This is a genomic window from Ruegeria sp. BHSB064, assembly GCF_059613205.1.
Map to the genome: position 1 here is coordinate 1 of NZ_JBXWSB010000018.1, position 54,685 is coordinate 54,685.

Sequence of the window (54,685 nt, forward strand, 5' to 3'; positions counted from 1 at the left end):
GTGCAGGCGGTTCTGGAGCAGGGGCACAGGTGTTTCGGAGAGAATCGGGTGCAAGAGGCTGCAGGCAAATGGCCCGCCTTCAAAGAGCAGTTCGAAGGAATTGATCTGCACCTTATCGGCCCGTTGCAAACCAACAAGGCCCGGCAGGCGATGGAACTATGCGATGCGATTCATTCGGTGGATCGACCAAAACTGGCCAAAACACTGGCGCGCCTGGCGCAAGAGATGGGATCCTGCCCGGACCTGTTCATTCAGGTTAATACAGGTGAAGAGGAACAAAAGGCCGGTATTCTTCCTGCCGACGCGGACAACTTCATTGCCGATTGCAAGGCGCTTGATCTTCCTGTGCGTGGATTGATGTGCATTCCCCCTGTCGACGAAGAACCCTCATTGCATTTTGCGCTTCTGGCCAAGATCGCTGCACGCAATGGTTTGGAAGGGCTGTCAATGGGGATGAGTGGCGATTTCGAGCAAGCCATCGCTTTGGGTGCAACCCATGTGCGTGTAGGCTCGGCCATTTTCGGCGAACGGGTCAAACCTCAGGAATAATCAGGCGGGTACCGGGGGCAACGCGCTTGGCGATCCAATGCAAGTGGTCCCGGCGAAAGGCGACGCAACCTTCGGTCGGATACCCGGGCCGACGCCACTGATGTATGAAGATAGCTGATCCTTTACCAGGAACGGCATTGGGCCAGTTCCAGTCAGTCACAAGAACCAGATCGTAAAGCGGATCGGCACGGCGCAGTTTCTCGTGACTACAGGCGTATGGGGCAGGTACCATGTGATTGTAGTTGCTGTCAGATACGTCATCCGACCACAGGTCCCGAGGGCCGATCGGACGCGCCCAGTAAGTTGGGCGCGCAATCCTGTCCGCGCGGTAAAGCATTCCGACAATCCGATGATGCCCGGTGGGTGTGGCGCCGTCGCCTTCTCGCTTGGACCCGCTCACTCCGCCTTTTCCAATGGTGCAAGGGAAAACCCTGCCCAGAAACCGAACACCACGCGGGGTCAGCACAAGATCGCTGGGCGTCAAAGCAAATGCCCCGACTTTGCGGCCTTTGTCGCCAGATACCCCCGGTTATGAGCCGTTTCACCCACTTTCAAAGGCACGCGTTCTGTGACGGCGATCCCTGTCCGCTCCATCATCGCGATCTTGGCAGGGTTGTTTGTCAAAAGACGAACTGAACTGAACCCCAGTGACTTCAGAATGTCCGAACCAAGCCGAAAATCGCGCTCGTCGTCCTCAAAGCCAAGCCTGTGGTTTGCTTCGACAGTGTCAAAGCCTTGATCCTGAAGGAAATAGGCCCGCATCTTGTTGGCCAGCCCAATGCCGCGACCTTCCTGATTGAGATACAGCAAGACACCAGCGCCTTCTGATCCCATCTGCGCCAATGCTCCGCGTAACTGCGGACCGCAGTCACATTTCAAACTGCCCATCAGGTCGCCGGTAAAACAGGCCGAGTGCAAACGGGCCAACACCGGTTTGTCCCGATCCGGGCGGCCGATTTCGACGGCATAGTGTTCTTCACCACCGTCTTCGGGGCGGAAGATGTGCAAGCGACCGGCCTCGGACACTTCCATTGGCAGGCGGGCGGCAACCACTTCGTGCAATGCGCTGCGATCAGCCAGATGTGGTGCGGCGCGCGTGTGATCGATGCATGTCAGGCCATGTGTGGTGGCAAAAGAACGCCCGTCTCCGATGGAAACAACCACAGCGGCCGGCAGGATTCGCGCGGATTTTGCCAGCGCGATTGCGATACGGTGCAGATTGGCATTGCCCTGCCGCTCGGTCATCAACGGGCCTTTCATCGGCGCGTTCAGATCGTCCGAAGGATCGGCCACGGCCTGAACCCAGGTAATATCCGCGTCTGCGGGAACCAAAACCCGCGCCAGATCTCCGTCATAGGCCCGGGCCTTAAGCGTCTCGGCCCGCCGTCCGGTAATGGCCACAACCGGCGTTCCCAATGCCTTCAGATCGGCCAGACGCTGCGGGCTGAGCGTTTCCGCAGAAACAGCAAGCACGCTGTAGCCGCTGTCATCGGTAAGGGCCACAGGAACACCCATACGCAGATCAGCCCGTGCGCGGGCCAGCAATTCAGAAATATCGGGGGTGAGGCTCATCTAGGTTACCCTACAACGTTCAGCCCTTTTCCTATCTCTTACGAAAGGAAATGTGAAACATTTCTGCAAACTCTGACACGAAGACGTGAAACGATTGCAGTAAAGCTTGTTGATTTCATATTCCACACGCAAGTGATGGAAAAGCGTTTGGAGGACCGGGAAATGGCTCAGCTCAAGAAAATCCTGTTGGTGGACGATGACGAGGATCTGCGCGAGGCGCTCAGCGAGCAACTTGTGATGACCGAGGATTTCGATGTGTTCGAAGCCTCTGACGGGACCTCGGCGATGGAACGTGCGCGTGAGGCGATCTATGACCTGGTCATTCTGGATGTCGGCCTGCCTGACACCGACGGGCGCGAGCTGTGCCGCCTGATGCGCAAACAAGGCGTCAAAAGCCCCATCCTGATGCTGACCGGTCATGACAGCGACGCCGATACCATCCTTGGGCTGGATGCAGGTGCGAACGACTATGTCTCCAAACCTTTCAAATTCCCGGTTCTTCTGGCCCGCATCCGCGCCCAGCTGCGCCAGCACGAACAATCAGAAGATGCCGTCTTTGTACTTGGCCCCTATACGTTCAAACCGGCGATGAAGATGTTGATCACCGAAGATGACCGTAAAATTCGCCTGACCGAGAAGGAAACGAACATTCTCAAGTTCCTGTACCGCTCGACCGACGGTGTCGTGGCGCGGGATGTTCTGCTGCACGAGGTCTGGGGTTATAACGCTGGTGTCACCACGCATACGCTGGAAACCCACATCTACCGTCTGCGTCAGAAAATCGAGCCCGATCCGTCCAATGCGCGCCTTTTGGTCACAGAATCGGGTGGATATCGGCTGGTGTCTTAACTCGTTGTGGATTGATGTGGATCAAAGTGATACCCTGAACTCATAATTAGGTTACTCCCAACCCGCGCATGTCCGGGTTATGACATGCACCTCCCTGTTGGACTGCCGGGCCGAATGGCCCGGCTTTTTTTTGTGGGGAGTTGGCAAGATGGCCGCTTTGAGCCCAAAGCGGTCGGGGTCAGTCGCTAAATCAGAGCATCATTTTGATTTAGAAACTTGGCGCTCAGTTCAAAGCCAGCACCAAATTTCCTTTCCACCTGAGATCATCTCGATGTTAGGCTCAGGAAAATTTCGCCTAATTGAGCACTGAAAAACTATGACCAAATTGAATGTTACCCGCCGCACTGCAATGACCATCCTTGGCAGCGCGTCGATGATCGCGATTTCTCATGCCACGTTTTCTCAAGCGGCCTCGTCATTGCAGGATTTTGGAAGCCAGCTTCAGACACTGCCGGAAATCACTGTTTACACAGCGCAGCGCGTCATCACCATGGAGGACAACGACCCGGCAATAAACGCTGTTGCTGTGGTCGGAGACCGTATCCTAGCCGCCGGTTCGCGCGACGCACTCGTTGACCGGATTGGTTCGCAGCCGTTTCGGCTGGACGATCAGTTCTCCGAGAAAGTCATTGTCGCCGGTTTAATAGACCAGCACGTGCATCCTTTCCTCGCCGGATTGACACTGACGTCCGAGATCATATCGATCGAGGATTGGAACATTCCGACTGGCTTTTCGAAGGCCGCCGAGGATGAGGCGGATTATAAGTCTCGTTTGCAAGCCGCCGAAGCGGCAATGGATGATCCCGACGCCTTGTTGCTGACATGGGGGTATCACCACTTTTTTCATGGAGAGATCAGGCGTGCACAACTCGACGAGATCAGCAGCACGCGCCCAATCATTATAGTCCACCGATCTGCGCACGAGTTGATCCTAAACACTCCCGCATTGCAGTTGCTGGGCATCACCGAAGACTTTGTTAATGGCTTTGCGGGGCTCGCGCTTGAGCAATCGAGCTTTGAAGACGGGTATTTCTTTGAGGCAGGCATGTTCGCCGTTCTTCCCGCAGTTGCACCGGTGCTTTCAACACCAGAGCGTCTGGGCGCCGGTCTCAGGCTGGCGCGCGAGTATATGCACCGAGCCGGTGTCACTGTTGCTGCGGAACCGGGAGGCGTGCTGTCGCGCCCTCTTCAAGAAGCAACCAATGCCGTCTTTTCCGGGCCTGACGCACCGCTCAGGACCTATTTCATACCGGACGGGAAATCTCTGGCTGCCTTACACCTCCAAAACGGCACGATGATCGAGGAGACGGAAAAGCTGCTCGATTGGGGTGAAGGCAAGACGGCTTTCATGCCGAAGCAGGTGAAACTCTTCGCCGATGGCGCTGTTTACAGTTTGGCCATGCAGGTGTCGGAGCCCTACGTAGGCGGCGATTTCCACGGCGAGTGGATCATGCAACCGGATGAGTTCAATCCTGTTTTCGATGCCTACTGGGAAGCAGGCTACCAGTTGCATGTTCATCAAACTGGCGACCTTGCCGTGGACTTGATCTTGGACGCTGTTGAGCGAAACATGCGCCGGATGCCGCGAGCCGATCACCGCACGACACTGGTCCACTTCGGTTATGCGAGAGAAGATCAAGCAAAGCGGATCGCTGAACTGGGCTGCATCGTCAGCGGCAATCCATACTACGTAACCGCGCTGTCAGATCGATACAGCGAGCTTGGACTTGGTCCGGACCGTGCAGATGACATTGTGCCCCTTGGCCCAATCAAGGCCAACGGAACCCCGATTTCTTTCCACTCAGACGTACCAATGGCTCCGGGTGAACCGCTGTTTCTCGTGTGGGCTGGTGTTAACCGGACGACAGTATCTGGCCGCGTGGCTGGTCCCGAACACCGCTTATCTGTCGAAGATGCGCTGCGGGCTGTGACCATTGATGCGGCCCAATCCCTTCGATTGGAGGATGAGGTTGGCTCTATCGCTCCCGGCAAGTTGGCGAACTTCACCATCCTTGAAGAAGACCCATTCGAGGCAGAGGCGGACAAGATAAAAGACATCGGTATCTGGGGAACGGTACTTGAGGGTGACATTTTTCCTGTGTCAGACGACTTCGATCTCGACCGCGCATCGTTATCTCCACCAAGGGATACGATAAATCCACCAAAAAAGCCGTTATACACGCTTGCTGATGTATCGGGCATCGCCCAGAAGGGCATGCTTGCCGGATGCTCGTGTTGCGCTTCACCCGTATCTCAATCGTGCACGACATCTGCGGCGGGGCAAATCTCGGCAGTTAGCTGTTGCGGGACCAATGCGTTGGGGTGGGCCGTCGTGTCCGAATGGGCCTCCAAAGTTTAGATTGGAGCCAAGCTGAGATTGGATAATCAAGTGTCCGGAATGTCCGCATAGCGGTCATTCATTGACCTGGCTTTTGGGGCCTTTTCCCATGGCACCCCGTCCCACACCACGCTAACCTCCGCCAAACCGCGACAGAGGAATCCCCCATGCCCTTCACCCTTGCCACCTGGAACATCAACTCGGTCCGCCTGCGCGAGCCTATTGTGCTGAAATTGCTGCAGGAAGAAGCGCCGGACGTGTTGTGCCTTCAGGAATGTAAGTCTCCGGTCGAAAAGATCCCGACTGAAGGGTTTGCCGAGCTGGGTTATACCCACATGGTTGCGCGCGGGCAGAAGGGGTATAACGGCGTCGCAATTCTGTCGCGCTTGCCGATGGAAGAGGTGGGCGACAAGGATTTCGCCGGTTTGGGCCATGCGCGCCACATCGCCGGACGGTTGGAAAACGGCGTGACGATCCACAACTTTTATGTCCCGGCAGGCGGGGATGTACCGGATCGCGACGTGAATGAGAAATTCGGCCAGAAACTCGATTACCTCACCGACATGCGCGATTGGTTCCATGCGGAAAAGCCCCAGAAATCCATTCTGGTTGGCGATCTGAACATTGCCCCGCGCGAAGATGATGTTTGGTCGCATAAACAGCTGCTCAAAGTCGTCTCGCACACACCGATCGAAGTTGAACATTTGGCCGAAACACAGGACGCAGGCGGTTGGGTCGATGTTACGCGGCAAGATATTCCCGAGGGTCAGCTGTACAGCTGGTGGTCGTACCGCGCGCGTGATTGGGATGCGGCGGATAAAGGGCGACGGCTGGATCATGTCTGGGCCACGCCGGATATTTCCAACGCAGGCCATTCCAGCCGTATCCTGCGGGATGCACGCGGATGGGAAAAGCCCAGCGATCATGCTCCGGTCTTTGCGACCTTTGACGTCTGAGATGTAACTCTGCCCTTGGTTTCTGCCGCAAGCGATTGCATATAGGGCGCAAGTTCGAACGAGAGAGTGATTGCCATGGACCTTCTGAACGGCGCAGACGCCCCAGCCACCGATCTGATCAAAGACGGGAGTGAGGCCACTTTCATGGCCGACGTGGTCGAAGCTTCGCAGGAAACCCCCGTTATCGTTGATTTCTGGGCGCCTTGGTGTGGTCCGTGCAAGACGCTGGGCCCAATGCTGGAAGAGGCTGTGACTGCCGCGAAAGGCGCGGTGAAGATGGTCAAGATCAACGTGGATGAGGCGCAGATGATCGCCTCGCAAATGCGGATCCAGTCGATTCCAACCGTTTACGCTTTCTTCAAGGGCCAACCGGTCGATGGATTTCAGGGTGCACTGCCGGGGTCCGAGATCAAGGCGTTTGTCGACCGCGTGATTGAAGCGGCTGGCGGTGAAAGCCCGGGCGGCCAGTTGGATGATGCCGTGCAAGCCGCCGAGGAAATGCTGACCGAAGGTGCGGCTGCGGACGCGGCGCAGACCTTTGCGGCCATTCTGGGTGAAGACCCCAACCACGCGGCAGCCTATGGCGGCTTGGTGCGTGCGCATATCGCCACCGGAGATCTGGAACAGGCCGAGGCGATCCTGAATGGTGCTCCGGCCGAGATTTCAACATCCGCCGAGCTGGAGGCTGCTCACGCACAGCTGGAGCTGGCCAAACAGGCCGCAGATGCAGGCCCTGTTGCTGAACTGACGGCCGCTGTCGAGGCTGATCCTGACAACCACCAAGCCCGGTTTGATCTGGCCCAGGCTCTGCACGCAAACGGTGAAGTGGAAGAAGCCGTGGCGCAACTGCTGGAGCTGTTTCGCCGGGACCGTGAGTGGAATGACGGCGCAGCCAAGGCGCAGCTATTTACCATTTTTGATGCGCTTAAGCCCAATGATCCGATCGTTCTGAACGGACGCCGCAAACTCAGCTCGATGATATTTGCCTAATCTCTGATCAGAGCTAGAATTGGGTACATGATGCATCCCGCCGACTTGCCGGATACGGTATCCGTTTTTCCTTTGCCCGGGGCACTGCTGTTGCCCCGGTCGCCGTTGCCTCTGCATATCTTCGAGCCGCGTTATCTACAGATGCTGGACGATGCGCTGAAAACCAAGGAAAGGCTGATTGCAATGGTTCAGCCGAACCCGTCGGTCAGCGACGAGAAAAAGCTGCACCGTATCGGATGTGCCGGGCGGGTGACGCAGTTTTCCGAAACAGAAGACGGTCGCTATCTGATTACGCTGACCGGTGTATCCCGGTTCCGCATTGTGTCAGAGTTGGACGCGTTCACACCCTATCGCAGGTGTGCCGTCTCATGGGATGGATTCGATCGCGATCTTGGTAAGGCCGAGAAAGACGACGGTTTCAATCGCACAAAATTCCTGACCCTGTTGGAACGCTTCTTTTTGTCCCGGCAGCTGTCCACCGACTGGGATTCATTGAAAGACGCAGAGGATGAGTTGCTGGTGAATTCATTGTCGATGCTTTTGGATTTCGACCCCGAGGAAAAACAGGCCCTTTTGGAAGCCCCCTGCCTGCGGACCCGGCGCGAGACCCTGGTGACGCTGATTGAATTCGCCATGCGCGGCGGATCGAATGAGGAAAAACTGCAATGACCGAAACTGACCACGCTTTTGACCGCCACATGCTCGAAGCGTTGATCTGCCCGCAGACCCACACCACGCTGCACTATGACGCTGAAAAACAAGAGCTGGTGTCAAAAGCTGCCGGGTTGGCCTTTCCCATCCGCAACGGGATCCCGGTGATGCTGATCGATGAGGCGCGACAGCTCGACTAAATCGGCCGTCCTTGCAACAGTTTGGGAAGATCGCCAGTCAGGCCCGCAGCCTCACGCACAAAGCCCCGGCGCAGCCCGGGCAACGAACCGACAATGCCCATCCCAATATCCCGGCCCAGGCGTAGCAGGGGGTTGTCGTTGGAAAACAGCTTGTTGAAGACATCTGTCGCCATCGCAAGCGAGGCCGTGTCAAAGCGGCGCCATTCCTGATAGCGCTCGAGTACCATGACCGAACCGATATCCTCGCCGCGTCGCCCAGCCAGTGTCACAACCTCAGCCAAAGCCCCGACATCGCGCAGGCCGGCATTTAGGCCCTGACCGGCAATGGGGTGCATCCCGTGTGCGGCATCGCCGACCAGTGCCATGCGGTCGCCGATAAAGGAATTGGCAATGGTCAGGTTCAGCGGGTATGTGAAACGGTCGCCTGCCAGACGGATCTCACCCAGAAAATCGCCGAACCGTGGGCGTAGCACTTGCAGATAATCTTCTTCAGACATTGCGTTGATCTGTGCCGCAGTCTCGGTGCGCTCACTCCAGACGATAGAGCTGCGGTTTCCGGTCAGCGGCAGAATCGCAAGCGGTCCCGGCGGCATGAAGAACTGATGGGCAATGCCATTGTGCGGCAGATCATGTTCGATGGCGCAGACCAGCGCGGTCTGGCCGTAATCCCAGCCGGTGCGTTTGATGCCCGCCCGTGACGCAGTGCCGCTGCGGCGGCCGTCGCACCCAACCAGCAGGCTGCCGCCCACGGTTGTGCCGTCGTCCAACGTTAAAGTCACCCCGGTGGCGTCGCTCTGTTGGGATACAACTGTCTTGCCGCTTATCTGGGTGATGCGCGGCTCCTTGGCCATAGCGTCCAGAAAAGCGCGGCGCAGATGGCGGTCTTCGACCATATACCCCATCGGGCCTTCTTCGATCTCGGCATGGTCGAAATGCATGAAAAAGGGTGAAGGGCCCGCGCCCGCGTGACCGTCTGTGACTTTGATTTCCAGCATTGGTTGGGCGTGCTCAGCCACGTGCGCCCACACTCCTGTCGCGTCCAGCAGGCGTTGCGATGCCAGAGCCAACGCATAGGCGCGTCCGTCAAACGCGGCGTTCTTGCGAACCTTTTCGGCCAACGCATCGATCACCGTGACTGAGTGACCTGTTTGTGCCAGTGCCAGCGACAAAGCGGGTCCGTTCAGCCCGCCGCCCACGATCAGAATGTCAGATGCCTGTGTCATGCCCTGCAATATGCGCGCCCTTTCGGGATTGTCCATGTGCAGTCCTGTCGCTACCGTCACCCAAAGCCGAAAATCAGGAGGGGCAAGATGCAGGAATGGTTGACCATGACCGCGTGTGATTTGGGCCGTGGCATTGGAATGGGCCAGATTGACCCCGTAGATCTGACGGAAACCTACCTGTCTGCTATCGACACGCATCCGCATCGGGACCGCATCTATGCCCGCGTCACCCATGACCGCGCACGGTCCGAGGCTGAAGCAGCGCAAAAGCGTGCCAAGCTGGGCCTGCGCCGGTCTATGCTGGACGGGGTCCCGATCAGCTGGAAAGACCTGTTCGATTCAGCAGGCACCGTGACCGAGGCCGGTTCGGCTCTGTTGAAGGATCGTGTGCCGGATGCGGATGCGCTGGTGTTGCGCAACGCGACTCAGATGGGTGCCGTCTGTTTGGGCAAAACGCATATGAGTGAGCTGGCTTTCTCTGGCCTTGGCCTCAACCCGATCACTGCAACACCGCCCTGCATTCACGACGAAGCCGCAGTGCCGGGCGGGTCGTCTTCCGGTGCAGCCGCGTCGGTCGCTTGGGGTTTGGCCGCTTGTGGCATTGGTTCGGACACCGGCGGGTCGGTTCGGATCCCTGCGGCGTGGAATGATCTGGTCGGTCTGAAAACCACCTCCGGGCGGCTTAGTCTGGAAGGTGTCGTACCGCTCTGCCTGCGGTTTGATACGGTTGGGCCGCTGGCGCGGTCGGTCGAGGACGCCGCGCATATGTTGGCTCTGCTCGAAGGCGGATCGCCAGCCGATCTGCGCGGTGCTTCGCTCAAAGGTCGCCGGTTTGCCGATTTGCAGAACATTGCGAAGGACGATCTGCGCGATACGCCGCGTAAGGCATACGAAGAAGCGCTTGCAAAACTCGCAGATGCCGGGGCCGAAGTCGTGCCTTTGGAGGTGCCTGCGCTGAACGAGGCCATGACCCTGACCAGCATCGTTTACACGACCGAGGCCTATGGGCTGTGGCGCGACGTGATCGAAGCAAACCCCGAAGCGATGTATCCTGAGATTCTTGAACGGTTCCGTATTGGCATGGGGTTCTCTGGCCCCGACTATGTGGCCGCCTGGTCCAAGCTCAAGGCTTGCCGCACCGCATGGGACGCAGCAACCGCCGGGTTTGACGCGGTTCTGGCCCCTACGGCCCCGATTCTGCCGCCCAATCTGGAGCGGTTGATGAGCGACCATGACTACTACGTAACCGAAAATCTGCTGGCCTTACGCAACACGCGGATTGGCAATTTGATGGGTCTTGCGTCGTTGAGCCTGCCTACCGGAACCCCCAGTTGCGGGTTGATGATGCTGGGCTATCCCGGCTCGGAAGAGGCCCTTTTGCGGCTGGGTTCAGCAGCGGAATCGGTGCTGGCCTGAATGCCACAATCCCCTGATTCGGAACCTCTTTGTCTGGACGAAGAGGTGCCCGGGCTGTAATCTGACAAAAAAACGGGGCGTAAATGACCCCGATATTGAGGCAGTATTATGGATTTCCCCGAGCGGTTTTCGAACCTACCGGCTTATGCATTCCCGCGTCTGCGCGCCCTGTTGGATCATCACCAGCCGGGCGGTGATGTCGTTCATATGACCATTGGGGCACCCACCCATGATTTTCCGGCCTGGGTGACAGATGTCATCATGGAAAACGCCTCTGGGTTTCAGGGCTATCCCCCGAACGAAGGTTCGGACGCGCTGCGTGGTGCGATCACGGATTGGATCCATCGCCGCTATGGCGTTCAGATGGACCCGGATGCCAATGTAATGGCGTTAAACGGCACGCGCGAGGGTCTGTACAACGCTGCCATGGCGCTGTGCCCGGAACAGAAGAACGGCCAGCAGCCTGTTATTCTGTGTCCGAACCCGTTCTATCAGGTTTACATGGTGGCTTCGCTTTCAGTTGGCGCGCAGCCTTACTTTGTGCCTGCCACCGCCGCGACGGGCCACTTGCCAGACTATGCCAGCCTGCCCGTGGATGTGCTGAACCGCACCGCTGTGGCCTACATCTGCTCACCTGCCAACCCGCAGGGGGCCGTCGCCTCGCGTGATTATTGGGCCGAACTGATCCGTCTGGCCGAGCAATATGATTTCCGCATTTTCGCCGACGAGTGTTATTCCGAGATTTACCGGGACACGGCTCCGACAGGTATTCTGACCGTCGCACAAGAACTGGGCGCAGACCCTGAACGGATTACGCTGTTCAATTCGCTGTCAAAGCGCTCGAACCTTGCTGGGTTGCGGTCGGGACTGATCGCGGGCGGGCCTGAGACGATCAAACAGGTCAAAAAACTGCGGACCTACGCCGGATCGCCGCTGCCGCTGCCCTTGCAAGCTGCTGCGGCAAAAGTTTGGGCGGATGAGGATCATGTGCGGGAAAACCGCGCGTTGTATCAGGAAAAATACGCCATTGCGGATGAAGTTTTCGCGGGCGTGCAGGGATACATGTCGCCAGAGGCCGGGTTCTTTCTATGGCTGCCGGTTGAGAATGGCGAAGACACAGCATTGAAGGTCTGGCAGGACACCGGGGTTCGGGTTCTGCCGGGCGCATATCTTTCACAAGGTGATCCGGGGAATAACCCGGGCGAAGGCTTTATCCGGGTTGCGTTGGTGGCCCCAAAAACAGAGTTGCAGCGTGGTCTGATCACACTCCGCGACTGCATCTATTCGTGAGGTACGAGGGCAAAATGGCATCATATAACGCGCGCAATCGCGATCCATTGTTGGACAGCACCACGCAAGCCGCCTTGGAGCGACGCAGCAAGGAACTGATCGGTATTGCTCTGATCCTGCTGGGTTTGGCAGCGGCGGCGATGATCTGGTCCTACACGCCTGATGATCCCAACTGGATGGTTTCGACCGATGCGCCGGTGCAGAACTGGATGGGGCGGATCGGGGCCTCGATTGCTGCGCCCTTGTTCATGATCGTAGGCTGGGGCAGCTGGGGCATCGCGCTTGTTTTGATCGGCTGGGGTTTGCGTTTCGCGGGTCATTTCGGTGAAGACCGCGCCATTGCCCGGCTGATCTTTGCCCCAATCTGGATCGCCTTTGTCTCAGTCTACGCCGCGACCCTTGTTCCCGGTGCCGAATGGCGCGCGACGCACAGCTATGGTCTGGGTGGTTTGTTTGGCGACACGGTCATGGGCGCGTTGCTGACGCTTTTGCCAATCTCGTCGCATTTTCTGGTCAAGCTGATGTCACTTGCCATGGCGGTCGGGATGATTGCGCTGGGCATTTTTGTTCTGGGTTTCACCAAAGCAGACGTGAAACGCGGCTTCCGTGCGTTCCTCTTGGGTCTGGTGATGGCTTACGATCTGCTGATGAATTTGTTGGGTCGCGGTGCCTCGGCAACAGCTCAGGCCGCGCGGGATCGGCGCGAGCAATGGAAAGAACACCGCGCCGCGCGGGTGGAACCGGTTTTGAATGATGACATCGCCTTCGGTGACCCCGTCTTTGAAGAACTGGAAGAAGAGCCCGAACCCGCACCCAAAACCGGCCTGCTGGCACGCATGCCGTCTCTGATCCGCCGCCCGGAACCGATGCCTGAGCCTGAATTGGTTGATCCCGAACCGATCGCTGGCTTTGACGAAATGCCCGGTGAAGATCGCATCCGCTCAAAAATCTCAGCTGCTGTGCGCAATCGCAAAGTCGCAACGGGTGAGATGACGCCCGAACCGGACCCGAGCCTGCCCTTGACAAAGGGCCGAGGCCGTCGACCCGATCCGCTGATCCTGAACCCGCATCAGCCGGATGAATTGCCGGCCGAGCCACCAGTGACAGCCGGTGGGTTGCCACCCGAACCCCCGATGACAGCAGGTGCTGCACCCGAGTGGCATGATCCGGCCCCGTTCGAGTATGCGCCCGAGATCCAGCAAGACCAATACGCACCAATGCCGGATCTGGACGATGAACCGCTTGTCGAGGACATGGAGGACTCTGTGCCGCAGTCGCGCCCTGCGATGAAGATCCCAGTTGCTGAACCGCGCAAACCTGTGGTCGCACAGCCCGTGCGTCGCACGCCGCCGCCATCGCGCCGTGCGCAGGCCGAGGCACAGCCGGCACTGTCTTTTGAGGACAAGCATTCGGATTTCGAACTGCCTCCGCTGGGATTGTTGTCGAACCCCGCCAGCATTCAGCGCCATCATCTGAGTGATGAGGCGTTGGAAGAAAACGCGCGGATGCTGGAGAACGTTCTGGATGACTATGGCGTCAAGGGTGAGATTGTCAGCGTGCGCCCCGGCCCTGTGGTCACCATGTATGAGCTGGAACCGGCACCGGGCTTGAAAGCCAGCCGGGTGATTGGTCTGGCGGATGACATCGCGCGTTCCATGTCGGCGCTGTCGGCACGGGTTTCGACCTTGCCGGGCCGTTCGGTCATCGGCATCGAACTGCCGAACGAAAACCGTGAGATGGTGGTGCTGCGCGAAATCCTCGCCAGCCGCGATTTTGGCGATGGCAACCACGCGCTGCCGCTGGCGCTGGGCAAAGATATTGGTGGCGAATCCGTTGTGGCCAACCTGGCCAAGATGCCTCACCTGCTGATCGCTGGTACGACCGGCTCGGGTAAGTCGGTGGCGATCAACACCATGATCCTGTCGCTGCTGTACAAACTGACACCGGATGAATGCCGCCTGATCATGATCGACCCGAAGATGCTGGAACTCAGCGTCTATGACGGCATCCCGCATCTGCTGTCCCCTGTCGTCACCGATCCGAAAAAGGCGGTTGTGGCCCTGAAATGGGTCGTTGGTGAGATGGAGGATCGTTATCGCAAGATGTCCAAAATGGGCGTCCGCAACATCGCTGGTTACAACGGTCGAGTGAAGGACGCGTTGGACAAAGGCGAGTTGTTCAGCCGCACGGTGCAGACCGGGTTTGATGATGAAACCGGCGAGCCGACCTTTGAGACAGAAGAGTTCGCGCCCGAAGCAATGCCCTATATCGTTGTCATCGTCGATGAGATGGCAGATCTGATGATGGTCGCGGGTAAAGAGATCGAAGCCTGCATCCAGCGTCTGGCGCAGATGGCACGGGCGTCGGGCATTCACCTGATCATGGCCACGCAGCGGCCTTCGGTCGACGTGATTACCGGTACAATCAAGGCGAACTTCCCGACCCGGATTTCGTTCCAAGTGACCTCGAAAGTCGACAGCCGGACAATTCTGGGCGAGATGGGTGCCGAGCAACTACTGGGGCAGGGCGATATGCTTTATATGGCGGGGGGTGCCAAGATTACCCGTTGCCACGGTCCTTTTGTGTCGGACGAGGAGGTCGAGGAAATCGTCAACCACCTGAAACAGTTCGGCCCACCCGACTACGTGGGCAGCGTGCTGGATGGCCCGGCCGAAGACAAAGCAGATAACATCGACGCCGTTCTGGGGCTGAACACTGGTGGCAACACCAACGGCGAGGATGCGTTGTACGATCAGGCGGTGGCGATTGTGATCAAGGATCGCAAATGCTCGACCTCGTATATCCAGCGAAAACTTGCCATCGGCTACAACAAGGCCGCCCGTCTGGTTGAGCAGATGGAGGACGAAGGCGTTGTTTCTGCGGCAAATCATGTCGGTAAGCGGGAAATCCTCGTCCCCGAGCAGTAAGATATTTAATAACAAGGGCAGAAGGCCTATCTGTACGGCATGAAACAGATTGCTTTTGCCCTTGCATTAACACTGGCCGCACCCGCCGCTTGGGCGGCGGATAAGCTGCCGCTTTCGCAGATTTCCAATTACCTGAACGGATTGAAAACGGTTGAGACGACCTTCACACAAGTGAACGATGACGGATCGCTGAGCACCGGCAAGCTGTGGATGCAGCGCCCGGGTAAGATGCGGTTTGAATACGACCCACCCAACAGCGCAGTTGTGCTGGTGCGGTCTGGCAGCGTGCAGATCTTTGACCCGAAATCAAACCAGCCGCCCGAGCAATACCCGCTGAAGCGGACGCCCCTTTCCATCGTACTGGCGCGGAATGTGAACTTGGGTCAGGCCAATATGGTCGTGGGTCACAACTTTGATGGCACGGCCACCGTGGTCACGGCACAAGACCCAAAGAACCCGGATGCAGGACGGATTGAGCTGATGTTCACCGACAACCCGGTCGAGCTGCGTAAATGGGTCATTCACGACAACGCGGGGGGGCAGACAACTGTTTTGCTCGGCGCGCTGAATGAAGGCGGACGCCTCGATCAGGACTTGTTCTCGAACAGAAAAAGGGTCGGGTCAGGCAATCGCTGACCCGATCAAGCTTTGTCAGTACCGGCAGTTGGCCAATTGCGCCTGATACAATTGCGCGCGCGCGTCCACGTCACTGGCAACGTTCAACAACCAGGACTTGCTGTTGTAACTGCCGCGCGCATATCCGGTATGGCCTTCGTGATAAGCGAGATATTGATTGCGCGTATCTGCCGGGTGAATGCCGTTACGTTCGTAACTTTTATTCATGTACCAGCCGATAAAGTCTGATGCATCGCGAATGCGATCCCGCTTGGCGCGGCGTTTTCCGGTTTCACGCTGGTATTGCTCCCACGTACCGTCAAGCGCCTGACCATAGCCATAAGCGCTGCTTTGACGGCCCATCGGGATGACGCCCAGAACGTATCTGTGCGGGGTGCGCGCATCGTGGCGATAGCGGCTTTCCTGATAAATCGTAGCCATCTGGACGTGTACAGGAATACCCCATTTACGCTCGGTGTTCTTGAAGGCTTTGATATAGTCAGGCTTTTCGCGCGCAATGCTGCACGCGTCATTCAATTTGCTGGGCGGTTGTTTGGAACCGCCCCCACAGGATGCCAGAAGCAGCACCCCGAAGAGTACGATAAGAATTCTGCTCATGTGCCTCATGCCTTTTTTGCACATTCTAGCGCAGATTGAGCGATTATGAAATCACAATCGTTACAAAACGATAGCCAGGATGGCAGGCAGTGCCGCTACGGAAAGGACGGTTGATACCATCACCATACCGGCGACGGCATCCGCGTCAGCTTCGAAGCGTTCCGCCAGAAGATAAGAAGTTACCGCAACGGGGGTGCACATTTGCAGAACCAAAACGCCAAAGGCGATTGCATCCAGTTCAAACGCGACAGCGACCACCCAACCGAGGACGAAACATACCACCAGTTTCAGAACTGACAGCCAGACAGCCTGACCTAAGCTGCGGGTCGTCAGGCGCGCGATGGCCACGCCAACGGTTACAAGCATCATCGGAACTGCCATTTGCCCCAGCAAGTCGAGCGTGTTTGTCAGAAAAAGCGGAGTTTCCCAGCCTCGCCACAGAAACAGTGCCCCCAAAAGCGTTGCCCAAACCATGGGCTGACGAATGACCTGACCAAAGGCCCCTTTGCCCGCCACAAGGTAGATACCGTAGGTGAACGAAAACAGAGCAGTAACCGCCAGAAAGATGACAGCATAGCCCAGTCCGGCCTGTCCAAAAGCAAATATACATAGCGGCAGGCCCAGATTGCCGGTATTGCCGAAAATCAATGGTGAAAGATACGTGCGCTGTTCAAGCTTTAGAACGCGGACGAGGCACCAGAAAGCGATCGCCAGAACCAGGTTGGCAATGATCGTGGCGACGGTGAAACGTGTAAGATCGCCACCCGGAATCTCGGTCTGCATCAGAGCCACGAAGATCAGGCTGGGGACAGCCAGGGTCATAGCAAACCGGGTAACGAACTGAAGACGGTACTCGAATCCCAGCTTTACCCAGGCAAAGCCAATCCCTGACAACAGAAAGACCGGCGCTGCAATTTCGAACACTGTCAGTATTAGGTTCACAGACTGTTTCCCTGAGTTTCACATCAATGATTGGCTTTTCCGGCCAGAAACGGGTAGTAAATGCTTTGGGGGCTGAAACAATGCTAAAGACACGTGCAAAATACGGCTTAGGCCAGGTGGTTCGTCATAAAAAACACCCTTTTCGGGGGGTGATTTTTGACGTGGATCCAGAATTTTCGAACACCGAGGAATGGTATCAGGCCATTCCCGAAGACAGCCGTCCGCGCAAAGAGCAACCGTTTTATCACCTGTTGGCTGAGAACGACCAATCCTTCTATGTTGCTTATGTTTCAGAACAAAATCTGGTTGCGGACTATTCCGGGGAGCCTGTTGAGCACCCCGATATTCCAAATATGTTCGGACCGTTCGAGGACGGCTCGTACCCACTGCATTTCCACCTGAACTAAAGTCGTCCAACCGCGCCTGCCCGCGTAGGTGGGCTTCAGTATCCAAGGGCGCAACCGTCCTTGCGCGGGTCGCTGGCACCCTCCAAAATACCGTCTTCTCGGATTCGGATCGCTTGCGCCCCGCCAAGTGGAGTTTCCGGTACTTCGATAGTATGCCCAATTTCTGACAATTGTTTCGCTATATCATCGGGGTAGCCGCGTTCCAGTTTCAGAACCGATCCGTCGAAGAACGCGCGTGGGGCGTTGATGCTTTCTTGTAGCTCAAGACCGAAATCCCTGAGGTTTGACACAAATCGCGCGTGGCCGGTGGGCTGATAGGCTCCGCCCATCACACCAAAGGGCATCATGACACGGTCATTTTCGGTTAGCATCCCCGGAATGATTGTGTGCATCGGACGCTTGCCTCCGCCCAACTCATTTGGATGGCCAGGGTCCAAGGTGAAGCCAGCACCTCGGTTCTGGAGCAAAATGCCGTACTTTTCCGAGGCGATCCCTGATCCAAAACTATGGAAAATCGAATAGATCAACGAAACCGCCATCTGGTCGCGATCCACAACGGTGATGTAGACGGTGTCCTTGTGAATGGCCTCGGTCAGGGGTGCTGCCGCAGGCATGGCGCGCTTGGGATCAATAAGCGCGGCCAGTTTGGCGGCCAGCTCGGGATCAAGGAACCGTTCCGCTTTGGACATGTGGTCAGGATCCGCGATAAACCGGTTGCGCGCATCATAGGCCAGCTTGGTGGCCTCAGCCTCGATATGGACCCTTTCCGCGCCAAAGGGGTCCATGTTGGCCACGTCAAAATGCTTCAGAATATTGAGCAACAGAATTGCGGTCGCGCCCTGACCATTTGGCGGATGCTCGACCAGATTGACCCCTTGATAGGCGCCCTGCACTGGCTGCGTTACTGTGTATTTTGTGTTTTGAAAATCCTCAGCGGTGTGAACTCCGCCCCGAATGGAAAGGGCAGCGATCATGTCCTCGGCAATATCGCCAGAATAAAACGCGTCACGCCCTTCTTGCGCGATCCGACGCAACACTTCGGCCTGACCTGGCGCGCGAAAGATCTGCCCGACTGAGGGGACTTGCCCGTTGATCAGGTAGTGATCGCGCGCTGGGCCTTGCAAGATAGCCGCTCCGATCTTCCAATCAAACGCAACGCGGGGCGCAACCGGAACGCCTGCGTCCGCGTAGTGAATTGCGGGGGTCAGGATCGCGTCCAACCCCAAGCGCCCTTCCGTCTCTGCAAGATGGCAGAACGCATCCACAGCACCGGGAATTGTCACCGCATCCGGCCCATTCAACGGCACAGACGACAAACCCCGGTCGCGCAAAGGTTGTGCTTGCGCGGCAGCCGGCGATCGGCCCGAGCCATTCAGGGCACGTATTTGATGTTCTCCCGCGCGGTTGAAAAGAACAAAGCAATCGCCACCCAAACCGGTCATCTGCGGTTCGCAGATCCCCAGCAGGACCGCCCCGGCAATCGCGGCGTCCATTGCGTTGCCACCCTGTTCAAGAATATCGATTGCCACCTTGGCTGCCAACGGGTGAGACGTTGCGCACATCCCTTGCGTTGCAAAAACTTCTGACCGGCCCGGTTTATGCAAATCCCGCATGCTGTATTCTCTCTCCTTGGAACAAGGGAAAGCTATTCGCTGATTGGGGATTGTCCAGAGATTTCAGGGGAGAAGTTCCTCGGCGCCGTTCACTGGGTGGGGGCTGTGATAATTGGCGCCGAGGGAAGCTATCTGAGCTACGAGTCACTGTATGGCGGTTGTTTGAGGCGCGACAATGTTTCGAAAAAGGCGTTATTGTGACCAATTGAGCCCGATTAGGCGATTTTACCGAAGTTAAACCGCAGGGACAGCCGATTGCACCCATTTCGGCGCTCATACCGAATGTCACTGGTAAGTTGGTGAATCAGAAACCACCCAAACCCGCCTTCCGGCAGATCTTGTGTTGTTTTCCCCAGCGGAGCGGGCGTTCCGTCTGGCATCTGGAAGCCAGGCAACGGATGACCAGTATCCGAAATAAAGATGTCCAGCCGATCCCGATCCAGTCGACACGTGACCTGAACTTTGGCCGCAGCGATGCCTTTATATGCATGTTCCACCACGTTGTTGATCGCTTCAGCCAAAGCAATCTTCACATCATCGGCTTTATGAGGTGGCAACCCATAATTTGCCAGACTGCAGCTGAGCTGCGCAATACCTGCACTGGCTTCTGTGTCCGTGGCCGGGAAGCTTAGTTCCAGACAGGTCTTGTTACAAATTGGCTCCACGCCCATCCACTCCTGCCTTGGTCATGTATCCGGCGCGGACAGCGCGTCATCCAGCGACGCAAACAAACGGAAAACCGTATCCATGCGCGTCAGGCGAAAGACTTTTTCGACCACGGGCTGCGGTCCGGCCAGATCCAGTCGCCGGTCTTTGCCCAACTGTTTCATCGACGCGACAATCGCACCCAGACCGCTGGAATCGATGAACGCGACACCAGACAGATCCAGGACAACCCGGTTTGCGCCAGTTTCGGTTTCCGAACGCATGTCTTCCTTGAACTGAATGGCCATCGCGGCATCAATCCGATCGGTATGAACAGTGATGATTTGCGTTGCGCCGTTTGACGTGCTGGTCAGCCCCATGGTCCGGGCGTCCTCCAATCTGAAAAATGAGTCGTAGAAATACGCTAGACGCCAATTCTTACCATTCGGTATTCAAGGGCCGGGAAGCAGGAGGAAGACCCTTATGAAAGACGTTGTGATTGCAGGGGCCGCAAGAACGCCAATGGGAGGCTTTCAGGGCATGTTTGATGGGGTTGCAGCAGCTGACCTGGGTGGCGAGGCGATCCGGGCTGCGTTAAGTCAGGCGGGGGCCCCGACCGTTGATGAAGTGCTGATGGGTTGCGTCTTGCCAGCAGGGCAGGGCCAAGCCCCCGCACGTCAGGCTGGTTTTGCCGCCGGTTTGGGCGAAGACGTTCCGGCAACCACGCTGAACAAGATGTGCGGCTCGGGCATGAAAGCGGTAATGATAGCCTTTGACCAGATCGCGTTGGGTCACGCGAACACAATGGTCGCAGGCGGAATGGAGAGTATGACAAATGCCCCGTACCTGTTGCCCAAAATGCGTGGAGGTGCCCGCATTGGTCATGGTCAGGTGGTTGATCATATGTTCCTCGACGGGCTTGAGGACGCCTATGAGAAAGGCCGCCTGATGGGCACCTTTGCCGAAGACTGCGCCGAAGCCTATCAGTTCACGCGCGAAGCTCAGGACGAATATGCGCTCCAATCTCTGTCCAATGCCCTTGCGGCGCAGGAAAACGGTGCATTTGAACACGAGATTGCGTCTGTCACAGTTCGCACGCGAAAGGGTGAGGTTGTGCAGGACACAGACGAACAACCAAAATCCGCCCGCCCTGAAAAGATACCCACCTTGAAGCCCGCGTTTCGTAAGGATGGCACCGTGACGGCTGCCAACTCCTCCTCGATTTCTGACGGTGCTGCGGCGCTTGTTCTGGCTTCGGCCGAAGCCGCCGAAGCGCAAGGGCTGGCGGTGCGCGCCCGTATTCTGGGTCATGCCAGCCACGCACAAGCGCCCGGACTGTTCACCACTGCGCCTGTCCCTGCCGCACAGAAACTCTTGTCCAGCATCAGGTGGAGCAAGGAGGACGTTGATCTTTGGGAGGTCAATGAAGCCTTCGCGGTTGTGCCGATGGCGTTCATGCATGAAATGGGTTTGCCGCGCGACAAAGTGAACGTGAATGGCGGGGCCTGTGCGCTGGGCCATCCTATCGGTGCCTCAGGCGCGCGCATCATGGTGACATTGTTGAACGCGCTGGAAAAGCGAGACCTCAAACGCGGCGTCGCGGCCATCTGCATCGGCGGCGGCGAAGGCACTGCGATTGCAATCGAACGCGTTTGACCCTTCATCTTTTTCCAAATACTCCGGGGGTGCGGGGGCAGCGCCCCCGCGCGGCCCTAACGGATAAGAACCAATGAAAGTCGATTACAACAGCCTGACCAGCACAATCGCGGCATTGACCGAAGGCGAAACGGATCAGGTCGCTTTGATGGCGACCGTTGCGTGCGAGGTACATCATTCTGACGACCGTTTTGACTGGACTGGATTCTACCGTGTCGTCGAGCCCGGTCTGCTGAAAATCGGCCCTTATCAAGGGGGGCATGGGTGTCTTGTCATTCCGTTCGAGCGCGGCGTTTGTGGGGCTGCCGCCCGGACGGGTGAAGTGCAACTCGTCCCGGACGTGGACGCTTTCCCGGGCCATATTGCGTGCGCATCTTCAACCCGGTCCGAACTGGTTTTGCCCGTCCACAATGCTGCCGGTGAAGTGATTGCGGTTTTTGACATCGACAGCGATCAACCGGATGCATTTTCAGCCGAGGACGCAGAATACCTGTCGGGGATTCTGTCCAGGACCTTCGCTCAGGTTTGACCAAAGGCCGGTTGGCTTGCGCCTGACTATCGACCGCTATGTTTCGATTTTGCCGGGTGCCTGATAGAATGCAACGGCCCCAAACAGGTTGGATCAGGTATGGGCCCAGACCAATTCCTCACGCGCCGCCTTTCTGTATTTCATTGGAGAGAGGAACTCCGGGATCCGTTGTTGCGTGAACGTCTGGAAGACGACCTCATCACAATTTTAACTCCAAAGGTGCTTAGATCCTTGCCGCCGTCCATGCAGGTGCAGAACCGGGGCATATCTCGTTGGATTGATGATCGTTGCGCAGAAAGTGATGTTTTGGTGGTTCGCCAAAGACATGACCGTCATCTGATCGGCCTCATGATTTTGGCATCGGAACCTGTCCGCAAATCCGTGCCGAAGATCCACCTCGGCTACCTGATAGCAGAAACGGAATGGGGCAAAGGCTTTGCCTCAGAGCTTTTGAACGGATTTGTCGCCGCGTGTACTTCAGGCCCGGCGCTACGCCTCGTCGCGGGGGTTGGACGCGACAACCCGGCCTCTGCCCGCGTTTTGCAAAAATCGGGTTTTACGCTTTCGCGCGACGACTCGTCTGCGGACGCAGAGATTTACGTCCGCGAAATCGGCCAACCGATGGTGCCGTAAGGCTGGCAGCCGTGCCGTGACAGCGCTCTGCACACAAACTGGCAACGTGCATCGCACGTGGCGCAGGCGAGCAAATGAAAAAACGCTTGGAAATTTCACAAAATTACCCCATCGTGAAAAACATATGCAAAATTTCACGAGATTCGGAGCAACTGTGTGAACAGCCAAGCCCCACAAAGCGCGACACTGGGTGCTGACTTGCGGGCCTTGCGCAAGGCGCGTGGGTTGACCCTGACCGAGATCGCGAACCGCCTTGATCGTTCGGTTGGATGGCTCAGCCAGGTTGAACGGGACATGTCTGATCCATCGATCTCGGATCTGCGTCAGATCGCTGAATGCCTCGGCGTGCCGATGTCGATGCTGTTTGCACATGCGGCGGTTCCGGTTGAGGAAAAGGGTTATGTCGTTCGTGCGGGCACACGTCGTCCCATGGGGTCGGGTGAGGAAGGGTTGATCGAGGAACTGCTGTCACCCGATCTGACCGACGATTTTGAAATGGTACATTCCACATTCGAGCCCAACTCGAAGATGCAGACCCCCGCCCATCGCCCGACGCAGGAAGTGGGGTACATGATCTCGGGACGATTGGATCTGACCATCGGGTCGCGTGCTTTCACTGTCGGTCCGGGTGACAGTTTTCGGATCAAACACGAACCTTATCAATGGTCTAACCCCTATGATGAGCCCGCGGTGGCGATCTGGGTCATTGCACCACCGGTGTACTGATGAGCTTTGAAGCCTGGACCATATTCGCGTTGTTCTGGGTGGTGTTCGTAACCACCCCAGGTCCCAATGCGGTTAATTGTATTTCAAACGGGATGAGTTTGCCGTTCCCCAAGGCGATGTTGGGTGTTCTGGCCATCCTCACGCAAGCAAGCGCGTTCCTGATCCTGTCAGCGCTGGGTATCACGGCTTTGATCGCGGCATCACCAACTGGATTTTTCATCGCCAAGCTCATTGGTGCTGGTTTCCTGATATGGGTCGGTATCCGAGGCTGGATGAACGCCGCAAAACCTGCTCCGGCCTCAGAACGCCCTGCGCGGCATGTCTATTTTCACGCGCTGGCCGTGGCGACGATCAATCCCAAAAGCGTGGCAGGGTACCTGGCGGCCTTTTCGCAATTCGTGCAGCCCGACGTGCCGATCTGGCAGCAGATGGGAGTCATCATACCCACGGCACTGATCATCACCACGCTCAGCTATACCGGGTTCACCCTGCTGGGTGCGCTCATGGGCAAGGCGGCACTAGGGGCTGTGTTCAACATCTGGGTCCGCCGTGTGATGGCGACCTGTTTCATCATCTATGGCGTGTTGCTGGGGGCCAGCTCCACGCCCGCAGCAAGGGGGTAATTGTATGCACACGGGTTCCTGCCTGTGCGGCGCGGTCGCGTTTACCATCGACGGAGAACTGTCGCCGCCTTCAGCCTGCCATTGCGGCCAGTGCCGCAAGCAGTCGGGCCACATCTGGTCCTCGACCTCGACCCATCAGGACAACCTGAGCTTCACCGCCAGCGACACGCTGCGTTGGTTCCGTGCGTCGGATACCGCGCGGCGTGGCTTTTGCAGTGAGTGTGGCTCTTTCCTGTTCTGGCAGCACAATGCCGAAGACACGATTTCGATTTCCATGGGCGCGCTCAGCGAACCTACGGGCCTGAAACTCTCAAGGCACATCTTTGTCGCTGACAAGGGTGACTACTACGACATCTCAGACGATCTGCCCCAGCGGGCACAGTAACAGAGGATCAAAACACATGAGTGATTTTCCAACCAAGGCCCGTGTTGTCATCATTGGTGGCGGCGTCGTGGGCTGCTCGTCCCTGTATCATCTGGCCAAGAAGGGCTGGACCGACTGCGTTCTGCTTGAAAAGAACGAACTGACTGCTGGTTCGACCTGGCACGCGGCGGGCAACGTGCCGACCTTCTCGACCTCATGGGCCATCATGAACATGCAGCGCTACTCGACCGAGCTGTATTCGCGCTTGGCCGAAGAGGTTGACTACCCGATGAATTATCACGTTTCGGGTTCCATCCGTCTGGCGCACAGCAAAGAGCGGATGCAAGAGTTCGAACGCGCCATGTCCATGGGCCGCTATCAGGGCATCCCGATGGAGATGTGGACCCCGGAACAGGCCAAAGAGCACTATCCGTTCCTTGAGACGCATGACCTGGAGGGCGTGTTGTACGACCCGACCGATGGCGACATCGATCCGGCCCAGCTGACGCAGGCGCTGGCCAAAGGCGCGCGCGATCTGGGTCAGAAGATCATCCGGTTCTGTCCTGCGACCGGTGTAACGCAGCATGACGATGGCACATGGACTGTACACACGGACAAAGGCGACATCGCTTGTGACTACGTGGTGAACGCCGCCGGTTACTATGCGCAGCGCGTGGGTGAGATGTTCAAGCCATTCGGCGGCCGCACTGTGCCTGCCATGGTGATGAGCCACCAATACCTGCTTACTGATGAAGTCCCCGAGGTTGAGGCGTGGTCGAAAGAGCATGGCGGCAAGCTGCCGCTGCTGCGCGACGTGGATATCTCGTACTATCTGCGGCAGGAGAAGAACGGCTTCAACCTCGGCCCCTATGAGCCCAACTGCAAGGGCCATTGGATGACCGAAGACGATCCGATGCCCGAGGATTTCAGCTTCCAGCTTTGGAACGATGATCTGGACCGGATTGAGGATATTGTGACCGACGCGATGGAGCGGGTGCCGCTGATGGCAACCTCGGGCGTTGGACGTGTAATCAACGGTCCGATCCCCTACGCGCCTGATGGCCTGCCGCTGATCGGTCCGATGCCCGGTGTGAAAAACGCATTTGAGGCGCACAGCTTTACCTTTGGCATCGCGCAGGGCGGTGGTGCGGGCAAGGTGCTGGCGGAATGGATCGTTGATGGGGCGACCGAATGGGATATGTGGGCCGTCGATCCGCGCCGTTACACCGATTACACCGATCAGGACTATTGCAACCAGAAGGGCATGGAAGTCTACGGCAACGAATACGCCATGCACTTCCCGCATCATGAATGGCCTGCCGCGCGTGACAAAAAGCTGTCGCCGGTCCATGCCAAGGTCAAAGAACTGGGCGGCGTGATGGGCGTGTATAACGGTTGGGAGCGCGCCAACTGGTTCGCGCAGCCGGGCGATGACACATCGCTTGAGGCGACGCATACCTGGGGGCGTTCCGGCCCGTGGGAGCAGCGGATCAAAGAAGAATGCGAAGCCGTGCGCGACCATTGTGGCGTGCTTGATCTGCCGGGGTTCTCGCGTTTCATGGTCAAAGGCGAAGGCGCTGCCGAGGCGTTGCGCGGTCTGATCACAGGTGGATTGCCTAAAGTGGGCCGTATCAATCTGGTCTACATTTCGGATGACCGGGGCCGCATCCTGACCGAAATGTCCTGTCTGCGTCTGGGCGAGGATGAATTCGTCATGATCACTGCAGCAACCGCGCAATGGCATGACCGCGATATTCTGGTGAACGCAATGCCTGCCAGCGTGTCGGTTGAGGACGTCACCACAACCCGCGACACTCTGATCGTCACAGGCCCGAAATCGCGTGAGATCCTGTCGGGTCTGACCGACGCCGATCTGTCATCTGGCTGGCTGACCCATCAGGCCGCCACTGTGGCTGGCCAACCGGCCCACCTGATCCGCGTGTCCTTTGCTGGTGAGTTGGGCTGGGAAGTTCACGCGCTCAACGCGGACATGCCTGCGATCTATGACGCGATCATCGATGCAGGGGCCAAGCCGTTCGGCATGTATGCGCTGAACTCTCTGCGGATCGAAAAGGGCTACCGCGCGTGGAAGGGCGATTTGTCGACCGATTACTCGCTGCTTGAAGGGGGTCTGGAGCGGTTCGTCAAACTGGACAAGCCGCAAGACTTCCCCGGCAAGGCCGCGATCCTGAACGAGAAGCAGCAAGGCGTGAAGAAGTCGTTCGTCACCCTGAGTGTTGAGGCGGGCGATTGCGACGCGCCTTATATGTCTTGCATCTGGCAGGGCGATGAGATTGTCGGTGAAACCACCTCGGGTGCATGGGGGTACCGTGTCGGCAAATCCATCGCTCTGGGCATGATCAAGGCTGAGCTTGCGAACCCGGGTACCGAGCTTGAGGTCGAAATCTACGGCCAAAAGTGCCGCGCTGTGGTAGAGCAGGATCAACCGCTCTGGGATCCCGAGAACGAGCGGTTGCGCGCTTAACCTCTTGCGGAGACCACCATGAGCAAACGATACGCCAAACTGGGGCCCGGTGAGGGCCCCAACTATGACTGGGAAAATGACCATACCTTCGTGAAGGTGTCAGGTCAGGACACAGATGGCGCATACACGCTCATGGAAGACAATCTGAAGGCCAGCTTCGCGCTTGGCCTTCATCGTCATGATACGCACGCCGAAACCTTCTATTTTCTGGAAGGCGAAGTTGACTTTTACGTCGACGGCGACTGGCATCGATGCGGGCAGGGCACCACGATGCATGTGCCGCCCGGAGTACCGCATGCCTGCCGTGTCGTAGGTGATGCGCCAGCCAAGATGCTCATGATCTTTCAGCCGTCAGGGTTTGATGGGTTCCTTGCCGAACTCGCAATGATGACCGATGCGGACTTTGCGGACGAGGCCAAGATGGCCGAGATCAATGCGCGCTACGACATCGTTCCCATGGGTCCCGTCCCGCCGCATCCGGATGATGAGGTCTGAAATGGCTATCCCAAATACCATGTATGGTGTCTATCTGACGGGTCACGGTGGACCCGAAGTGTTGGAATGGCGTGACGATATTCCAGTGCCAAAGCCCGGTCCCGGGCAGGTCCTTGTGCGGGTTGCCGCTGCCGGTGTGAACAACACGGACATCAACACGCGGGTCGGCTGGTACTCTTCGGATGTGACCGGCGCTACGGATGCTGTGGATCAGGACGTCGAAGCCGGCGGGTGGGGTGGTGCCTTGTATTTCCCGCGCATTCAGGGTGGGGATTTGTGCGGTATCGTCGAGGCAGTGGGCGACAGGGCTCATTTCAGCCTGGGCCAACGCGTGACCTGCCCGATCAACTTGCCGCGTCCGCGTCCCGGTCACCCTCAGGGCTTTATTGCTTTGGGGTCCGAAATCGACGGGGCGTTTGCCCAATACTGTCTGGTAGAGGCGGATGATCTGTACGACGTGAGCGCATCGCCTTTGTCCGACGTTGAAATCGCAGCCATCCCCTGCGCTTTTGGGACCGCTGAAAACCTGCTGACCCGCGCAGGTGTCACATCGGGCCAAAAGGTCCTGATCACTGGCGCGTCTGGTGGTGTCGGTCTGGCCGCTGTGCAGCTTGCTGTGTTACGCGGGGCCACTGTCTGGGGTGTCACGGGGTCCGCTAAATCTGAGGTCGTGAAATCCCAGGGTGCCGCAGGAACCTTCGAGCGTGATGAACCGTTGCCGCATGACATGTTCGACGTGGTGATTGATGTGGTTGGCGGACCCGCGTGGGCATCGTTGATCCTGTCGCTGAAACCCGGTGGACACTATGCCGTGTCAGGCGCAATTGCCGGCCCAATCGTGCAGGCGGATCTGAGGGATATCTACCTGCGCGACATTACCATTCATGGCTGTACGCATCAGGCGCCCGAAGTATTTGGCCGCCTTGTCGAGTTGATGAATGCCGGGCGGATCCGGCCGTTGATCTCGCGCACCTATCCGCTAAAGGAAATCGCACTGGCGCAATCGGATTTCCAATCCAAGACCTTTCCGGGCAAGCTGGTGCTGATCCCCTGAGGAGCAATGACATGACAGATATCACCCTCTTGGATGGTTCAATCGGCCAGGAACTGGTCAAGCGCAGCGGCGATAAGCCAACAGCGCTCTGGTCAACTCGGGTCATGATTGATCGCCCCGAGCTGGTGCGCGATGTACACGAAGAGTATTTCAGGTGCGGCGCGACAATAGCGACAACGAATACTTATGCGGTTCACCGGTCCCGACTGCGGTTCGAAGACATCGAAGATCAGTTGGAGCCCCTTGTTGATGCGGCCTTGTCACAAGCACAAGCCGCGTGCAATGGAACACGGGGGCGAGTCGCGGGTTCTCTGGGGCCTTTGCTTGCTACATACCGGCCTGACCTGAAGCCCGACCCAATTGATGCGGGCGAAAAATTTGCGGAATTGGTCAGCCTTATGGCGGATTGGGTGGATCTGTTTCTCATCGAGACGGTGTCTTCGGTGCTTGAAGCCGAGGGCGCGCTGCGGGGAACATCGGGATGTGGCAAGCCGGTTTGGCTGTCTCTTTCAGTCAACGATGACGACGGCACCCGTCTCAGGTCGGGTGAGCCCCTGGCGGACATAGCGCCGTTGGTCAAAACGTACGCGCCGGACGCGCTGTTGATCAATTGCTCGCGCCCCGAAGCGATCCCGGCGGCGTTAGACATCCTGTCTGGCATGTCCCTGCCATTTGGGGCCTATGCAAATGGGTTCACGCATATCTCAGCCGGGTTCCTCGAAGATGCGCCTACGGTGGACGCCTTGGAACAACGCCATGATCTTGGTCCCGATGCATACGCGGATCATGTCATGGGATGGGTCGATCAGGGGGCAACGATTGTCGGCGGATGCTGTGAAATCGGACCGGAGCACATCGAAACGCTCGCCACCCGGTTGCGGGCAGCCGGACACAATATCGTCTGAGCACACAGATGGCAGGTGAGGTGGCGCAAAGAGGTTTGAAGCAAACGATCCGGCATTTCGACATTCTTGTCGCGCCGGGATTTGTGTTGCTTGAACTCGCCTCGCTTGTGGACGTTCTGCGGGTGGCAAACCGAGTCTGTGCCTCGCCGCCTTTCACCTATACTTATCGGTCGTTACGCGGCGGTGATGTGGCCAGCAGCAGTGACGCTTTTGTTTCGACCTCAAAAGTGCCCTCGCAGCCCACGGCTGACTATTTTTTCGTTATCGGCAACACGGATCCGGATCAGCCTGACCTGTCGTTGGGCCGTATCGTATCGGACTATACTTTCCGTGGCGCACAGGTCTTTTTGCTGTCTGAAGCGGCCAGTCGTTACATAAATGAACAGGGCACGGAAGATCTGGCAACCCATTGGGAAAATGCCTCTTTTCTGCGCGAACGTGGTGCCCGGTTCGAGGCGAAGCTCTTGATTGCGACCGAGAACGGACCCGTAGTGACCTGTGCAGGTATGAGCGCCACAGCTGACATTGCGCTGGCGGTTATCGGGCGGCACATTTCGGGGCCAGCCAAAATGACGGTCGCCGATATCATGCTGCATGAGCAGATTCGCGATTTCTCATCCATGCAGCCGTTTTCCGGGGCAAAAACCACTGCCACCGGCGATGCCAAGCTGGATCAGTGTATCAAGCTGATGCAAGAGAATATCGAAGATCCCTTGCCCATCCGCCAGCTTGTCGAGGAATTGAACCTTTCAAACCGGTCGCTGGAACGTAAATTCAAATCCTTCTTCGGCACAACTCCCAACGGGTTTTATCGCGAAATGCGTTTGGCCAAGGCCAATAACCTGTTGATGAACACAACAATGAGCGTACGCGAGATTGGGATGGCTTGCGGGTTCCCCAACGGGTTTTCATCAGTTTACAAAAGCTTCTTCGGGGTCACACCGTTTGTCATGAGACGGGACAGGCGTCAGACCACACAAAGATGATTTTCTCTGACATCGAGACGCTTTTGGTGCATTTCTTGTCGATCCTTCGTGGCATTCTGCCCAAAACCAAACACTAGCGGAGTCGTCACAATGGTTGATCTTCCCAGCAAGGCCCGAGTGGTCATTATTGGCGGCGGCGTCATCGGATGCTCGGTCGCCTATCACCTGACCAAAAAGGGTTGGAAAGATGTCGTACTGCTTGAACGTAAACAGCTGACCAGCGGCACCACCTGGCACGCAGCCGGTTTGATCGCGCAGTTGCGGGCCACTGCAAACATGACCAAGCTGGCGAAGTACAGCCAGGAGCTTTACGGATCTTTGGAACAAGAAACCGGTGTTGCCACCGGGTTCAAGCGCTGTGGGTCCATCACTGTCGCCCTGACCGAAGAGCGCAAGGAAGAGATCTACCGTCAGGCGGCCATGGCCCGCGCCTTTGGCGTAGAGGTCGACGAGATCTCAAATGAGCGGGTGCAAGAACTGTACCCGCACATCAATCTCGACGGTATCAAAGGGGCCGTTTACCTGCCGCTGGACGGGCAGGGCGATCCCGCCAATATCGCGCTGGCGCTGGCCAAAGGTGCGCGGCAGCGCGGCGCAGTAGTTAAGGAACGCGTCAAAGTCACAGACATCGTCAAGCAGGGCCGTTCTGTCACCAGGGTGAATTGGATCGCGGATGACGGCAGTGCCTCGGGCCACATCGAATGCGACATGGTAGTGAACTGCGCCGGGATGTGGGGTCATGAGGTCGGCCGCATGGCGGGCACCAACGTGCCGCTTCATGCGTGCGAGCATTTCTATATCGTGACCGAAAATATCGACGGCCTGACCCAACTACCAGTGCTGCGCGTGCCTGATGAGTGCGCGTATTACAAAGAAGATGCAGGTAAAATCCTGCTGGGTGCGTTCGAACCCAACGCCAAACCCTGGGCAATGGATGGCATCCCGGACACGTTCGAATTCGACCAGTTGCCCGAGGATTTCGACCATTTCGAACCCATCCTCGAAGCAGCTTGCGAGCGGATGCCGATGCTGGCCGAGGCTGGCATTCATACATTCTTCAACGGCCCGGAATCGTTCACTCCGGACGACGCTTACCATCTGGGTCTGGCACCCGAGATGGATAATGTATGGGTCGCCGCCGGGTTCAATTCGATCGGCATCCAATCCGCCGGTGGCGCGGGTATGGCGCTGGCTGAATGGATGGACACGGGTGAGAAACCTTTTGACCTTGGCGACGTAGACGTCAGCCGGATGCAACCGTTCCAGGGCAATAAGCAATATCTGTTCGAACGCTCGAAAGAGACGCTGGGGCTGCTCTATGCCGACCACTACCCCTATCGCCAAAAAGCCACTGCCCGCGGTGTGCGTCGGACGCCGTTCCACCACCACCTTCTGGAGCAAGGGGCTGTCATGGGCGAGTTGGCCGGTTGGGAACGCGCCAACTGGTTCGCGGATCAAGGTCAGGAGCGGAAATACCAGTACAGCTGGAAGCGCCAGAACTGGTTCGAAAACTCGGCTGCTGAACACCGCGCCGTGCGCGAGAATGTGGGCATGTATGACATGTCTTCTTTCGGCAAGATTCGTGTCGAAGGTCCTGATGCCAAAAAATTCATGAACTATATCGGCGGCGGCGACTACTCGGTCCCCAATGGCAAGATCGTCTACACGCAGTTTCTGAACAGCACAGGCGGGATTGAGGCGGACGTCACGGTCACGCGCCTGACCGAAACCGCGTATCTGGTTGTGACCCCTGCTGCGACCCGTCTGGCAGACCAAACATGGATGATGCGCAACGCGGGCAGTTTTAATGTGGTGATCACGGATGTCACGGCGGGTGAAGGCGTTCTGGCGGTCATGGGGCCCAACTCGCGTGCTCTGCTGGAGAAAGTGTCACCCAATGATTTCACCAACGCGACCAACCCGTTCGGCACCGCGCAGGAGATCGAGATCGGCATGGGCTTGGCCCGCGCCCATCGTGTCACGTATGTGGGCGAGCTGGGATGGGAGATCTATGTCTCTTCAGATATGGCGGGTCATGTTTTCGAAACCCTGCACGAGGCCGGACAGGATATGGGTCTGAAACTGTGCGGGATGCATATGATGGACAGCTGTAGGATCGAAAAAGGTTTCCGCCATTTTGGCCATGACATCACGTGCGAGGATCACGTGGTTGATGCGGGCCTGGGCTTTGCGGTCAAGGTCGACAAAGGCAGCGACTTCATCGGTCGGGAAGCCGTGATTGCGCGCAAGGAAAGCGGTCCCAAAAATCGGCTGGTGCAGTTCAAGTTGACAGACGCTGAACCGTTGCTGTTCCATAACGAGCCAATTGTCCGCGATGGCGAATATGTGGGTTACCTGAGTTCAGGCAACTATGGCCATACGCTGGGTGGTGCCATTGGTCTGGGTTATGTCCCGTGCGAAGGCGAAAAGGCTGCGGACGTTCTGGCATCTTCTTATGAGATCGACGTCTGCGGGGTAAAGGTCAAAGCGGAAGCTTCGCTCAAGCCAATGTACGACCCGAAATCCGATCGTGTGAAAGTCTAACTCGGGTAAGGGGGCTCTGCCCCCGCCGCCCGTTCCGGGCGACTCCCCCGAGGTATTTAGGGCCAGATGAATGAGGGATCCCTTGTTCATCTGGCAAAAAATACCTTAGAGCGCGAGGCAGCGCCTCGCTGCGCCAACATGAGTTTCAACGCGACCTCCGAGATCGACCCATCACTATTCGTTATGTGTGACTTCACGGTTTTCGGAGTTTTCAAGCTGATGTGAACTGCCGTAAATGTGTCCGGTATCAACCGGAGATTTGCCGTGGCAGACACGCCTATTCCCTCTCAGAATTCCGACACACCCAAGGGTCTGGCGCTGGCGGTAACCGCTTATGTCCTTTGGGGGTTTTTGCCGCTCTACCTGAAAGCGCTGGACCATATTGGTCCGGTCGAAGTCGTGGCCCATCGCATCATCTGGTCTGTTCCGGTGGCCGGGTTGTTGCTGGTCATTTTGGGGCGCACTCGCGATCTCAAGGCTGCGCTGGGTAACCCGAAGATGTTGGGAATGGCGGCCTTGACGGCTGCGTTGATCACTGTGAACTGGGCGATTTATGTCTGGGCGATCTCAACCGGCCATGCTTTGGATGCCGCGCTTGGATATTACATAAACCCGCTGTTCAGCATTGCGCTTGGCGCGATTTTGCTGCGTGAGCCACTGACGCGCATGCAACTGATCGCCGTAGGGCTGGCGTCATTGGGTGTTCTGGTTCTGGTGTTCGAGGCGGGCCGTTTGCCATGGGCCGCGCTTGGCCTGATGGTCAGTTGGGGGTTTTATGCGTTTTTCAAACGATCCCTGCCAATCGGACCCAATCAAGGCTTCCTGCTTGAGGTGCTGATCCTTTTGATTCCGGCTTTGGTCTACGTCACATTTCTGGGCGTGCAGGGTACGGGGCATTTTGGTGTGGGACTGTCAGATACTTTACTGTTGTCCTGCGCCGGCATTGTGACGGCTGTGCCCCTGCTGGTCTATGCAAACGGTGCCAAGCTGGTGCGACTGTCTACAATGGGTATCCTGCAATACATCGCACCGACCATGATTTTCGTAACAGCAATCACTGTGTTTGGCGAAAAGATCGACACAGGTCGGATGATTGCTTTCCCGCTGATCTGGGCGGCATTGATTGTCTATTCGATCCCGATGATCCGGCAGGCGCGGGCTCAGGCCTGACGCAACAGTTGCGCCGCGGCATCCGCCCAAAGGGCGTAGGCGCGTGGGCTGGGGTGATAGCCATCCGGGGCCGCGAGTGCCGGGTCATCCGGCAGGTCCAGCTTCAGATGTTTGACATTAGGATGGGCAGATACAACCTGCTGCAGCGCCTGGTCCAGCCTGGCAGCCTGGCGACCGAGAACCCACGCTAACGGGTCAGGTAACGCCGGAAACCTGTTCATTTGTGGAACTCCGGTGACGACAATGCGTCGTGCGCCCAGATCGTTGGACAGAGCAGTGATGAGCTGCGATTGGCGGTGCGCAAACTGTTGGGATGTCACGGCACGGGTCACGTCATTGACGCCGAGGGCCGTGACAACTGCGTCGAATTCGCCTTGTACGTTTTTCAGGCGGTCGATTGCGTCCAGCGTTGTGTGCCCTGTGGTTGCTTCCAATTGCCACTCGACCGAATAATGTTTGGCCAGCCGGTCGACCAACTGCCCTGACAGAGCCTGCCCTTGGGTTCCGGCGCCAACACCAGCCGCCGAACTGTCGCCGCAGATGAGCAGGCGCAAGCGTGGTCCACGACCTGATCGGCCACTCCGGGGGCCCGTCGGCTCTGGCAACATCTGAGCGTTGCGCCGCACTGACAGGCCCTGTGCTGCCAGAACCGGCAGCAGGGGAATGCGCAGGACCTGATCGGCTGCAATCAAACCGCGCATGATCAGCTCAGGGCATCTTTGAACTTGAGAAACCGTGCGTCGGTCATCACGCGCGCCATCATCGCTTCTCGTAGGGCACCCACTGTCTTATAGGGGCGCATGGCGACCTCGAAGGTCTGGATCAAACCGTCGTCGTTTAGCGTGATCAGATCCACCCCGATCCCATCAAGATCGCCGACCTTGCATTCAAATTCCAACGCCCAGTCTTTGCCTTCGCCCATGATGCGGCGATAGCGGAAGTCAGAAAACACCTGACCGACATGCCCCAGAACGGCGGCAACCGGCGCGCATCCGGTCCAGGTGCTGTAATAGGTCGGGGGCAGGAATCGGACGTTCTCGGCCAGCAGCGCATGGATCAGGGCTTCATCGCCTTTGGCGACAACCTCTCGCATTCGTTCGATTGTGGGGTGCATGTCGTTTCCTCCTGTGCAGAAGGTCTCTGAACATCGGGCCACAGGCAAGGACGACGTTGCGGGAGGGGGCGGGCTGCGATAGGCAGGCCCGCATGAGCGAGATCTATGCCCCCCCTCAAACCCCGCTGGACGTGCTGCATGAAGACGCGCAACTGATTGTGGTGAACAAACCGTCTGGTCTGCTTTCGGTGCCGGGGCGTGGAGAACATCTGGCGGATTGTCTTTTGACGCGGGTGCAGGCGGCGTTTCCTCAGGCATTGCTGGTGCATCGGCTGGACCGGGATACATCCGGTGTCATGGTTTTTGCCCTAACGCCCCATGCACAGCGCAACCTGAGTATGCAGTTCGAACAGCGTCAGACACGCAAAACTTACGTCGCCCGTGTCTGGGGACGGTTGGAGCCAAAGACCGGCACCGTGGACCTGCCTTTGATTGTAGACTGGCCCAATCGACCCAAGCAAATGGTCTGTCATGATACGGGCAAACCTGCGATCACCGATTGGCGTGTTGTAAAACATGAATATGACACAACGCGTGTGCGCCTGTTTCCCAAAACCGGTCGATCTCATCAACTGCGCGTTCACATGCAGGCGTTGGGTCATCCGATTCTGGGTGACCCGTTTTATGCAACGGGTGCTGCAACGGATTTCCCAAGGCTGATGCTGCATTCGGAAGAGCTGCGCCTGAAGCACCCCGAAGGCGGGCTTTCGATGAAATTTCGGGCCGGGGCCGATTTCTGAAGAATTCGCACACCGGTTGGCAGCTAATTGCCGTTCTCACCTGATTGTTGCTTGAGACCTAACACTCTTGCCGTGATATACTGAGGAAAACCAAACGCACCTGACAAACGGGTGTTGGAGCAGAAGGTGATATCATGACGATTTCCAAGTTTATTCTGGCCACAGGGCTAAGTTCGGTCCTTGTTCTTTCGGCCTGTACAGATCCGGGTACGTTGTCGGTGCAGAGCGATCCGAACCAGAACGCCAAACAGGGTGCCGTTTTGGGCGGTCTTGTCGGGGCGGGCATTGGCGCAATCGCCAACAACTCGAACCCGGGTCTTGGGGCGCTGGCGGGGGCTGCAATTGGCGCAGCCGGTGGTGGCCTGATCGGCAACCAGTTGGACAAACAGGCGGCTGAGCTGCGTCAGCAATTGGCAAATGACGGGATCACCATCGTGAATGCGGGGGACCGGCTGATTGTGACTGTTCCCAACGATATCACCTTTGACACCGACAGCTCGACCGTGCGCCCGGCGCTGCGATCTGATCTGGTGAAAGTGGGCCAGAACCTCGTCAATTACCCCAACTCGAACGTGCAGATCATCGGTCACACGGACAGCGACGGCGACGCGGGTTACAATCAAGGGCTGTCGGAGCGTCGTGCCAATGCAGTTGCGGATATCCTGCAGGCCAATGGTGTCAGCTTTAATCGCATCACAACAATCGGTCAGGGCGAAAACAATCCCGTTGCCTCGAACCTGACACCGGAAGGCAAGGCGCAAAACCGACGGGTTGAAATCGTTGTCGTGCCCAGCGGAAACGCGTAACGCGGATTAAGCATTTTGTACGGGGTCGCCATGGGCGGCCCCGTTTGCGCATTGACTGTGCGTCAAATGGGGTTTGGAACAGGTCAAACTCGGGCTAGTTTTCAGAAAATCACTGAAACGGAGTTTCCCTAGATGTCTCAACCCACTCTCCTCGGCTTGTCCGGATCCCTGCGTCAGGATGCGACCAACCGCAAGTTGTTGCGTGAAGCGGCCCGGTTGTTTGATCCGGCCCGCTTTGTCGAAGCAGACCTGAACTTGCCCCTTTATGACGGAGATCTGGAAGAGGGTGAGGGGATCCCGGCAGCGGTGCAGTCTTTGGCGGATCAAATCGCGCAGTCAGATGCGGTTATTATCTCGACGCCGGAATACAACAAGGGTCCATCGGGCGTTTTGAAGAACGCGCTGGATTGGGTGAGCCGCACGCAAGGCAATCCGTGGGCCGACAAACCGGTTGCCGTTATGTCGGCGGCGGCAGGTCGCGCTGGCGGTGAGCGCGCGCAGATGATCCTGCGGTCGTTTATGGTGCCCTTCCAGCCGCGCATTCTGCAGGGACCTGAAATCCATCTGGCAGACAGTTCGAACGAGTTCGACGAACACGGAAAACTGGCCTCTGACCGCTATGAAAAGTCACTGCATAAACTGATGCAGAAACTTCGGGCCGAGGCCGGTTTTTGAAACCGGTCTGCGTATCGGGTGTGGCACGTTCTGGCTGACTGGCCTCATCGGGTGGCCTTGTGCCTATGCGCCCATCCCGTTGAGTGCCGCGGTCACAATGAGGCGTCGGGCCGGAAATCTTCGGGGATAACATCCCGGTCTTCCAGCATGAGATCAGCCATGACCTCGGCGATCTTGGGGGCCATGCCAAACCCGATTTTGAAACCTCCATTGGCGATGAACTGCCCCTTATGCAATGGATGCGCCCCCAGCATTGGTGCGCGGCTTTTGCTGCGGGGGCGGACACCGGCCCAGCGTTCTATTACCTCGGCCCCGTGCAGCAGCGGCAGGGCGCGTGTGGCGCGGTCGATCACATCGTCCAGAGCGGCATCTGTGCTAGTGGGATCGTCATACTCCCGTTCCGACGTTGACCCAATCGCGAGCGTACCGTCTGCGTGGGGCACGATATGTATCGCATCAGCAAAAAGCTGTGGAACCTCACCAGCATCAAAGCGCAACAAAGCAGCTTGCCCTTTGACGCCGTTTCCGACGGTCTTGCCGTAGGCATCGTTGAGCTCTTGTAACCCGGCAAGGCCAGTTGCGTGCACAACCTGTCCTTGGTTTTTCGCGTCATTGACAACGTGAACGCCCATAACCTCAAGGGCGGCCACAAGCGCAGCGCAGGCCCTTCGGGGGTGCATCCGTGCGGTCAGAGTATCCCGGATGACAAACCCGGTGGGGCTGGGCGGGCACCATGTACCAGCCTGCGCAGTGCTGATCACGCGCCATTCGGCCTGACCTTTCCAAAGTTCATCTGCCGTACCTTCACGCTGCCGCGCCAGGTCAAGGCTGCGGGCATCCGGGATGGGTTGAAGGCGACCCAACCGACCATAACCGGGGGAAACGCCGCCGGTTTCCTCGACTTGCCTCCAGAATGGTTCGGCCATGATCAGGCTGTCGAACTGAAAGGCTTTCTTGGCATTCCAGTTTTCCGGCACATGTGGGGCCAATGCACCAACAAGTCCACCGCTGGACCCAGCCCCCGGACCGAACGGATCGACAACCTGCACTTTTGCGCCGCGCCGGGCACAGGTCCACGCGATGGACAGGCCGAAAATCCCTGCGCCGCGCACCGTCACATCGACCATTGCCAATTCCCTTTTCCTTGTTCAGTGTCGCGCCGCTTAGCTACAGGATTCCCAGATGGCAGACCAGCGTGCCAAATTGACGTGGACCGAGGATCAGATACCGGTCTCGGATCGTTTCGACGATCCCTATTATTCGTTGCAGAACGGGCTGGAAGAGACGCGCCATGTGTTTCTGGCGGGCAACGATCTGCCCGCGCGATTCACACCCGGTTTTCACATCGCCGAACTTGGTTTTGGCACCGGGTTGAACCTGCTGACCGTATGGTCGGAGTGGGAGAAATCCGGCCAAACCGGACCCTTGCGGCTTACCAGTTTCGAAGCTTTTCCAATGGCCACGGAAGATATGCATCATGCGCTTAAGGCGTTTCCCGAGTTGCAACCGTGGAGCAGCAGGTTTCTCGCACACTGGGCGGGTCGCGAATGCATGCTCGACACTCTTCAGTTCGAGGTGATCATTGGTGATGCGCGTGAGACTTTGCCGAAATGGGCCGGAAAGGCGGACGCTTGGTTTCTTGACGGGTTTTCGCCCGCCAAGAACCCGGAACTGTGGGGGGCGGACCTGATGCAAGAGGTTGCAAACCACACCGTAGCAGAGGGGACGGCCGCCACCTACACCGCCGCTGGTTTTGTGCGTCGGGGGTTGGAGGATGCTGGTTTCAACGTGATGCGCACACCGGGCTATGGCCGCAAGCGACACATGACGCGGGCAGTCAAAGCATGACGCAGAAGAACAATATCGGCGCGGGCATCGCTCTGATGGTGGGCGCCACAATTGTTTTTGCTTTGCAGGATGGTATCTCGCGGCATCTGGCCGGGACCTACAACACCTACATGGTCGTGATGGTCCGCTATTGGTTCTTCGCGGCGTTTGTCATTGCACTGGCGGCACGATCACCCGGTGGGCTGAGGGCAGCCACGCAGACAAATCAGTTGGGTCTGCAAATAACCCGTGGTGTGTTACTGGCGGCCGAGATCTGTGTCGCGGTCTTTGGGTTCACCATACTCGGCTTGATCGACAGCATGGCCGTCTTCATCTGCTATCCTTTGCTTGTCGCCGCGCTAAGCGGGCCGGTATTGGGTGAGCAGGTCGGGTGGCGCCGGTGGAGCGCGATCGGGGTAGGGTGCATTGGCGTTCTGATCATTTTGCAACCAGGCGCAGGCGTATTTAACCCCTGGGCGATCATTCCCCTCATCTCGGCCCTGATGTTTGCAGTCTACGCCCTGCTGACACGCTATGCCGCCCGGCAAGACAGCACGGCCACCAGTTTTTTCTGGACCGGCGTCGCAGGTTCCGTCGCAATGACTCTGGTCGGTATTTGGTTCTGGGAGCCGATGGTGCCTGCTGATTGGGGGTGGATGGCGTTGCTGTGCGTCAGTGGTGCGTCCGGTCACTGGTTGCTGATCAAGTGCTATGAGATGGCCGAGGCGAGCGCGGTGCAACCCTTCGCCTATTTCCATCTGGTCTGGAGCGCGATGCTGGGGATTTCAGTCTTTGGCGAAACGCTGCGCCCCGAAGTTGTAGCAGGCGCAGCGATTGTTGTGGCCGCAGGACTGTTCACCTTATGGCGCGAACGCCGCCAGAGATGACCCGACCAGTTCCTGTGAGAACGGAACAGGCAGCGCGGGTTGACCCAACCGCGCGCGGTAGACAGGCAGGCTTTCGGTCACGCGCATCACGTAGTTGCGGGTTTCGCTGAAAGGTATCGTCTCGATCCAGTCAACGATATCCACCTCGCCTGCGCGTGGATCTCCAAAACGCTCCATCCACGAGATCGGGCGTCTGGGTCCCGCGTTATACCCAGCGGCCATCATCACCACGTTGCCGTTGAAATCAGCCGCCAGACCTGAAAGGTAGTTGGCCCCCAGCTTGGCGTTGTACTGCCAGTCCGTCGTCAATCGTCCTGTTTGGTGGCCACTGAGGATGCCCAACTCACCCGCGACCAGCTTGGCTGTTGCGGGCATCACCTGCATCAGACCACGCGCGCCCGCGCCGCTGATGACGACAGGATCAAACTCGCTTTCGCGTCGTGCAATCGCCAGCGTCATTTCTTTGGCCATCGGCAGGCGCATGTCTGCCACCGGATGCACCGGGTAATAGGCTGCAGGCAACACCGTGCCCGTGGTTGCCGCCCGTTTTGCAATCATCACGGCCAGATGTGGCTGTTTCAGTTCGATGACCAGGTCACCAAGTTGATTGGCCTGCACCGGGTCAAGGGTTTCGACCAGATGTGTCAGAAACCTCTCGGAGAGGTTGCCCTCTCCGGCCTTCAACAGCAAAAGCCCGGCTTCCAGAACACTGGAATTCGCAAACTCCGCTTCCCGCCAATGCGGTGCTCTACGCGGATTGGCCAGCTCCGCGTCAAACGGTCGCCCGATGCGTTCAGCGGCCAACAATCCGTAGAACGAGGTTTGATAATCCGCCCCCACTGCATAGGCGTCATACGCTTTGTCCGCATCCCCCAGCGCTGCGTAAGCACGTCCAAGCCAATAACCACCACGCCCTTTTGAAATTGGTGATTGAACCGCATCGGAAAAATTCTGGAAATGCCGCACGGCGGTTGCAGGGTCATTCAGCTTGCGCAGTGCCAAAAAACCGGCCAGCCACTCCAAGTCGGCATAACCATAACCCATTTCAGGGGTCATGTGATGATTGGCCGCCACGTCATATGCGCGCGCCGATCGTCCGGACCGCATCTCAAGCCGTGCCAGGCGACGGCGCCCTTCAGCCCATTTGTCAGGCTCGCCCAACGCATCCGGCCCTGTTGAACGCGCCAGCATCAGGTCTATGGCGCTGTCGTCCAATTCCTTCCTGTCCCGCCAGACAAATCGGTCAAAGGCAAGCCCGGGCGCATCCATCAGAGATTTCGGAACTGCTGCCACCTTGCCGTCCACACCGGGCTGGCGCTTTTGCAATGCGATTCGCGCCTCGGCCAGTTTGCGCTGGTCTGCACTGACCAGCGGTAGCATCTGGCCCGCGCTGACCAGATGACCATCCCACAGCATTCGGTCCAGCCGCGCGGCGTGATGGGGCTTCAACAGCTTCGCAAAGTTCTCAAGATACGTTTTCTGCAGTCCGGAACCCATTGGCATGGTCCGCCACGCGGTGACGATATCCGCTTCGGCGTCCCCCACACGCCCCTTTGCCTTCAGGGCGATTGCATAATTCAAGGCGCCTTCCGCTGTTTGCGGCGGCATGTCAGCATAGAATTTCAGAACCCTGTCCGGGTCCGCCCCGGTAAAGACCGGCTCGCTCTTGCGGCGCAGCCATGCCATCCCAGGCCAGTCCGGGCGGCGGTCGAGAAACACCAGCACATCGCCCGAGCTGCCGAACCCTTCGCGCAGCCAGTGCCAGACGATGATGTCGCGGGAAACAGAGCCGCGTTGGCCTGAAACCCGCAATGCGGCATTCCAGTCGCCTTTTCGCATTTCATAAAGCCCGGCGCGCAAATCACCTGCGGCATCCGCCCGCGCAAGCTGCGGTGCTGTCACAGAGTACAGAATCACAGCAGTCAACACTGTCAGAAAGCGTGTCATCCCTTGCATTTCCCAACCAACCGAGGATAGAGCCTGTGAGGATAAACCGTGCGTCGCCGGGATCAACTCACAAAGCTGGAAACGTGAGGGACCGCGGCGCAAAAACCGCAAAATGCACCTTAAGGAGCGTGTCATGTTCAAAGGCTCAATGCCAGCCCTCGTCACCCCGTTCAACAACGGCGAGTTGGACCTGAAGACGCTCAAACACCTTGTGGAGTGGCAGATTGCCGAAGGCTCGACCGGGTTGGTACCAGTTGGAACCACGGGCGAAAGCCCCACGCTCAGCCACGATGAGCATGAAACGGTGATCGAAGAGGTCGTGAAAACAGCGGCCGGTCGCGTTCCGGTCATCGCCGGGGCCGGGTCGAACAATACCGTCGAAGCTGTTCGGTTCGTTCAATTCGCCGAAAAAGTCGGTGCGGATGCAGCGCTGGTTGTCACGCCTTATTACAACAAGCCGACCCAAAAGGGCCTGATCGCGCATTTCCAGGCCCTTCACGAAGCCGCGGATATTCCGATCATCATCTACAACATTCCCGGACGGTCCGTTGTTGACATGACCCCGGCAACAATGGGTGAACTGTCCAAGCTACCGCGCATCATCGGCGTCAAAGACGCAACGGGCGATCTGGCCCGGGTCAGCCAACAGCGCGCGACCTGTGGGGCTGATTTCTGCCAGCTGTCCGGTGAAGATGCGACCGCGCTTGGGTTCAATGCCCATGGCGGTGTCGGCTGCATCTCGGTCACGGCAAACGTGGCACCCAAATTGTGCGCCGAATTCCAACAGGCCACACTGGCCGGAGACTATGCAAAAGCGCTGGACTATCAGGACAAGCTGATGCCGCTGCACGAGGCCATCTTTATCGAACCGGGTCTTGTCGGCGCCAAATACGCACTCAGCAAACTGGGCCTTTGCTCCACCGAAGTGCGTTCGCCTCTGACCGAGCTTGCGGACAGCACCAAGGCTTCAATCGAGGCCGCAATGGCCCATGCTGATCTGATCTAAGTCGGATCCGAAATGACAAAAGGGCGGCCTCGCATCCCGGGCGCCGCCCGTTTTCATTTGCCGGATCCAATCTTCATCTGGCTAAAAATACCTCGGGGGAGATGCGCGGTACGCGCAGTGGGGGCAGAGCCCCCTTTCTTACCGTTTCCCGTAGTAAAGCCCGACAACATGCTCAGCTTGCGCAAAGAACAACCAGCGCGACGTCGCCACGCCCGCCAGATGTGATGCAACGGCCAGCAAGGCGAAGAGATGCTTGATCACGACACCCGAGACCGGGATCAGGATCAGCAGCAAAGGCAGCACAAAGGCCAGAACAAAGGAAATGATCCGCAGTTTCTGCGCGTGTTTGCGCCCAACCACATGGACGAATTCGCGCAGCAGATAGTTGGTACCCGTATGCGGCGGCTCGAATGCGCGCACATTACCGTGGACGCCCAGCCCGGTGGCAGTGCTCAGCGTGGTGCCGGATCGTGCGAATGCACCGTCGCCCTTGGCCCAATATGCAAGCTGTACCGCACCGGCGATGGCAAGCAACCAAGGGGCCAGTGTTTCGGCCCCGGACAGCAGGGCACCTCCGGCCAGGCTGAAGGACAGGAACATGACAGGCGTCAGTTCCATGTTCCAGCGCGGGATGGTCTTGAGCTGGGTGTAGATCATCGAGGTGGTAAACACGGTCGCAAGACTGAAGAACGCGCCGAGCCAACCCAGAACTGTCCAATGGCTGCCCAGAAAAACTGCACCGAATGCAAAAAGCCCCATGACCACCAGGGCCGCCACGGCACAAACCCCTTCACGGCTGAGCCAGCTCGATTTCCATTGGCTGAACGCCTTCCAGGCGCGTTCGGGGTGACCCAAATGGAAGGTCGAGGCCAGCAGACCACCCACTGCCAGCGCATAAGCGATGACGTAAAATACAAACGCCACAAAGCCGGTCGCCGCAGGCTGGCCGAGCCCGAGGAAAAACAGCAAGCCAAATCCCAACCCGGACAAAGTGGTGAAGATAATAACGGAAGGTGCGGGGTGCATCAGAGTTTCTCCAGCGTCTTGTCGAGCCAGCCGAGGAAACCCTTGGGTTCTTCAGCGACGGGTGCCAGGAGGGGGGCCAAAATGTCGATCTGTTCCTCCACCGTGTCCTTGGGGCGCGGCGGCAGGTATTTGTTGACGGGTTTGGTCCCCATTTCTGGCATAAGGTCCATACCACCCCGATCTGCTACGAGTTTGCTGACATCGCTGTCAGGGTCGCCCAGATCGCCAAAGTGCCGGGCACCAGCCGGGCAGGTGCGCACGCATGAGGGCACACGATCTACCTCGGGCAGGTTTTCGTTGTAGATACGGTCAACGCAGAGCGTGCATTTTTTCATGACGCCTTCTGCCACATCCAGTTCCCGGGCACCGTAAGGACAGGACCAGGCGCAAAGACCACAGCCGATACAGTCGCTTTCATTGACCAGCACGATCCCGTCTTCGACGCGTTTATAGCTGGCGCCGGTGGGGCAGACAGTGACACAGGGAGCATCTTCGCAATGCAGGCAGGATTTCGGGAAGTGGATCAGTTGAGCGTGACCCTGTTCCGGCTGTACCTCATAGGAATGCACGCGGTTCAGGAAGGTGCCCGACGGGCTGCCGCCATAGGCGTCCTGGTCCGACAGGGGCGCGCCGTAGTTTTCCGTGTTCCATCCCTTGCAAGAGATCACGCAGGCGTGGCAACCGACACAGGTATCCAGGTCGATGACAAGACCCATTTTACGTTCGGTGGATTGGGGAAGCTGGGTCATGTCAGGGAACCTCGGCTGTTATGGGCGGGGGAGGGGGCCAGCCCCCTATTGAGCCTTTGGCTCAATTCACCCCCGAGATATTTTTGGCCAGATGAAGGGCGGATCCGGTTCATTTGCCGACCTTCCACGCGATGTCCTTCGGGCCGGTGCCAACAGGCGACTTGATCAGTGCAAACTCTGGTTGGCTTTCGGTATCTGTCGGAGGGGCGGCTTTTTCGATTTTAACTTTGAGATCGAACCACGCAGCCTGACCTGTCACCGGGTCGGAGTTGGCCCACCGCATGCCATCGCCTTTGGGTGGCAGCAATTCGTGGATCAGGTGGTTGAGGAGGAAGCCTTTGGTGGCCTCGGGAGCATCTTCTTGAAGCGCCCAGGCCCCTTTTCGTTTCCCTATGGCGTTCCAGGTCCAGACGGTGTTGTCGTTCAGCGCGGCCATTTCCATGACAGGCACGATGATTTCTCCGTGCGGAGAGGTGACCTTGGCCCAGTCGCCATCTTGCAACCCATGGTCCCGCATCAGTTTGGTCGGGACATAGAGCGGGTTACGACCGTGGAGCTGGCGCAGCCACGCGTTCTGAGTGCCCCAGCTGTGATACATCGCCATCGGGCGTTGGGTCAGTGCGTTGACGGTAAAACCATCGCTGCCCTGCTGGTCGGTTTCATACCAGATGGGCAGCGGGTCCATCGTATCTTTGATCCGCTGACGCAGGTGGTCGGGCGGCTGGCGGTCGCCATGCCCTTCAGCGGCCAACTGGAATTTGCGCATCGGCTCGGAATAAAGTTGGAACAGGTATGGCTGTGGACTGTCATAGAGCCCCATGCCAACAGCCCAGTCCTGATAGGCTGCGTTCCAGGGTTTGTAGTAATCCGCGCCTTCGGGGATGTGCGCGACGTAGAAGCCACCGTTTTCGATATAGCGGTCCAGCTGGTCGGGATTGACCTCTCCGCGCCCTTCCTTGTCACCGTTTTCACCGCGGAACCCGGCAAGGGGGCCGATGCCCGGCTTGCGCTGGTGGTTGACGATATAGTCGGCGTAGTCCTTCCACTTGGGTGTGCCGTCTTCGTTGGTGAAACCGGGTAGGCTCATGCGGTTGGCGAGTTCGATCAGAACGGACTGGAAGCCGCGCACGTCGCGGTCAGGCTCGATTACCGGCCAGCGGATCGCGTCGGCGGCGGCGTCGGCCTCACAAATCGGGCGGTCAAGCAGCGAGATACAATCGTGCCGCTCGAGATAGGTGGTGTCAGGCAGGATCAGGTCGGCATAAGCCACCATTTCCGAGGAGTAGGCGTCGGAATAGATGATCTTGGGGATGACGTATTTTCCGTCTTCGGTCTTCGCCGTCAGCATCTCCATCACACCCTTGGTGTTCATGGAGGAGTTCCACGACATGTTCGCCATATACATGAACAGTGTGTCAATCTTGTACGGATCACCGGCGGCGGCGTTAGAGATCACCATATGCATCAGCCCGTGGGCAGACATTGGGTTTTCCCAAGTGAACGCCTTATCAATGCGCTGTGCGTTGCCTTCCTCATCCAGCAACAGGTCCTCGGGCCCACGCGGGAAGCCCAGATGCGGCCCTTCCAGCGGACGTCCGGGGCGGCGGTCGCCATGTGGGGTCGGATGTGCCTCAATCGGCTTGGGGTAGGGCGGTTTGAAACGGAAACCGCCGGGGACCTCGACCGTGCCCAACAGGATTTGCAGCACATGCAGTGAGCGACACGTTTGAAACCCGTTGGCGTGGGCCGAGATACCACGCATGGCGTGGAAGCTGACCGGACGACCGATCATCTTGGAATGTGTCTCACCCCGGAAGTCGGTCCATTCATGGTCCAGCTCGAATGCTTCGTCAAAGGCGACGCGGGCGATTTCCGCCGCGATGGCGCGGATGCGTTTGGCTGGGATGCCGCAGCGCTCGGCGACCGCTTCGGGGGCGTGGTCGTCGGACAGGTATTTCTCGGCCATCAGGTGGAAGACCGGACGGTGGGTGACGCCGTCTTTTTCGTAGGTTGCTGCCAAGTCAGGGCGGACGCCGGGTTTGTCGAACGCGGTGGGTTTGCCGGTCGCGCGGTCGATGACGAGCGGTTTTCCGTCAGCGTCGCGCAGGAACAGGCCCTTTTCAGGCCCCTCCGCAGCGTTCACCAGCACCGGCGCGTTGGTGTAGCGGCTGAGATAGTCGAGGTCGATCTTGCCTGCCTTCATGAGCACATGGATCAGCGACAGGATGAACAACCCATCGGTGCCCGGCGTGATTCCGACCCAGTCATCGGCGACGGCGTTATAGCCGGATCGGATCGGATTCACACCGATCACCCGCGCGCCGCGTGCTTTGATTTTGCCGATACCCATCTTGATTGGGTTGCTGTCGTGATCTTCGGCCACGCCAAACAGTATGAACAGTTTTGTATGGTCCCAGTCAGGCTGGCCGAATTCCCAGAAGGCACCACCCATGGTGTAGATGCCGCCCGCAGCCATGTTCACCGAACAAAACCCGCCATGAGCCGCATAGTTTGGCGTGCCGAAATTCTGCGCCCAGAAGGATGTGAAGCTCTGGCTCTGATCCCGACCGGTGAAGAAGGCCAGTTTTTGCGGTGCGGTCTCGTGCAACTCGTTCAGCCAGCCGACGGCCGTGCTGATCGCTTCGTCCCACTCGATTTCGCGAAACTCGCCCGATCCGCGCGGACCTACACGGCGCAGTGGTTTGCGCAGACGCGAGGGCGCGTTGACCTGCATGATCCCGGCGCTGCCTTTGGCGCATAGAACGCCTTTGTTTACAGGGTGGTCGCGGTTGCCTTCGATATAGGCAACCTTGCCATCTTTCATGTGTACGTTGATGCCGCAACGGCAGGCGCACATATAGCACGTGGTCTTGCGAACCTCGTCCGAAACCTTCGGAGACGTATCAAGGATCGGCTGCTGATGGGTCATTGGCGGGTCCTGTCGGTTATGTCGGGATGAATGTGTCAGTTTCTTCCCGATTTGAGAACACTGTTCCGAGAAACGGTGTGAAAGAGTGCATTACGTTTTGCTGGCTTGCAGGGCAGTTACGGCGATCATTTGGGTTACATCTTCGGCGGTGCAGCCGCGCGACAGGTCGTTGGCTGGCTGGGCCAGCCCCTGAAGCACCGGGCCAATTGCGGTGTAGCCACCCAGCCTTTGGGTGATCTTGTAGCCGATATTGCCCGCATCGAGATTTGGGAAAATCATTACGTTGGCTTGACCGGCGACGGATGATCCGGGGGATTTGCGGTCGCCCACTGAAGGGACAAAAGCGGCGTCGAATTGTAGCTCGCCATCGACCGCAAGATCAGGTGCTGTCTGACGCAGCGTGTCTGTGGCCTCGATCACCTTGTCTACATCCGGATGTCTGGCGCTGCCCTTCGTGGAAAAGCTGAGCATCGCGATCTTGGGGTCGACCTGCAAAAGAGTTTTTGCTGAGGCGGCCGAGGCGATGGCGATTTTGCTCAACTCAGAGGCAGACGGGTTGATGACCAGGCCGCAGTCTGAATAAAGCATCGCCCGCGCACCGGGTGGGGCGTTTTCAGGCGGGTACATCAGGAAAAAAGACGACACCATTCCGGCATTTGACGCCATTCCGATCACTTGGATTGCGGCGCGGACGATGTCTCCGGTCGTGTGCACTGCGCCGCCAACCGTGCCGGTGGCGCGCCTGCTGCGCACCAGCATGGCGGCGTAGACTGGCGCTGATTCAACTGCAGCGCGGGCTTTGGTCAGATCCACACCCTTGTGCTGACGAAGTTCGAAGAACGTCTGGGCAAATTCCTCGGTCAGATCCGAGTTCATGGGGTCATGCACAGCGACACCTGGTGAAGGCGCCGCCCCTTGATCTGTCAGGGCGGCTTCGACTTCGGCTTGCGGGCCGACCAGGATTACGTCGGCCAGATCGGCCTTGTGGGCGGCAAGCGCCCCCGCAACAACACGGGGATCACTGCCTTCGCATAAAGAAATAACAGGGCGGAGGGCCGGAGCGTTCTGCCGCAACAGCTCAATGGGTGTCAGGGTCATTCGCTCCGGCCTCGTTCCTTGGTTATACGGCTTGCTCGCGCATGTCGTCAGCCGAAACGCCTGCAACTGCGACAGGTTTCTTCATCGCGTCGCGGCGGAAAGGTTCACCCAGTTCCTGATTGATCATGGCTTCGATCAGGGTGGTGATGCCGTTCTTCTGATCTTCGATCGCCTGGTTCAGCGCTGCGGTCAGCTCGTCCTGAGTACGCGCAACAACACCCTTCAAACCGCAGGCATTTGCGATACCGGCGTAAGACACTTTGGTGTCCAGTTCAGTGCCGACGAAGTTGTCATCGAACCACAGGGTCGAGTTGCGCTTTTCCGCGCCCCACTGGTAGTTGCGGAAGACGATCTGGGTTACGGCGGGCCATTCTTCGCGGCCAATCGCAGTCAGTTCGTTCACCGCGATACCAAAGGCACCGTCACCGGCGAAGCCGACAACCGGAACGTCGGGCTGGCCGATTTTTGCACCAACGATGGCGGGCAGGCCATAGCCGCAGGGTCCAAACAGGCCGGGGGCCAGATATTTGCGGCCTTCCTCGAAGGACGGATAGGCGTTGCCGATGGCGCAGTTATTGCCGATGTCAGAGGAGATGATTGCCTCTTTCGGCAGTGCAGCCTGAATGGCGCGCCATGCCATGCGGGGGCTCATCCAATCGGGCTTGGCGGCACGTGCGCGTTCGTTCCAGCTGGTGCCCGGATCATCATCTTCGTGATCCATGCTCGAAAGCTGCTGCGCCCAAGCGGATTTCTTTTGCGCGATCTTGGCCTTGCGGTCCGCGCGGCCCTCGTCACCCGCAGTGTCCGACAACTGGGCCAGAATACCTTTTGCGACCTTGGCCGCGTCACCAACGATACCAACGGTGACTGTCTTGGTCAGGCCGATACGATCCGGGTTGATGTCAACCTGGATGATTTTGGCATTGGCAGGCCAGTATTCCATGCCATAGCCGGGCAGGGTCGAGAACGGGTTCAGACGGGTGCCGAGGCACAGAACCACATCTGCTTCGCTGATCAGCTCCATCCCGGCTTTCGAGCCGTTATAACCCAGCGGACCGGCAAACAGCGGGTGCGAACCCGGGAAAGCGTCGTTGTGCTGATAACCCACGCAGACAGGCGCATCCAGACGTTCGGCTAGGGCTTTCGAGGCGTCAATACCGCCTTCGGACAGCACCACACCCGCGCCGTTCAGGATGACAGGGTTTTTTGCGTTCGACAGCAACTCGGCCGCCTGCGACACAGCGGTTTCACCGCCCGAGGGACGCTCGAATTCAACAATAGCAGGCAAGTCAACGTCGATGACTTGAGTCCACATATCGCGGGGGATGTTCAGCTGAGCCGGACCGCTGGCGCGTTTGGCCTGCATGATCACGCGGTTCAGAACCTCGCAGACGCGGGACGGGTCACGAACCTCTTCCTGATAAGCAACCATGTCTTCGAACAGTTTCATCTGCTCGACTTCCTGAAAACCGCCCTGACCGATGGTCTTGTTCGCCGCCTGCGGGGTCACCAGCAGCAGCGGAGTGTGGTTCCAGTAGGCGGTTTTGACAGCGGTCACGAAGTTGGTGATGCCGGGGCCGTTCTGCGCGATCATCATCGACATCTTGCCGGTGGCACGGGTATATCCGTCGGCCATCATGCCTGCGCTGCCTTCATGGGCGCAGTCCCAGAACATGATTCCAGCTTTTGGGAACAGATCCGAGATCGGCATCATCGCTGAGCCAATGATACCGAACGCATGTTCGATCCCGTGCATTTGCAGAACCTTAACAAAGGCTTCTTCGGTGGTCATCTTCATGTGAGTGCTCTCCAAACAAGTGGGTGAAGCCGGGTAAAGTGCCCGGGGTTTGATACGGTTTTGGCGTATGGGTGCGGTTGGCGTTAGGGCCAAAACGAAACCCAAATTAGGTCCAGATGTGGTTTAGGTAGTCCGAATGGCGTCCGCGATCAATTTTACACCAGGTGCGATGCGGTCGGTCGAAATAGAGGAGTAGCCAAGGCGGTAGTAATTCTGTGGCCTCTCCGGTCCAGAGAAAAACGGTGCACCTGGTTCAATGTGAACGCCCTGAGTTTGCAACCTCAATGCCAGTTGGGTTGTGTCGATATGCTCGGGCGCTGACATCCACATTGACGAGCCGCCAATCACGCCGCGCCCGGCCACGGTCAGCCCGCTGTCTTCGATGGCAGTGTTCATTGCGGCGCGCCGCTCTTGCAGGGCTTGCGACATGCGCCGGATCTGCGCGTCGTAATGGCCCAGCGAAAGGAAATAGGCAGCGGTACGTTGGATGTGCCCCGGTGGGTGGCGCAGAACCAAAGACCGAAGCGCGCGTGCCTCACGGATAAACGGCTCGGAACCGACCATGTATCCAAGCCGCAAACCGGGGAACAGCGATTTGGAGAAACTGCCGACGTAAATCACGCGCCCATCCCGATCCATGGACTTGAGTGCCGGAGAAGGCGCACCGCGAAAGGCCATTTCGAACTCGTAATCATCCTCGACCACCATTGCATCCAGTTCGCGCGCTCGATCCAGCAGCTGATTGCGGCGTGCGATCGGCATTGTCGCCGTCGTCGGGCTTTGATGGCTGGGGGTGGTAAAGATGACGTCGGCATCGTCTGGGATCGTTTCGGGTGGCAGTCCGTTCTGATCGACGCTCAGGGGCGTTACCGCGCAGTCCCAATGGTTCAGCAGGCTCCGCAGCGCGTAATAGCAGGGGTCTTCAATCACGGCAGATCGATTGTGAGTCAGCAAAATGCGCGACGCCAGCCAGAGTGCGTTCTGCGCGCCCAGTGTGATCAGAATCTCTTCGGGGCGGGCTGCAATGCCGCGTCTTGGCAGAGTGTGGCGGGCGATGAACTCGACCAGAAGCGGGTCATCCTGATCCACATAATCACCGGTTAGCGAATCGAAGTCCTTGTGTCCCAGTGCGCGCACGGCGCACAAGCGCCAGTTGGCGTGATCAAACAACGTCCGGTCGGCCTGACCATAGATGAACGGATAGCGGTACTCGCGCCAGTCGCTGGGTTTTGGCAGAACGTCACTGTCCAGAAAGCGACGTGCCAGCGCTTTGTCCCAGTCAACGGATTCTGTGCCGCGCTGGACAGGCGAGTACTTAGGTGGGACAGGTGCGTTGTGGGAAACGTAATACCCGGATCGCCCCTTGGCCGTCAGGTAATCATTTGCCAGCAATTCGGTATAGGCCAACGTGACGGTGATCCGGCTGACGCCCAGATGAGCGGCCAGTTTTCGCGATGATGGCAGTTTCTCTCCAACGTGAAAGCGGCCTGACAGAATGCCCTCAGCAATCATCTGCTGGATCTGAGCCTGCAGTGTGCCCTGACCGTTTAGTTCCAGAAAGAATGTATCGACCGAAATCCCCATGCCTGCTTATAGGGTGGACTTAAAGGGCGTGCAATCTGGACTTACGCAATCGGAACGTATTTCAACGACCCGGTTGACTGGAAAGCGTTATTAAACTAAATAACCAGAAATCTAGTTTAATGGAGGCGACTCATGTGGGAAGCTGCTGCTGCCGGATTTTCTGCGATGGGCTCGGAGGCCCGGCTGAAAGTCCTCAAAACCTTGGTTCGGGCTGGTGAGGCCGGTTTGACGGTTGGCGAGATTCAAAATCGGACGGGCATTGCTCCGTCGACCTTGGCGCATCATCTGCGGTTTCTTGCGGCTGGTGGTGTGGTTGAACAGGAAAAGATTGGTCGGACTACGATCAACCGAGCCTGTTACGACGAATTGAGAAACTTGGCACAGTTCATTCTCAGTGAATGCTGCGCCGATGAAGTTGGAAAGGCCGCGAACGATGGCTGAGTTGACACAAAACCCACGCGTGACGGCCAAGGGTGCGCTGGATCTGATCAAGACGCCTTGGGCGCTGATCGTCGTGATCCTTGTCGCAGTTGCCGTTCTGGACCCCGGCAATTTGCGTGAGGTGGTTACATTTGCCGCAAACGCTTTGGCGCATACGGGCCAATACATCCTGTTTGCCGTGCTGTTGCTGTCGTACCTAAAGGCGACCGGAGCAGAAGTGATGGTGGCGCGTGCCTTTGAGGGGCGTGAAACCCGGATGATCTTTCTGGCCGCGTTGTTTGGCGGGCTGGCGCCCTTCTGTTCCTGTGAGGTCATTCCCTTTATCGCAGGTCTTCTGGCGCTTGGCGCGCCACTGTCGGCGGTTATGGCGTTCTGGCTCAGCTCACCCTTGATCGACCCGCCGACGCTTTTGATTACGGCGGGTGCACTGGGATGGCCCTTTGCCATCGGCAAAGCCGTCGCGGCGGTCGCACTTGGCCTGTTTGGTGGGTTCGCGGTTCGGCTTCTGATGCGCCAGGGTGCGTTTGCCCAACCGTTGCGCGCATACAAACCCGCCGGATGCTGCGGCTGCGGGCCGAAACTGGACGACAAGCCGGTCTGGAAATTCTGGCAGGAGCCCGAGCGCCGCGTTCGGTTCCGTTCAGAGTTTGTGCACAACGGATTGTTCCTGTTGAAGTGGCTGGCTTTGGCCTATGTGCTTGAGGCTTTGTTGGTCAACTACGTGCCCGCCGACCTGATCGCTGGCGCGGTGGGTGGAGAAGGTGTGCTGCCTATCGTTGTTGCTGCCTTGGTTGGTATGCCCGCCTATCTGAACTCCTACGTGGCACCACCACTGTTGGCCGGCTTGATGGAACAAGGAATGACAGCAGGCGCTGCCATGTCATTCATGGTCGCTGGTGCCGTCAGTTCCATCCCGGCCATGGCCGCCGTCTGGTCGCTGGTCAAACCCCGCGTATTTGCGACCTATTTGGGCCTTGGTGTAGGCGGTGCGATTATCGCAGGCATCATCTTTCAGATGGTGTGAATAAGAAAGCCACCCGCTGTCAGCATCGGGTGGCCTTTCGTTTGGGGTTCAGCCAATCAACTGCCTTCGCACTGGCTTGGCAGTTTGAACCTATACCGCGCCTCACCAGTTTCGACGTAAACCCGTTTCTCAATGCAAGCTGTGGTGCCTACGGTCTGGGAAATGGGGGACTCGGTCGACGTGATTGAAGTTGCTGAACCATCGGGCAAGCGGACCGAGGCGATGACACCGTTCCTGAGATCACCATTCACCGGAGTTGCCGATAGTACCGGAACGGTCAGGAAAGCTTCGTGCTGGTGTTCGCCCTCATCCCCCAACAAAAAGAGGGTTGTAACGATGGCAATCATCACAACGCCACCGGCCAATCCAAGACCCCATGTTTTCACAAAGGCATAGATCGTAACGGCGCGGTGGGGGCCAAAGATCGCAGATAGAATGCTAAGCATGACAAGTCCGTCAAAAAAGCCCCAGCCGTTCCGACCGGGGCTGATTGTACATTACGGGCGAAGATCATCCTCGTCTTCGTCATCCGCCCCGCCTTTGGGCAGATTGAAAAAGCTGTCGGCATCGATGATCGCCTCTTCGTCTTTTTCTTCGGCCGGATCGTCGGACAGCGAGAAGGTTTCGAGCCCTTCGATGGCCGTCGGAATCTTCGGCGCGGCATCCATTTCCAGAGACTGTTCAGTCGACACCAGTTTGCGACGCTCATCATCGCTCATCACACCGCCTTCGGCTGCTTTCTTGGCGGCTGCCTTTTGAACGGCTGTGTCCAGCTCGGACTGCTTGCAAAGGCCCAGAGCAACCGGATCGATGGGTTGCATGTTGGTGATGTTCCAGTGGGTACGCTCGCGGATCGACTGGATAGTCGGTTTGGTGGTGCCCACCAGCTTGGCAATCTGTCCATCGCTGAGTTCGGGGTGGAACTTGACCAGCCACAGGATCGAGTTCGGGCGGTCCTGACGCTTGGACAGCGGGGTGTAACGCGGACCACGGCGTTTTTCTTCGCCAGCGGCCGAAGGATTGAACTTGAGCTTCAGCTTGTGAAGCGGGTTGTTCTGCGCAG

At 58.0% G+C, this 54,685-nt stretch carries 53 protein-coding genes; 33 read left to right on the forward strand and 20 right to left on the reverse strand.

The window, feature by feature from the left end:
• Positions 1-549 (forward strand): YggS family pyridoxal phosphate-dependent enzyme (locus tag AC2FNU_RS06520; RefSeq protein ID WP_496786286.1); only part of this gene is annotated, 549 nt, incomplete at its 5' end.
• Here the strand turns inward: AC2FNU_RS06520 and AC2FNU_RS06525 are convergent.
• Positions 533-1,033, reverse strand: a complete 501-nt coding sequence (locus tag AC2FNU_RS06525; RefSeq protein ID WP_496786288.1) for a L,D-transpeptidase family protein — start codon at positions 1,031-1,033, stop codon at positions 533-535. The two genes, AC2FNU_RS06520 and AC2FNU_RS06525, sit on opposite strands and share 17 nt — an antisense overlap.
• Positions 1,030-2,121 (reverse strand): GTP cyclohydrolase II, encoded by a 1,092-nt coding sequence (gene ribA / locus AC2FNU_RS06530; protein ID WP_496786290.1) that lies wholly within the window; start codon positions 2,119-2,121, stop codon positions 1,030-1,032. The genes AC2FNU_RS06525 and ribA overlap by 4 nt, the downstream gene beginning before the upstream one ends.
• Positions 2,122-2,283: 162 nt before the next feature.
• On the opposite strand from ribA, the gene AC2FNU_RS06535 reads away from it, so the two are divergent.
• The 6 genes from AC2FNU_RS06535 (at position 2,284) to AC2FNU_RS06560 (ending at position 8,105) form a co-directional block, all read left to right on the forward strand.
• Positions 2,284-2,970 carry a response regulator transcription factor gene (locus AC2FNU_RS06535; protein ID WP_171096035.1) on the forward strand — a complete coding sequence of 229 codons (687 nt, stop codon included), beginning with the start codon at positions 2,284-2,286 and terminating at the stop codon, positions 2,968-2,970.
• Between the two features lie 316 nt (positions 2,971-3,286).
• The gene (locus tag AC2FNU_RS06540) at positions 3,287-5,329 is read left to right on the forward strand and encodes an amidohydrolase (RefSeq protein WP_496786292.1); all 2,043 of its coding nucleotides are present in this window, start codon (positions 3,287-3,289) and stop codon (positions 5,327-5,329) included.
• A gap of 146 nt (positions 5,330-5,475) precedes the next feature.
• Positions 5,476-6,264: an exodeoxyribonuclease III gene (locus AC2FNU_RS06545; protein WP_496786294.1), complete on the forward strand. Its 789-nt coding sequence runs from the start codon at positions 5,476-5,478 to the stop codon at positions 6,262-6,264.
• 75 nt (positions 6,265-6,339) lie between these two features.
• Positions 6,340-7,254 (forward strand): thioredoxin, encoded by a 915-nt coding sequence (gene trxA, locus AC2FNU_RS06550; RefSeq protein ID WP_496786296.1) that lies wholly within the window; start codon positions 6,340-6,342, stop codon positions 7,252-7,254.
• A 27-nt stretch (positions 7,255-7,281) separates the two neighbouring features.
• A complete protein-coding gene (locus AC2FNU_RS06555; protein ID WP_496786298.1) occupies positions 7,282-7,923 on the forward strand; it encodes an LON peptidase substrate-binding domain-containing protein in 642 nt (213 codons plus the stop codon).
• Positions 7,920-8,105 (forward strand): Trm112 family protein, encoded by a 186-nt coding sequence (locus AC2FNU_RS06560; protein WP_496786300.1) that lies wholly within the window; start codon positions 7,920-7,922, stop codon positions 8,103-8,105. Before AC2FNU_RS06555 ends, AC2FNU_RS06560 begins: the two co-directional genes overlap by 4 nt.
• On the opposite strand, the gene AC2FNU_RS06565 is transcribed toward AC2FNU_RS06560, so the two are convergent.
• Positions 8,102-9,364, reverse strand: coding sequence for an FAD-dependent monooxygenase (locus tag AC2FNU_RS06565; RefSeq protein ID WP_496786302.1), 1,263 nt, complete (start codon positions 9,362-9,364; stop codon positions 8,102-8,104). The genes AC2FNU_RS06560 and AC2FNU_RS06565 overlap by 4 nt on opposite strands.
• A 51-nt stretch (positions 9,365-9,415) precedes the next feature.
• On the opposite strand from AC2FNU_RS06565, the gene AC2FNU_RS06570 reads away from it, so the two are divergent.
• The 4 genes from AC2FNU_RS06570 to AC2FNU_RS06585 all read left to right on the forward strand — a co-directional run bounded on the left by AC2FNU_RS06570 (position 9,416) and on the right by AC2FNU_RS06585 (position 15,597).
• Positions 9,416-10,744: an amidase gene (locus tag AC2FNU_RS06570; protein ID WP_496786303.1), complete on the forward strand. Its 1,329-nt coding sequence runs from the start codon at positions 9,416-9,418 to the stop codon at positions 10,742-10,744.
• Positions 10,745-10,852: 108 nt separating this feature from the next.
• The gene (locus tag AC2FNU_RS06575) at positions 10,853-12,034 is read left to right on the forward strand and encodes an aminotransferase class I/II-fold pyridoxal phosphate-dependent enzyme (protein ID WP_496786305.1); all 1,182 of its coding nucleotides are present in this window, start codon (positions 10,853-10,855) and stop codon (positions 12,032-12,034) included.
• 14 nt (positions 12,035-12,048) lie between these two features.
• A complete protein-coding gene (locus tag AC2FNU_RS06580) occupies positions 12,049-14,961 on the forward strand; it encodes a DNA translocase FtsK (RefSeq protein ID WP_496786307.1) in 2,913 nt (970 codons plus the stop codon).
• A gap of 39 nt (positions 14,962-15,000) precedes the next feature.
• On the forward strand, positions 15,001-15,597 hold the full coding sequence (locus tag AC2FNU_RS06585; RefSeq protein ID WP_496786308.1) for a LolA family protein: 597 nt from the start codon (positions 15,001-15,003) through the stop codon (positions 15,595-15,597).
• Positions 15,598-15,612: 15 nt separating this feature from the next.
• Here the strand turns inward: AC2FNU_RS06585 and AC2FNU_RS06590 are convergent, their stop codons facing one another.
• Positions 15,613-16,194, reverse strand: coding sequence for a transglycosylase SLT domain-containing protein (locus AC2FNU_RS06590; protein WP_496786310.1), 582 nt, complete (start codon positions 16,192-16,194; stop codon positions 15,613-15,615).
• A gap of 60 nt (positions 16,195-16,254) precedes the next feature.
• Positions 16,255-17,136, reverse strand: a complete 882-nt coding sequence (locus AC2FNU_RS06595; RefSeq protein WP_496786312.1) for an AEC family transporter — start codon at positions 17,134-17,136, stop codon at positions 16,255-16,257.
• Positions 17,137-17,216: 80 nt separating this feature from the next.
• Here AC2FNU_RS06595 and hspQ point away from each other — a divergent pair, with 80 nt between their 5' ends.
• Positions 17,217-17,543: a heat shock protein HspQ gene (hspQ, locus tag AC2FNU_RS06600; protein ID WP_117872061.1), complete on the forward strand. Its 327-nt coding sequence runs from the start codon at positions 17,217-17,219 to the stop codon at positions 17,541-17,543.
• A 35-nt stretch (positions 17,544-17,578) separates the two neighbouring features.
• On the opposite strand, the gene ggt is transcribed toward hspQ, so the two are convergent.
• From ggt to AC2FNU_RS06615, 3 genes are all read right to left on the reverse strand, one after another.
• The gene (gene ggt, locus AC2FNU_RS06605; protein ID WP_496786314.1) at positions 17,579-19,156 is read right to left on the reverse strand and encodes a gamma-glutamyltransferase; all 1,578 of its coding nucleotides are present in this window, start codon (positions 19,154-19,156) and stop codon (positions 17,579-17,581) included.
• Positions 19,157-19,371: 215 nt separating this feature from the next.
• On the reverse strand, positions 19,372-19,827 hold the full coding sequence (locus tag AC2FNU_RS06610) for an ATP-binding protein (protein WP_496786316.1): 456 nt from the start codon (positions 19,825-19,827) through the stop codon (positions 19,372-19,374).
• Positions 19,828-19,842: 15 nt separating this feature from the next.
• Entirely contained in the window at positions 19,843-20,181 is a 339-nt protein-coding gene (locus tag AC2FNU_RS06615) for an STAS domain-containing protein (protein WP_496786318.1), read from the reverse strand.
• Positions 20,182-20,284: 103 nt separating this feature from the next.
• Between AC2FNU_RS06615 and AC2FNU_RS06620 the strand changes: the two genes are divergently transcribed.
• From AC2FNU_RS06620 to rarD, 13 genes are all read left to right on the forward strand, one after another.
• On the forward strand, positions 20,285-21,457 hold the full coding sequence (locus tag AC2FNU_RS06620; protein WP_496786320.1) for a thiolase family protein: 1,173 nt from the start codon (positions 20,285-20,287) through the stop codon (positions 21,455-21,457).
• A gap of 73 nt (positions 21,458-21,530) precedes the next feature.
• A complete protein-coding gene (locus tag AC2FNU_RS06625) occupies positions 21,531-21,986 on the forward strand; it encodes a GAF domain-containing protein (RefSeq protein ID WP_496786322.1) in 456 nt (151 codons plus the stop codon).
• A gap of 99 nt (positions 21,987-22,085) precedes the next feature.
• A complete protein-coding gene (locus AC2FNU_RS06630) occupies positions 22,086-22,619 on the forward strand; it encodes a GNAT family N-acetyltransferase (RefSeq protein ID WP_496786324.1) in 534 nt (177 codons plus the stop codon).
• Positions 22,620-22,775: 156 nt separating this feature from the next.
• A complete protein-coding gene (locus AC2FNU_RS06635) occupies positions 22,776-23,345 on the forward strand; it encodes a helix-turn-helix domain-containing protein (RefSeq protein ID WP_496786326.1) in 570 nt (189 codons plus the stop codon).
• Positions 23,345-23,968 (forward strand): LysE family translocator, encoded by a 624-nt coding sequence (locus tag AC2FNU_RS06640; RefSeq protein WP_496786328.1) that lies wholly within the window; start codon positions 23,345-23,347, stop codon positions 23,966-23,968. The genes AC2FNU_RS06635 and AC2FNU_RS06640 overlap by 1 nt, the downstream gene beginning before the upstream one ends.
• 4 nt (positions 23,969-23,972) lie before the next feature.
• Positions 23,973-24,353, forward strand: a complete 381-nt coding sequence (locus AC2FNU_RS06645; protein WP_496786330.1) for a GFA family protein — start codon at positions 23,973-23,975, stop codon at positions 24,351-24,353.
• A 16-nt stretch (positions 24,354-24,369) separates the two neighbouring features.
• Positions 24,370-26,817 carry a GcvT family protein gene (locus AC2FNU_RS06650; RefSeq protein ID WP_496786332.1) on the forward strand — a complete coding sequence of 816 codons (2,448 nt, stop codon included), beginning with the start codon at positions 24,370-24,372 and terminating at the stop codon, positions 26,815-26,817.
• 18 nt (positions 26,818-26,835) lie between these two features.
• Positions 26,836-27,312: a cupin domain-containing protein gene (locus AC2FNU_RS06655; protein WP_496786334.1), complete on the forward strand. Its 477-nt coding sequence runs from the start codon at positions 26,836-26,838 to the stop codon at positions 27,310-27,312.
• Position 27,313: 1 nt separating this feature from the next.
• A complete protein-coding gene (locus AC2FNU_RS06660; protein ID WP_496786336.1) occupies positions 27,314-28,366 on the forward strand; it encodes an alcohol dehydrogenase family protein in 1,053 nt (350 codons plus the stop codon).
• An 11-nt stretch (positions 28,367-28,377) separates the two neighbouring features.
• Positions 28,378-29,271 carry a homocysteine S-methyltransferase family protein gene (locus tag AC2FNU_RS06665; RefSeq protein WP_496786338.1) on the forward strand — a complete coding sequence of 298 codons (894 nt, stop codon included), beginning with the start codon at positions 28,378-28,380 and terminating at the stop codon, positions 29,269-29,271.
• An 8-nt stretch (positions 29,272-29,279) separates the two neighbouring features.
• The gene (locus tag AC2FNU_RS06670) at positions 29,280-30,257 is read left to right on the forward strand and encodes a GlxA family transcriptional regulator (protein WP_496786340.1); all 978 of its coding nucleotides are present in this window, start codon (positions 29,280-29,282) and stop codon (positions 30,255-30,257) included.
• A 90-nt stretch (positions 30,258-30,347) separates the two neighbouring features.
• Complete coding sequence (locus tag AC2FNU_RS06675; protein ID WP_496786342.1) at positions 30,348-32,801, forward strand: GcvT family protein; 2,454 nt, start codon at positions 30,348-30,350, stop codon at positions 32,799-32,801.
• 264 nt (positions 32,802-33,065) lie between these two features.
• Complete coding sequence (rarD, locus tag AC2FNU_RS06680; protein WP_496786344.1) at positions 33,066-33,971, forward strand: EamA family transporter RarD; 906 nt, start codon at positions 33,066-33,068, stop codon at positions 33,969-33,971.
• Here rarD and AC2FNU_RS06685 read toward each other — a convergent pair.
• Together AC2FNU_RS06685 and AC2FNU_RS06690 are read right to left on the reverse strand one after the other, a co-directional pair.
• Positions 33,962-34,672 carry an SGNH/GDSL hydrolase family protein gene (locus tag AC2FNU_RS06685; protein ID WP_496786346.1) on the reverse strand — a complete coding sequence of 237 codons (711 nt, stop codon included), beginning with the start codon at positions 34,670-34,672 and terminating at the stop codon, positions 33,962-33,964. The two genes, rarD and AC2FNU_RS06685, sit on opposite strands and share 10 nt — an antisense overlap.
• A 2-nt stretch (positions 34,673-34,674) precedes the next feature.
• The gene (locus AC2FNU_RS06690; RefSeq protein ID WP_496786350.1) at positions 34,675-35,085 is read right to left on the reverse strand and encodes a nuclear transport factor 2 family protein; all 411 of its coding nucleotides are present in this window, start codon (positions 35,083-35,085) and stop codon (positions 34,675-34,677) included.
• A 92-nt stretch (positions 35,086-35,177) separates the two neighbouring features.
• Between AC2FNU_RS06690 and AC2FNU_RS06695 the strand changes: the two genes are divergently transcribed.
• From AC2FNU_RS06695 to AC2FNU_RS06705, 3 genes are all read left to right on the forward strand, one after another.
• Positions 35,178-35,825 carry an RluA family pseudouridine synthase gene (locus tag AC2FNU_RS06695; protein ID WP_496786351.1) on the forward strand — a complete coding sequence of 216 codons (648 nt, stop codon included), beginning with the start codon at positions 35,178-35,180 and terminating at the stop codon, positions 35,823-35,825.
• 134 nt (positions 35,826-35,959) lie between these two features.
• Positions 35,960-36,631 carry a YiaD family glycine zipper/OmpA-like lipoprotein gene (locus tag AC2FNU_RS06700; RefSeq protein WP_496786354.1) on the forward strand — a complete coding sequence of 224 codons (672 nt, stop codon included), beginning with the start codon at positions 35,960-35,962 and terminating at the stop codon, positions 36,629-36,631.
• Positions 36,632-36,763: 132 nt separating this feature from the next.
• Positions 36,764-37,306, forward strand: coding sequence for an NADPH-dependent FMN reductase (locus AC2FNU_RS06705; RefSeq protein ID WP_496786358.1), 543 nt, complete (start codon positions 36,764-36,766; stop codon positions 37,304-37,306).
• 92 nt (positions 37,307-37,398) lie between these two features.
• On the opposite strand, the gene AC2FNU_RS06710 is transcribed toward AC2FNU_RS06705, so the two are convergent.
• Positions 37,399-38,433, reverse strand: coding sequence for an NAD(P)/FAD-dependent oxidoreductase (locus AC2FNU_RS06710; RefSeq protein ID WP_496786361.1), 1,035 nt, complete (start codon positions 38,431-38,433; stop codon positions 37,399-37,401).
• Between the two features lie 55 nt (positions 38,434-38,488).
• Between AC2FNU_RS06710 and mnmC2 the strand changes: the two genes are divergently transcribed.
• Positions 38,489-39,154, forward strand: coding sequence for a tRNA (5-methylaminomethyl-2-thiouridine)(34)-methyltransferase MnmC2 (mnmC2, locus tag AC2FNU_RS06715; RefSeq protein WP_496786364.1), 666 nt, complete (start codon positions 38,489-38,491; stop codon positions 39,152-39,154).
• Positions 39,151-40,020, forward strand: a complete 870-nt coding sequence (locus tag AC2FNU_RS06720; protein ID WP_171095913.1) for a DMT family transporter — start codon at positions 39,151-39,153, stop codon at positions 40,018-40,020. Before mnmC2 ends, AC2FNU_RS06720 begins: the two co-directional genes overlap by 4 nt.
• On the opposite strand, the gene AC2FNU_RS06725 is transcribed toward AC2FNU_RS06720, so the two are convergent.
• Positions 39,994-41,967: a lytic transglycosylase domain-containing protein gene (locus AC2FNU_RS06725; RefSeq protein ID WP_496786370.1), complete on the reverse strand. Its 1,974-nt coding sequence runs from the start codon at positions 41,965-41,967 to the stop codon at positions 39,994-39,996. The genes AC2FNU_RS06720 and AC2FNU_RS06725 overlap by 27 nt on opposite strands.
• Before the next feature lie 133 nt (positions 41,968-42,100).
• On the opposite strand from AC2FNU_RS06725, the gene dapA reads away from it, so the two are divergent.
• Positions 42,101-42,973, forward strand: coding sequence for a 4-hydroxy-tetrahydrodipicolinate synthase (dapA, locus tag AC2FNU_RS06730; protein WP_496786373.1), 873 nt, complete (start codon positions 42,101-42,103; stop codon positions 42,971-42,973).
• A gap of 138 nt (positions 42,974-43,111) precedes the next feature.
• Here dapA and AC2FNU_RS06735 read toward each other — a convergent pair whose 3' ends face one another.
• From AC2FNU_RS06735 to pdxR, 6 genes are all read right to left on the reverse strand, one after another.
• Positions 43,112-43,999, reverse strand: coding sequence for a dimethyl sulfoxide reductase anchor subunit family protein (locus AC2FNU_RS06735; protein WP_496786377.1), 888 nt, complete (start codon positions 43,997-43,999; stop codon positions 43,112-43,114).
• Complete coding sequence (locus tag AC2FNU_RS06740; protein WP_496786380.1) at positions 43,999-44,748, reverse strand: 4Fe-4S dicluster domain-containing protein; 750 nt, start codon at positions 44,746-44,748, stop codon at positions 43,999-44,001. The genes AC2FNU_RS06735 and AC2FNU_RS06740 overlap by 1 nt, the downstream gene beginning before the upstream one ends.
• A gap of 109 nt (positions 44,749-44,857) precedes the next feature.
• Complete coding sequence (locus AC2FNU_RS06745; protein ID WP_496786382.1) at positions 44,858-47,677, reverse strand: molybdopterin oxidoreductase family protein; 2,820 nt, start codon at positions 47,675-47,677, stop codon at positions 44,858-44,860.
• 90 nt (positions 47,678-47,767) lie between these two features.
• The gene (gene pta / locus AC2FNU_RS06750) at positions 47,768-48,775 is read right to left on the reverse strand and encodes a phosphate acetyltransferase (protein ID WP_496786387.1); all 1,008 of its coding nucleotides are present in this window, start codon (positions 48,773-48,775) and stop codon (positions 47,768-47,770) included.
• A gap of 22 nt (positions 48,776-48,797) precedes the next feature.
• Positions 48,798-50,573, reverse strand: coding sequence for a sulfoacetaldehyde acetyltransferase (gene xsc / locus AC2FNU_RS06755; RefSeq protein WP_496786392.1), 1,776 nt, complete (start codon positions 50,571-50,573; stop codon positions 48,798-48,800).
• 123 nt (positions 50,574-50,696) lie between these two features.
• Positions 50,697-52,157 carry a MocR-like pyridoxine biosynthesis transcription factor PdxR gene (pdxR, locus tag AC2FNU_RS06760; protein WP_496786398.1) on the reverse strand — a complete coding sequence of 487 codons (1,461 nt, stop codon included), beginning with the start codon at positions 52,155-52,157 and terminating at the stop codon, positions 50,697-50,699.
• A gap of 132 nt (positions 52,158-52,289) precedes the next feature.
• Between pdxR and AC2FNU_RS06765 the strand changes: the two genes are divergently transcribed.
• Positions 52,290-52,598: an ArsR/SmtB family transcription factor gene (locus AC2FNU_RS06765; protein WP_171095930.1), complete on the forward strand. Its 309-nt coding sequence runs from the start codon at positions 52,290-52,292 to the stop codon at positions 52,596-52,598.
• Positions 52,591-53,622 (forward strand): permease, encoded by a 1,032-nt coding sequence (locus AC2FNU_RS06770; protein ID WP_496786403.1) that lies wholly within the window; start codon positions 52,591-52,593, stop codon positions 53,620-53,622. Before AC2FNU_RS06765 ends, AC2FNU_RS06770 begins: the two co-directional genes overlap by 8 nt.
• Before the next feature lie 56 nt (positions 53,623-53,678).
• Here the strand turns inward: AC2FNU_RS06770 and AC2FNU_RS06775 are convergent, their stop codons facing one another.
• Both AC2FNU_RS06775 and AC2FNU_RS06780 read right to left on the reverse strand, forming a co-directional pair.
• Entirely contained in the window at positions 53,679-54,068 is a 390-nt protein-coding gene (locus AC2FNU_RS06775) for a hypothetical protein (RefSeq protein ID WP_496786406.1), read from the reverse strand.
• Between the two features lie 51 nt (positions 54,069-54,119).
• Positions 54,120-54,685, reverse strand: a 566-nt coding sequence (locus tag AC2FNU_RS06780) for a cell cycle transcriptional regulator TrcR (RefSeq protein ID WP_496786409.1), incomplete at its 5' end; no start/stop codon positions are given.

What these genes read in the sequence shown, in the direction of transcription:
- AC2FNU_RS06590 (WP_496786310.1), bottom strand. Translation starts at nt 16,194, where the DNA reads ATGAGCAGAATTCTTATCGTACTCTTCGGGGTGCTGCTTCTGGCATCC.
- AC2FNU_RS06700 (WP_496786354.1), top strand. Translation starts at nt 35,960, where the DNA reads ATGACGATTTCCAAGTTTATTCTGGCCACAGGGCTAAGTTCGGTCCTT.
- AC2FNU_RS06650 (WP_496786332.1), top strand. Translation starts at nt 24,370, where the DNA reads ATGAGTGATTTTCCAACCAAGGCCCGTGTTGTCATCATTGGTGGCGGC.
- AC2FNU_RS06540 (WP_496786292.1), top strand. Translation starts at nt 3,287, where the DNA reads ATGACCAAATTGAATGTTACCCGCCGCACTGCAATGACCATCCTTGGC.
- pta (WP_496786387.1), bottom strand. Translation starts at nt 48,775, where the DNA reads ATGACCCTGACACCCATTGAGCTGTTGCGGCAGAACGCTCCGGCCCTC.
- AC2FNU_RS06745 (WP_496786382.1), bottom strand. Translation starts at nt 47,677, where the DNA reads ATGACCCATCAGCAGCCGATCCTTGATACGTCTCCGAAGGTTTCGGAC.
- AC2FNU_RS06670 (WP_496786340.1), top strand. Translation starts at nt 29,280, where the DNA reads ATGGCAGGTGAGGTGGCGCAAAGAGGTTTGAAGCAAACGATCCGGCAT.
- AC2FNU_RS06575 (WP_496786305.1), top strand. Translation starts at nt 10,853, where the DNA reads ATGGATTTCCCCGAGCGGTTTTCGAACCTACCGGCTTATGCATTCCCG.
- AC2FNU_RS06705 (WP_496786358.1), top strand. Translation starts at nt 36,764, where the DNA reads ATGTCTCAACCCACTCTCCTCGGCTTGTCCGGATCCCTGCGTCAGGAT.
- dapA (WP_496786373.1), top strand. Translation starts at nt 42,101, where the DNA reads ATGTTCAAAGGCTCAATGCCAGCCCTCGTCACCCCGTTCAACAACGGC.
- AC2FNU_RS06685 (WP_496786346.1), bottom strand. Translation starts at nt 34,672, where the DNA reads ATGCGCGGTTTGATTGCAGCCGATCAGGTCCTGCGCATTCCCCTGCTG.
- hspQ (WP_117872061.1), top strand. Translation starts at nt 17,217, where the DNA reads ATGCTAAAGACACGTGCAAAATACGGCTTAGGCCAGGTGGTTCGTCAT.
- AC2FNU_RS06775 (WP_496786406.1), bottom strand. Translation starts at nt 54,068, where the DNA reads ATGCTTAGCATTCTATCTGCGATCTTTGGCCCCCACCGCGCCGTTACG.
- AC2FNU_RS06720 (WP_171095913.1), top strand. Translation starts at nt 39,151, where the DNA reads ATGACGCAGAAGAACAATATCGGCGCGGGCATCGCTCTGATGGTGGGC.
- AC2FNU_RS06765 (WP_171095930.1), top strand. Translation starts at nt 52,290, where the DNA reads ATGTGGGAAGCTGCTGCTGCCGGATTTTCTGCGATGGGCTCGGAGGCC.
- AC2FNU_RS06645 (WP_496786330.1), top strand. Translation starts at nt 23,973, where the DNA reads ATGCACACGGGTTCCTGCCTGTGCGGCGCGGTCGCGTTTACCATCGAC.
- ribA (WP_496786290.1), bottom strand. Translation starts at nt 2,121, where the DNA reads ATGAGCCTCACCCCCGATATTTCTGAATTGCTGGCCCGCGCACGGGCT.
- AC2FNU_RS06660 (WP_496786336.1), top strand. Translation starts at nt 27,314, where the DNA reads ATGGCTATCCCAAATACCATGTATGGTGTCTATCTGACGGGTCACGGT.
- AC2FNU_RS06615 (WP_496786318.1), bottom strand. Translation starts at nt 20,181, where the DNA reads ATGGGGCTGACCAGCACGTCAAACGGCGCAACGCAAATCATCACTGTT.
- AC2FNU_RS06725 (WP_496786370.1), bottom strand. Translation starts at nt 41,967, where the DNA reads ATGACACGCTTTCTGACAGTGTTGACTGCTGTGATTCTGTACTCTGTG.
- AC2FNU_RS06695 (WP_496786351.1), top strand. Translation starts at nt 35,178, where the DNA reads ATGAGCGAGATCTATGCCCCCCCTCAAACCCCGCTGGACGTGCTGCAT.
- mnmC2 (WP_496786364.1), top strand. Translation starts at nt 38,489, where the DNA reads ATGGCAGACCAGCGTGCCAAATTGACGTGGACCGAGGATCAGATACCG.
- AC2FNU_RS06735 (WP_496786377.1), bottom strand. Translation starts at nt 43,999, where the DNA reads ATGCACCCCGCACCTTCCGTTATTATCTTCACCACTTTGTCCGGGTTG.
- trxA (WP_496786296.1), top strand. Translation starts at nt 6,340, where the DNA reads ATGGACCTTCTGAACGGCGCAGACGCCCCAGCCACCGATCTGATCAAA.
- AC2FNU_RS06610 (WP_496786316.1), bottom strand. Translation starts at nt 19,827, where the DNA reads ATGGGCGTGGAGCCAATTTGTAACAAGACCTGTCTGGAACTAAGCTTC.
- AC2FNU_RS06585 (WP_496786308.1), top strand. Translation starts at nt 15,001, where the DNA reads ATGAAACAGATTGCTTTTGCCCTTGCATTAACACTGGCCGCACCCGCC.
- AC2FNU_RS06740 (WP_496786380.1), bottom strand. Translation starts at nt 44,748, where the DNA reads ATGACCCAGCTTCCCCAATCCACCGAACGTAAAATGGGTCTTGTCATC.
- AC2FNU_RS06690 (WP_496786350.1), bottom strand. Translation starts at nt 35,085, where the DNA reads ATGCACCCCACAATCGAACGAATGCGAGAGGTTGTCGCCAAAGGCGAT.
- AC2FNU_RS06565 (WP_496786302.1), bottom strand. Translation starts at nt 9,364, where the DNA reads ATGGACAATCCCGAAAGGGCGCGCATATTGCAGGGCATGACACAGGCA.
- AC2FNU_RS06570 (WP_496786303.1), top strand. Translation starts at nt 9,416, where the DNA reads ATGCAGGAATGGTTGACCATGACCGCGTGTGATTTGGGCCGTGGCATT.
- AC2FNU_RS06580 (WP_496786307.1), top strand. Translation starts at nt 12,049, where the DNA reads ATGGCATCATATAACGCGCGCAATCGCGATCCATTGTTGGACAGCACC.
- AC2FNU_RS06770 (WP_496786403.1), top strand. Translation starts at nt 52,591, where the DNA reads ATGGCTGAGTTGACACAAAACCCACGCGTGACGGCCAAGGGTGCGCTG.
- AC2FNU_RS06630 (WP_496786324.1), top strand. Translation starts at nt 22,086, where the DNA reads ATGGGCCCAGACCAATTCCTCACGCGCCGCCTTTCTGTATTTCATTGG.
- pdxR (WP_496786398.1), bottom strand. Translation starts at nt 52,157, where the DNA reads ATGGGGATTTCGGTCGATACATTCTTTCTGGAACTAAACGGTCAGGGC.
- AC2FNU_RS06640 (WP_496786328.1), top strand. Translation starts at nt 23,345, where the DNA reads ATGAGCTTTGAAGCCTGGACCATATTCGCGTTGTTCTGGGTGGTGTTC.
- AC2FNU_RS06555 (WP_496786298.1), top strand. Translation starts at nt 7,282, where the DNA reads ATGATGCATCCCGCCGACTTGCCGGATACGGTATCCGTTTTTCCTTTG.
- AC2FNU_RS06665 (WP_496786338.1), top strand. Translation starts at nt 28,378, where the DNA reads ATGACAGATATCACCCTCTTGGATGGTTCAATCGGCCAGGAACTGGTC.
- AC2FNU_RS06655 (WP_496786334.1), top strand. Translation starts at nt 26,836, where the DNA reads ATGAGCAAACGATACGCCAAACTGGGGCCCGGTGAGGGCCCCAACTAT.
- AC2FNU_RS06620 (WP_496786320.1), top strand. Translation starts at nt 20,285, where the DNA reads ATGAAAGACGTTGTGATTGCAGGGGCCGCAAGAACGCCAATGGGAGGC.
- AC2FNU_RS06710 (WP_496786361.1), bottom strand. Translation starts at nt 38,433, where the DNA reads ATGGTCGATGTGACGGTGCGCGGCGCAGGGATTTTCGGCCTGTCCATC.
- AC2FNU_RS06675 (WP_496786342.1), top strand. Translation starts at nt 30,348, where the DNA reads ATGGTTGATCTTCCCAGCAAGGCCCGAGTGGTCATTATTGGCGGCGGC.
- AC2FNU_RS06535 (WP_171096035.1), top strand. Translation starts at nt 2,284, where the DNA reads ATGGCTCAGCTCAAGAAAATCCTGTTGGTGGACGATGACGAGGATCTG.
- ggt (WP_496786314.1), bottom strand. Translation starts at nt 19,156, where the DNA reads ATGCGGGATTTGCATAAACCGGGCCGGTCAGAAGTTTTTGCAACGCAA.
- xsc (WP_496786392.1), bottom strand. Translation starts at nt 50,573, where the DNA reads ATGAAGATGACCACCGAAGAAGCCTTTGTTAAGGTTCTGCAAATGCAC.
- AC2FNU_RS06625 (WP_496786322.1), top strand. Translation starts at nt 21,531, where the DNA reads ATGAAAGTCGATTACAACAGCCTGACCAGCACAATCGCGGCATTGACC.
- AC2FNU_RS06560 (WP_496786300.1), top strand. Translation starts at nt 7,920, where the DNA reads ATGACCGAAACTGACCACGCTTTTGACCGCCACATGCTCGAAGCGTTG.
- AC2FNU_RS06545 (WP_496786294.1), top strand. Translation starts at nt 5,476, where the DNA reads ATGCCCTTCACCCTTGCCACCTGGAACATCAACTCGGTCCGCCTGCGC.